Raw genomic sequence first — 42,109 nt, forward strand, 5'->3', positions numbered from 1 at the left:
AGCAACTTGGGTTAGAATAGCCTTTGGCCCCTTGGGGCCTTGGCGGCATGGAAATCGCCCTAGAGAGCGTCTACGGCCACCGCCTGGCGCTTCCGCAGGTTGTGGCGGCCCTGCTTTTCTCCCGGGAGGCGCCCCCGGCCCTCCTCCTCGCGCCCGAGGCGCGGCTTAGGCGCTACCGGGACCTCTCGGCCTTCGGGGCGCGGGTCTACGTGAACCCCGGCCTCGAGGCCCTGGAGGAGAAGGCCCTCTTCGTCCTCTCCTACGAGGAGGCCCTAAGCCCCTTTCCCGAGGACCCCGAGGCCTGGCGGCTTCTCCTGGAGGTGGGCCGGAGCTACCCGAGGCAGGCCCTTCTGGAGAGGCTCCTCAAGCTGGGCTACGCCCGGGACGAGGACTACCGGGTGCTGGGGGAGGTGGTGGAGCTCGGCGAGGTGCGCCTGGAGTTCTTCGGGGACGAGCTGGAGAGGCTTCTCGTTGGGGGGGAGGAAAGGCGGCGCCACGTCCTCCTGCCGAAGCCCGGGAAGGCGGAGGGCTTCCCCTCCAAGAAGGTCCTCCACTTCCCGGGGCCCGTCTACCTGGATAGCCCCGCCCTTGCCCCTAAAGAGCTCTGGCCCCTCCTCGCGGGAAGGCCCCTCGTGGCCCTGGGAAGCGGGGTGGAGCTTCCCCCCTTGGAGCTTGGGGCGAAGCCCCTCCCCCCTTACCGGGGAAGCCTGAAGGCCCTGGAAAAGGACCTCGCCCGCTGGCTCGCCGAGGGGAAGCGGGTCCACCTCTTCGTGGGCCACGCCCGCACCCTGGAGTACCTCAAAAGGCGCCTCCAGGCCTTCTCCCCCCTGGTCCTGGACCGCTTCCCGGGGCCCAAGGGGCGGCTTGCCCTCCTCCCCGGGGACTTTGAGGGCGGGGCGGAGTGGGGGGAGTGGGTCCTCCTTACCGAGGCCCTGGTCTTCGCCACCGGGGGGGTGCGGGCGCGGGTCCGGGCGGGGGAGGGGCTTTCCGACCCCGGGGCCCTTTCCCCCGGGGACTACCTCATCCACCCGGAGCACGGCATCGGGCAGTACTTGGGCCTAGAGACCCGGGAGGTTTTGGGGGTCAAGCGGGACTACCTGGTCCTGCGCTACAAGGGGGAAGGGAGGCTTTACCTCCCCGTGGAGCAGCTTCCTCTCCTTAAGCGCCACCCCGGCACCACCGACGACCCGCCCGAGCTTTCCTCCCTGGGCAAGGGGGAGTGGCAGCGGGCCAAGGAGCGGGCGCGGAAGGACGTGGAGGAGCTCGCGGGGCGCCTCCTCGTCCTCCAGGCCAGGCGCAAGGCCACCCCGGGCCGGGCCTTCCCTCCTCTTCCCGAGTGGGACCCCCTGGTGGAGGAGGGCTTCCCCTACGAGCTCACCCCCGACCAGAAGCGGGCCCTGGAGGAGGTGCTCCGGGACCTCGAGGCCCCCCACCCCATGGACCGCCTGGTCTCGGGGGACGTGGGCTTCGGCAAGACCGAGGTGGCCCTGAGGGCCGCCCACCGGGTGGTGGGGCACGGCGCCCAGGTGGCCTTTCTCGTGCCCACCACCCTCCTCGCCGAGCAGCACGGGAAGACCTTCAAGGAGCGCTTCCAGGGCCTGCCCGTGCGGGTGGCCGTCCTCTCCCGCTTCACCCCGCCCAAGGAGGAGGAGGCCATCCTGAAGGGCCTCGCCGAGGGCACGGTGGACCTCGTCATCGGCACCCACCGCCTCCTCCAGGAGGACGTGCGCTTCAAGGACCTCGGCCTCCTCATCGTGGACGAGGAGCACCGCTTCGGCGTGGCCCAGAAGGAGAGGATCCGGGAGCTCAAGGCGGAGGTGGACACCCTCTACCTCTCCGCCACCCCCATTCCCCGCACCCTCTACTCCGCCCTCGTGGGCCTGAAGGACCTCTCCAGCATAAGGACCCCGCCCCCCGGGAGAAAGCCCATCCGGACCTTCCTCGCCCCCTTTGACCCCCTCTTGGTGCGGGAGGCCATCCTCTTTGAGCTGGAGCGGGGGGGCAAGGTCTTCTACGTCCACGACCGGGTGGCCTCCATGGAGGCCAGGCGGCGCTTTCTGGAAGGGCTCGTCCCCGAGGCCCGCATCGGGGTGGTCCACGGCCAGATGCCCGAGGGCCTCATAGAGGAGACCATGCTCCTCTTCGCCGAGGGGGCCTACGACGTTCTCCTCGCCACCACCATCATTGAGGCCGGCCTGGACGTCCCCGAGGCCAACACCATCCTGATAGAGCGGGCGGACCGCCTGGGCCTCGCCACCTTGTACCAGCTCCGGGGCCGGGTGGGGCGCAGGGAGGAGGAGGCCTACGCCTACCTCTTCCACCCGCCCCGCCTCACCGAGGCCGCGGAGAAGCGCCTCGCCGCCATCGCCGACCTCTCCGACCTGGGCTCGGGCCACCTCCTGGCGGAGCGGGACATGGAGATAAGGGGCGTGGGGAACCTCCTCGGCCCCGAGCAGCACGGGCACATCCGGGCGCTTTCCCTCGAGGTCTACACCGAGCTTCTGGAGGAGGCCATCCGCAGGCTCAAGGGGGAGGTCAAGGAGGAGAGGAGGCACGTGACGGTGGACCTCGCCCTCTCCGCCCGCCTGCCCGCGGAGTACGTGGGGAGCCTCGAGGCCCGTAGCCGCTACTACAGCCGCTTCGCCGAGGCGAAAAGCCTCGCCGAGCTTTCCCGCCTGGTGCGGGAGCTAAAGGAGCGCTACGGGCCCTTGCCCGAGGAGGCGGAGAACTTCGTGAACCTCACCCGGCTCCGCCTGGTGGCGGAGAGGAAGGGGGTGGTCTCCATCACCGAAAGCCTCACCCACCTGGAGGTGGTCTTCCCCCGCCACCCCCTGGACTACGACGCCCGGGGCCTCAAGAGCCTCCCTTACCGGGCGGAGCTCACCCAGTACCCGCCGGGTTTTCGCCTGGAGAAAAAGGGCCTAAGGCCCCGGGACTACCCCGAGGCCCTCTTGGAGGTCCTTTACCTCTTCGCCGACCGCTAGGGGTTTGCGATCAGGTTGAAAAGCCTAAGGCGCAGGACCACCTCGGCCTGGGTGAGGGTGTACTGGACCTGGTCCCCGCTATTCACCCGGACCCGGGCCCCGAGGCGGAAGGCCCCGGTCTTGATGAGGTTGTAGAGGCGGTCGCCGGGCCCTATGGCGAGGCTTCCGTCCAGGGTGGCCGTCTCCCCGGGGTTCAGGGTGAGGGGGGCGGTCTTCACGGCGAAGTCCCCTCCCGCGTCGTCGTAGAGGTCGGTGTCGCCCTGGGGCCCCGCCCGGACCTCGAGGGTGAGGTCTGCGGCAGAGTTGCCCGTGTTCTGAAGCCCCACCTGGAGGGCGATCCGCCCGTCCTCCAGGGCCTCGGCCCCCGGCACCTGGATCTCCTGCCCCGCCGGGTCGTCGGGGAGGCGCACCTCGGCCTGGATGAGGCTCAGGGTCCCCGAGCGGTTTCCCTCGGGAACGAAGCTCAGGAGGTCCACCTCCACCCGGTGCACCGTGTGGCCGCTACAGGCCGCGAGGGCCAGGGCGAGTCCCATGAGAAAGAGCGCGCGCTTCACAGGCCACCTCCTCTAAAAGCTCACCGCGAGAGCGATGCCGTAGACCGTGCCCCCCACCAGGGGCGCCTCGTGGGTGGTGAGGGCGAGGTCCAGGGCCAGGGCCTCCAGGTTCACCCCCGCCCCCAGGCCGAAGCGAAAGCCCCCCTCCAGGCCCACCCCCGTCCGCAGGGCCCAGGGGCCCAGGCCGTACTCCAGTCCCAGGTGGAAGGCGGGGGCGGTGCTGCCGAAGCGGGCGTCGGCGGCGAGGAGGAGGCTACCCACCTCCAGGGGCAGGCGGTAGGCCCCGTTCAGGAGGAACTCGGGGGCAGAGAGATCGCTCCTTTTGGTGGTGGGGGTCCGGGTCTCCGCCGTGCCGTCATAAGCCACCTCGAGGCCCTCCCACTGGGAGAAGCCGAGGAGGTTCCTCGCCCCAAGCCCCAGGGCCCACGCCCCCCCGTCCACCGCCACGCCCAGGTCGGCCCGGAGGCCAAAGCCCTGCCCTTCCGCCCCCTGGCCGAAGGCCCCCTCCAGGAAGGGGGCGTAGCTCAGGAAGTAGCGGTAGCGGTACTCCGCCCCCTGCGCGTTGCCGTTTTGGTCAAAGGTGGGGCGGGCCTCGGCGCTGGCCTCGGCGTAGGCCAGGCCGTAAAACCCTTCGCCCCTCGCCCCCACGTAGACCTTGCCGAGGCCCGGCACCTCGGCAAGGGGCAGGGCGAAGCCCAGGGCCAGGCTGAACCCGGCGCTATAGCTGCCGCTGGCCTCGAGGGCGCAAGGGGAAGGGGTGCTCCCCTTGCAGGGGTCCAGGCTTCCGCTCGCCAGGGCCTGGGCCAGGGCGGGGCTTGGGCTCACCCTCAGGCCCTGGGCCCCGGCGAAGGTCCCAAGCCTCAGGTAGGTGCCGGGCCCAAGCTCCAGGGCGATGGGGAGAAGGGGGTCCGGGACGAGGGCCCGGGGCTTTCCCGGATCGCTCCCCACCTGGAAGGAGGGAACCAGGGGCTTGCCCGAGCCATCGGTGATGGAGACCCCATTGGCGCTCACCCGGAAGACCACCTCGTCGGGGCTTCTTGCCGGGTTGAGGAGGAAGCTATCTAGGTGGGCGGCCTGGTCGTAAAAGCTCAGGAGGTCAAACCGGGTGCGGAAGGCCTGGGGGTCGGTGAAGTAGGCGAAGGGGCTGGTTTCCGGGAAAAAGGGGAGAAGCCGGAGGAGGCCCACGGGAACCTGGAACCCCTCCTCCTCCCAACTTCCCGGGAAGGCGGCGTAGGCGGGGTTGGCCCCGGCCTGGGAGGGCCCGGGCAGGAGGACGCCCCCCATGCCCAGGCTCCGCACCCCCTGGGCGAGCCCCAGGGCCGAAAGCCCCATAGCCAGAAGGACAAGGGTTCTCCTCATACGGCTTTCATTCTACCCAGGTTTCTTTCCCCGGGTCAAGCTTTTGGGGGGCCTCGAGGCCGCCCCCCTTTGACAGGCGGCCCTTGGCGGCGTAAACTTTGACTCAGTATAAGGAGGTGCCCATGATCAAGAAGGTAGGCGTGGTGGGCGCGGGGACCATGGGTAGCGGGATCGCCGCCCTGGTGGCCAGCGCCGGGGTCCCGGTGGTGCTCTTGGACATCCCCGGGAAGGAGGACCGGAACGAGCCCGCCAAGCGGGGCCTGGAGCGGGCGCTCAAGGCCAAGCCCGCGGCCTTCATGGACCCCGAGCGGGCCCGGCACATTGAGATCGGCAACACCGAGGACCACCTGGAGAAGCTCAAGGACTGCGACTGGGTGGTGGAGGCCATCCTGGAGAAGCCGGAGCCCAAAAGGGCCCTCTACGCCCGCCTCGAGGCCCTCCTCAAGCCCACGGCCATCGTCAGCTCCAACACGAGCGGAATTCCCATGAAAGTGCTCCTTGAGGGGCGCTCCGAGGCCTTCCGCCGGCGCTTCCTGGGCACCCACTTCTTCAACCCGCCCCGCTACCTCCACCTCCTGGAGCTCATCCCCACCCCCGAGACCGACCCCAAGGTCCTGGAGGAGATCCGCCGCTTCGGGGAGCGCATTTTGGGCAAGGGCACCGTCCTCGCCAAGGACGCCCCCGGCTTCATCGCCAACCGCCTCGGGGTCTACGGCATGGTCCAGGCGGTGCGCCTCATGGAGAAGCACGGCCTCACCATTGACGAGGTGGACGCCCTCACCGGGCCCCTCCTCGGCCGCCCCAACTCCGCCACCTTCCGCACCGCCGACCTCACGGGCCTGGACGTGCTGAAGCTCGTGACCGAGGAGCTCGCCCAGGCCACGGGGGAGGACTTCGCCCTTCCCGGCTGGGTCCATAAGCTGGTGGAGGAGGGCCGCCTGGGGGAGAAGGCGGGGGCGGGGTTCTACAAGCGGGTGAACGGGGAGATCTACACCCTGGACCCCAGGACCCTGGACTACGCGCCCCGGGCCAAGCTGGACCTCCCCGAGCTTCGCGCCCTCCGCGACCTCCCCTTGAGGGAGCGCTTTCCCAAGGTTTTGGACCTCCCCGGCAAGTACGGGGCCTTCCTCCGGGAGCTTTTCGCCAAGACCGCCCACTACACCCTGGAGAAGGCCCCCGGGATCGCCTACGACCTCGCCTCCGTGGACCAGGCCCTGGAGTGGGGCTTCGGCTGGGAGGAAGGCCCCTTTAAGAACATGGACGCCGTGGGGCTTGCCCGGGTGGAGGCCCTCTTCGCCGAGCACGGCCTAGAGGCCCCTGACCTCCTTGGGAAGGCCCAGGGGGCCTTCTACAAGGACGGGACCTACCTGGGCTTTGACGGCGCCTACCGCCCCCTGCCCAAGCGGGAGGGGGTCATCTCCTTAAAGGCCCTCAAGTCCGAGGGGAAGACCCTCTTGGAGGGCAAGGAGGCGGCCCTTTTAGACCTCGGAGACGGGGTGGCCCTTTTGGAGTTCCGCACCAAGATGAACGCCATCGGGGAAGGGGTCATCCGGATGCTCCAGAAAAGCCTGGAGTTCGTGGAGGAGAAGGGCTACGTGGGCCTCGTCATCGGCAACGAGGACCCGAGGGCCTTCTCCGCCGGGGCCAACCTGGCCCTCATCCTCTCCCTGGCCCAGGAGGGGGACTGGGACGAGCTCGCCCTGGCGGTGCGCCAGTTCCAGAGGGCCTCCATGTCCCTGCGCTATAGCCCCTTCCCCGTGGTGGTGGCGCCCTTCGGGCTCACCCTGGGGGGCGGGGCGGAGTTCACCCTGCACGCCGACCGGGTCCAGGCCCACGCCGAGCTCTACATGGGCCTGGTGGAGGCCGGGGTGGGGCTTCTCCCTGCGGGAGGCGGCACCAAGGAGATGCTCCTCCGCTTCACCCAGGAGCTAAGCCCTTACGAGGAGGCCGACCCCTTTGAGGCGGTGAAGCGGGCCTTCGGGCTCATCGCCATGGCGAGGACCTCCACGAGCGCCCTCGAGGCCCAGAAGATGGGCTTCCTCCGGGACGGGGACGGGATCAGCATGAACCGGGACTTCCTCATCGCCGACGCCAAGAGGCGGGTCCTGGAGCTCGCCCCCGACTACCGCCCGCCTCTCGCCCCGAGGATCCGGGTCCTGGGGAGCGAGGCCCTGGGCAACCTCCGCTACGCCGTCTGGTCCTTCCGCGAGGCGGGGGAGATCACGGACCACGACATGCGGATCGGCCTGGAAATCGCCTACGTCCTCTCCGGCGGGGAGGGCCCGGCCCGGGAGGTCTCCGAGTGGGACCTCCTGGACCTGGAGCGGGAGGCCTTCTTGAAGCTCCTCGGCACCCGGAAGACCCAGGAGCGCATCGCCTACACCCTGAAGACGGGGAAGCCTCTCAGGAACTAAAGGGGGAAAAGATGCGGGATGCGGTCATCGTGAGCGCGGTACGGAGCCCCGTGGCCCGGGGCAAGAAGGACGGGGCCTTGGCCACCCTCCACCCCGTGGACCTCTCCGCCCAGGTGATGCGGGCCGCGGTGGAGCGGGCGGGCCTGGACCCTAGGGAGCTTGAGGACGTGCTCTGGGGGTGCGCCATGCCCGAGGCGGCCCAGGGGCTGAACATCGCCCGGCTCGCCCTCCTCCGGGCGGGCTTTCCCGTGGAGGTGGCGGGGGCCACGGTCAACCGCTTCTGCTCCAGCGGCCTCCAGACCATCGCCATGGCCGCCCAGGCGGTGATGACGGGCATGGCCGAGGCCGTCTTGGCGGGGGGCGTGGAGATGATGAGCCAGGTGCCCATGTCGGGCTTCCACACGAGGCTCCACCCCGACCTCACCCCCACGGAGTGGAGCCCCGAGACCTACTCCACCTACATCGGCATGGGCTTCACCGCCGAACGGGTGGCGGAGCGCTTCGGCATAAGCCGCGAGGACCAGGACCGGTGGGCCCTAAGGAGCCACCAGAAGGCGGCCCAGGCCTGGGCCGAGGGGCGCTTCGGCGAGGTGGTCCCCATCCGGGTGCCCAAGGTGACCTACGAGGGTACCCGGAAGCGGGTGGAGGAGGTTCTCTTCACCCGGGACGAGACCGTGCGGCCGGAGACCAGCCTCGAGGCCCTCTCCAAGCTGAGGCCCGCCTTTAAAAAGAACGGCACCGTGACGGCGGGCAACGCGAGCCCCTACTCCGACGGGGCGGCGGCGGTGGTGGTCATGAGCCGGGAGAAGGCGGAGGCCTTGGGCCTAAAGCCCCTCGCCCGCTTCCTGAGCTTCGCCGTGGCCGGGGTGGAGCCCGACATCATGGGCGTGGGCCCCGTGAAGGCGGTGCCCAAGGCCCTGAAGCGGGCCGGGCTCACCCTGGACCAGATCGCCCTCATTGAGTTCAACGAGGCCTTCGCCGCCCAGGTCCTGGCGGTGATGCGGGCCTTGGAGATGCCCGAGGAGCGAACCAACGTGAACGGCGGGGCCATCGCCCTGGGCCACCCCCTGGGGGCCACGGGGGCCAAGCTCACCGCCCAGCTCCTCACCGAGCTTAGGAGGCGGGGCGGGGGGTACGGCCTCGTCACCATGTGCATCGGCGGCGGCATGGGCGCCGCGGGCGTGTTTGAGGTGTACCCGGCCTAAGGAGGAGAGCATGACCGAGGAAAAGAAGCTTTGGCAAAAAGGCGGCGGCTGGCTTCTTGAGGTGCCGGAGCGGGTCTACACCCCGGAGGACTTTGACGAGAGCGTCAAGGAGATCGCCCGCACCACCCGCGCCTTCGTGGAGCGGGAGGTCCTTCCCCTCCTGGAGCGGATGGAGCACGGGGAGCTGGAGCTCAACGTGCCCCTCATGAAGAAGGCGGGGGAGCTCGGGCTTCTCGCCATTGAGATCCCCGAGGAGTACGGGGGTCTGGACCTCCCCAAGGTGATCTCCACCGTGGTGGCGGAGGAGCTTTCGGGAAGCGGGGGCTTTTCCGTCACCTACGGGGCGCATACCTCCATCGGCACCCTGCCCCTCGTCTACTTCGGCACCGAGGAGCAGAAGCGCAAATACCTCCCGAAGCTCGCGAGCGGGGAGTGGATCGCCGCCTACTGCCTCACCGAGCCGGGCTCGGGCTCGGACGCCCTTTCCGCCAAGACCCGGGCCACCCTCTCCGAAGACGGCAAGCACTACGTCCTGAACGGGGTCAAGCAGTGGATCTCCAACGCGGGCTTCGCCCACCTCTTCACCGTCTTCGCCAAGGTGGACGGGGAGCACTTCACCGCCTTCCTGGTGGAGCGGGGCACCCCGGGGCTTTCCTTCGGCCCCGAGGAGAAGAAGATGGGCATCAAGGCCTCCAGCACCCGCCAGGTGATCCTGGAGGACGTGAAGGTGCCCGTGGAGAACGTCCTCGGGGAGGTGGGCAAGGGGCACAAGATCGCCTTCAACGTCCTCAACGTGGGCCGCTACAAGCTGGGGGCGGGGGCCGTGGGCGGGGCGAAGCGGGCCTTGGAGCTTTCCGCCCAGTACGCCAACCAAAGGGTGCAGTTCGGCCGCCCCATCGGCCGCTTCGGCCTCATCCAGCAGAAGCTCGGCGAGATGGCGAGCCGCATCTACGCCGCCGAGAGCGCCGTCTACCGCACCGTGGGCCTCATTGACGAGGCCCTTTCCGGCAAGAAGGGGCCCGAGGCGGTCATGGCGGGCATCGAGGAGTACGCCGTGGAGGCCAGCATCATCAAGGTGCTGGGCTCCGAGGTCCTGGACTACGCCGTGGACGAGGGGGTCCAGATCCACGGGGGCTACGGCTACTCCCAGGAGTACCCCATTGAAAGGGCCTACCGCGACGCCCGCATCAACCGCATCTTTGAGGGGACCAACGAGATCAACCGCCTCCTCATCCCGGGCATGCTCCTCCGCCGGGCCCTGAAGGGGCAGCTTCCCCTCTTCCAGGCGGCCATGAGGCTCCAGAAGGAGCTTTTGGAGCCCGCCTTTGAGGAGCCCGAGGACCTCGAGCTCCACCAGGTCCAGAACCTCAAGAAGCTCGCCCTCATGGTGGCGGGCCTCGCGGCGCAGAAGTACGGCCAGGGGGTGGAGGAGGAGCAGGAGGTGCTGGGGGCCGTGGCCGACATCCTCATTGACGCCTACGCCGCGGAGAGCGCCCTCCTCCGGGCCAGGCGGCTTGGCGGGCTCGCCGAGGTTCTGGCCCGCATCTACCTGGCCCAGGCCCTGGACCGGGCCCAGGCGGGGGCGCTTTCCGTCCTGCCCCGCCTCGTGGAAGGGGACGAGGCCCGGGTGGTCTACTCCGCCGCCCGCAGGCTCACCAAAAGGGAGCCCCTGGACCTCGTGGCCCTGCGCCGCCAGGCGGCGGAAGCGGTGCTGGAGGCGGGGGGCTACCCCATTTTGCGCTAGGGACCCCACCGCGGCCTTCGCCGTGGTGGAGGCCTGACCCCGTGTGGGGAAAGCCCGCACGGGGCGCTCTTTAGTGCTCTAGACGCCACCTGGGGCCCTCCTTGGTGTCCTCCACGATGACGCCGAGGGCCCTTAGCCTCTCCCGGATGAGGTCGCTCTTGGCGTAGTCCTTGGCCCGCCTCGCCTCTTCCCTGAGCTCCAGGAGGAGGGCGATGAGGTCTTCCAAAAGGGGTCCCGAGACCTTTTCCTCCAGGACCCTCTCAGGGAAGAGGCCGAGGATCCCCTCCCCCAGGGTGTGGAGGAGGGCCTCGGCCCGGGCCAGGCTTTCCGCCTTGGCCTCGGGGAGGAGGCGGTTTAGCTCGGGGAGGAAGCCGAAGAGGGCGGCCAGGGCCTCGGGGGTGGAGAGGTCGTCCTCTATGGCCTCCATGAAGGCCTTTTCCAGGGCGTCCAGCGCCCTTTCCAGCTCGGGGGTGGCGCCGGGGGGAGCGGCCTTCCTGCGCGCGCGCACCTCCCGGTAGGCGTGGAGGAGGCGGCCATACCCCTTTTTGGCGCCCTCCAGCCCTTCCCAGGTGAAGTCCATGGGGCTCCGGTAGTGGGTCTGGAGGAGGTAGAAGCGCACCGCCATGGGCTCGTGGGCCTTGAGGAGGTCGTGGAGGAGGACGAGGTTCCCCGTGCTCTTGGCCATCTTCTCCCCTTGGAGGAGGACGTGGTTGTGGTGCATCCAGTGCCGGGCGAAGCGGAAGCCCGCCGCCTCCGCCTGGGCGATCTCGCACTCGTGGTGGGGGAACTGGAGGTCTATCCCCCCGGCGTGGAGGTCAAACCCCTCCCCCAGGTACTTGAGGCTCATGGCGGTGCACTCAATGTGCCAGCCGGGGTAGCCCTCCCCCCAGGGGCTTTTCCAGCGCATGAGGTGCCCGGGCTCGGCGGCCTTCCAGAGGGCGAAGTCCAAGGGGTCCTCCTTCTCCTCCCGCACCTCCACCCGGGCTCCCGCCCGAAGCTCCTCCAGGCGTTTCCCCGAGAGCTTGCCGTACTCGGGGAAGGAGCGCACCCGGAAGTAGACGCTTCCTTTCCGCTCGTAGGCGTGGCCCAGGGCGAGGAGCCTTTCCGTGAGCTCCAGCATCTCCGGGATGTGGCCGCTGGCCCTGGGGGCGATGGAGGGCCTGAGGACGTTTAGGGCCTTGAGGGCGTCAAAGTAGCTCCAGGTGTACTTCTCCGCCACCTCCATGGGCTCGAGGCGCTCCAGCTTGGCCCGCTTCAGGATCTTGTCCTCGCCCTCCTCGTCCTCGGTGAGGTGGCCCACGTCGGTGATGTTGGAGACGAAGCGGACCTTGTAGCCCTGGTGGAGGAGGTACCGCCTGAGGACGTCGTAGACGATGGGCCCCCGGGCGTGGCCGAGGTGGGGGTCGGAATAGACCGTGGGGCCGCAGACGTAGATCCCCGCGTGGCCGGGGACCGCCGGCTCAAAGGGCACCTTGCGCCTTTGCAGGGTGTCGTAGATCACGAGGCCCATATGGGGGATTATAGGCCCGTGGCATAATGGCGGGGTATGGGAAGGATCCTTAGGGGCCTTGCCGGGGGAGGGGACTTGCGGGTGGTGGCCGCCGAGACCACGGACGTGGTGGAGGAGGCGAGGCTTCGCCACGGCCTTTCCCCCACGGCCACCGCCGCTTTGGGCCGGGCCATGACCGGGGCCCTCCTCCTCGCCCAGCTCCTCCTCAAGACCCACAAGGAGCGCCTCACCTTGCGGGTGGAGGGCGCGGGGCCCCTGGGGGGCATGGTGGTGGAGGCGGACGCCTTCGGGCACGTGCGGGGCTACGTGAAAAACCCCAGGGCCGAGGTGCCCCTCCGGGAGGACGGGAAGCTGGACGTGGGAACGCTCGTGGGGGCCGGAACCTTGCGGGTGGACCGGAGCCTGCCGAATGGCGAGATCTACACCAGCGCCGTGCCCCTGGTCTCGGGGGAGATCGCCGAGGACCTGGCCCACTACCTCTTCCAGTCGGAGCAGATCCCTTCCGCCGTGCTCCTCGGCGTGCGGGTCAAGGGGGAGGGGGAGGTGGAGGTGGCGGGGGGCGTGGCCGTGCAGGTGATGCCGGGAGCCAAGGAGGAGGTCTTGGGCCGCCTCGAGGCCAACCTGAAGGCCCTCCCCGGCCTCACCCCCCTCCTCCGGGAACGGGGCCTGGAGGGGGCCCTGGAGGCCCTCCTTGCGGGCCTGGGCTTTGAGCGCACCGACCTTCGCGCCCTGGGCTATTCCCAGAACGAGATCCCCGCCCGCTTCCTTTGCCGCTGCAGCCGGGAGAAGGCCCTGGAGGCCCTGGTCTTCTTCACCCCCGAGGAAAGGGAGGAGATGATCGTGAAGGACGGGGGCGCGGAGGTGGTCTGCCACTGGTGCGGGGAGGTCTACCGCTTCTCTCCCGAGGAGGTGCGCTCCCTGGTGGCCGAGGTGCGCTGCCCCGACTGCGGCGCGCTTTGGCTCTACCCCAAGGCGGACGGCACCCTGGCCCGCATAGAGGGGGACACCTGCCGCTGCGGCCGCAAGGTGGAGTTCCCCTCGGAAGTCCGGCCCCAGGCCTGATAAGCTTGGGCCATGTTCAAGACCATCCTCCTGGCCTACGACGGCTCGGAGCACGCGAAGCGGGCGGCGGAGGTGGCCAAGGCCGAGGCGGAGGCCCACGGGGCGAGGCTTATTGTGGTCCACGCCTACGAGCCCGTGCCCGACTACCTGGGGGACCCCTTTTTTGAGGAGGCCCTGAAGCGCCGCCTGGAGCGGGCGGAGAAGGTCCTGGCCGAGGCGGTGGCCCTCACCGGGGTGTCCCCGGAGAACGCCCTCCTCCTGGAGGGCCGCCCGGCGGAGGCCATCCTCGAGGCCGCCCGGGGAGAAAAGGCCGACCTCGTCGTCATGGGCACCCGGGGCCTGGGGGCGGTGGGGAGCCTCTTCCTGGGAAGCCAGAGCCAGAAGGTGTTGGCCGAGGCCCCCTGTCCCGTGCTCCTCGTGCGCTAGGGAGGAAGGATGAGGTACGAGACCCTGGCGGTGCTTTCCGGCCTCCCCGAGGACCCCCACGGGGCGGTGGGGCTTCCCATCTACGCCGTGGCCGCCTACGGCTTCAAGACCTTGGAGGAAGGGCAGGAGCGCTTCGCCACCGGGGAAGGCTACGTCTACGCCCGGCAGAAGGACCCCACGGCCAAAGCCCTGGAGGAAAGGCTCAAGGCCCTGGAGGGGGCCCTGGAGGCCGTGGCCCTGGCCTCGGGGCAGGCGGCCACCTTCGCCGCCCTCCTCGCCCTCCTCCGCCAGGGGGACGAGGTGGTGGCGGCCAAGGGGCTTTTCGGCCAGACCATCGGGCTTTTTCAGCAGGTCTTGGGCCTCATGGGGGTGAGGGTGCGCTACGTGGACCCCGAGCCCGAGGGGGTGCGGGAGGCCCTCACGGAGAAGACCCGGGTCCTTTTCGTGGAGACCATGGCCAACCCCGCCCTCCTCGTGCCCGACCTCGAGGCCCTGGCCTCCCTGGCCGAGGAGAGGGGCGTGGCCCTGGTGGTGGACAACACCTTCGGGGCGGCGGGGGCGCTTTGCCGGCCCCTAGCGTGGGGGGCCCACCTGGTGGTGCAAAGCCTCACCAAGTGGGCCTCGGGGCACGGCTCGGTGCTGGGCGGGGCGGTGCTTTCCCGGGAAACTTCCCTTTGGGAGCGCTTTCCCCAGTTCCTGGAGCCCGACCCCAAGGGGCAGATCCCCTGGGAGGCCCTGGGGGCCAGGTGCTACCCCGAAAGGGTGCGCACCTTGGGGCTCTCCCTCTTGGGCATGAGCCTCTCTCCCTTCCACGCCTACCTCCTCTTCCAGGGCCTGGAGACCGTGGCCCTGAGGGTGGCGCGGATGAGCGCGACCGCAAGCTTCCTCGCCGAGCGCCTCCAGGGCCACCCCAAGGTGAAGGCCCTCCGCTACCCCGGCCTCCCCGGGGACCCGGCCTACCCCAACGCGCAAAAGTACCTGGCCTCGGGGGGTCCCATGCTCACCCTGGACCTGGGAAGCCAGGAGGCGGCGAGCCGTTTCCTCGGGGCCATCCGCCTCCTCAAGGCGGCGAACCTTGGGGACGCCCGCACCCTCTTGGTGCACCCCTGGACCACCACCCACAGCCGCCTAAAGGAGGAGGCGAGGCTTCAGGCCGGGGTCACCCCGGGGCTCGTGCGGGTCTCCGTGGGCTTGGAGGATCCGGAGGACCTGCTGGCCCTCTTCCTGGAGGCCTTGGAGGTGGTGTAGCCATGGGCCCTTGGGTGGCTTTGAAGGTGGCGGGTGTGGCTATGGAGGGTGAGGGTTCGGGTCTAGAGAGGAGATATGTGGCACATGCCAGCTTAATCGTGAAAAGATACACTAGCGCACCTCTCCGGCCCGCCCCTTCTGGAATCCTCGGATAAGGGGTGAGCCATGCCTCTTACCATCGGTCAGCTCGCCCGAGCCTTTGGCCTCTCCCCGGACGCCCTCCGCTACTACGAGAGGCTCGGCCTCCTCGCCCCCGAGGGGCGGACGAAAGGGGGGTACCGCCTCTACGGGGATCAAGCCCTTGACCGCCTCCGCTTCATCAAGGAGGCCCAGGCGGCGGGGCTTAGGCTGGAGGACATCGCCGGGATCCTCCGGGCCATGGAGGGGGGGCAGCCCCCTTGCCGCCACGTGCGGGAGGCCCTGGAAAGGCGTTTAGAGGAGGTGCGGCGCAGGCTTCGGGAACTCCAGGCCTTAGAGAGGGCCCTGGCCGAACGGCTTGCCTACGCCGAGGCCCACCCCGACCCCGCCTGCGACGGGAAGGACCACTGCGTCTACCTGGACCCCCTTGACCCTAGAGCTTGCTCTAGGGTCTAACCTGGGGGCATGGACAAAAACCGCTACCGCATCAAGGTGCCCAAGATCCACTGCGCGGGGTGCATCCGCACGGTGGAGGCGGCCCTCGGCCAGGTGGCCGGGGTGGAGAAGGTGAGGGTGGACTACCTGAGGAAGGAGGCCCACGTGGTGGGAGAGGCGGCCTTGGAGGACCTCCTCGCCGCCCTGGAGCGGGTGGGCTACCCGGGAGAGGCCCTATGACCTACGACCTCCTCATCGTGGGCTCGGGCTCCGCCGGGGTGGCGGCGGCCCTGGAGGCGAGCGCCCTCGGGGCCAAGGCGGCCCTCGTGGAGGCGGGGGTTTTGGGGGGGACCTGCGTGAACGTGGGGTGCGTCCCCTCCAAGTACCTCCTCCGGGCGGCGGACGCCTTTCACCGGGCGGGCCATCCCGCCTTCCCCGGCCTCCGCACGGGGGCCCTCGAGGTGGACTGGACGGCCCTCCTCTCGGGCAAGGAGGCCCTGATCTCGGCCCTCCGGAAGGAGAAGTACCAGGAGGTCCTGGAGGCGGCCGGGGTCCTTGTGCTCCGGGGGAGGGCCCGCTTCCTGGACGGGGAAAGGATGGAGGTGGAGGGGCGGGAGGTCCTCGCGGGGCGGTACCTCCTCGCCACCGGGGCGAGGCCCTTCCTTCCCCCCATCCCGGGCCTCCGGGAGAGCGCCCCCTGGACCTACCTCGAGGCCCTCTCCGCCCCCGCCCTCCCCGAAAGCCTCCTGGTGGTGGGGGGAGGGCCCGTCGGCCTCGAGCTCGCCCAGGCCTTCGCTAGGCTCGGGAGCCGGGTGGTGGTCCTCGAGGCCCTGCCCGAGGTCCTGCCCCAGGAGGACCGGGAGCTTGCCCGGCTCCTTCGGGGCTACCTGGAGGAGGAAGGCCTTAGGGTCCACACCGGGGTCCGGGTGGAGGCCGTGGCCCGGGAAGGGTCCTTCCGCGTCCAGACCGACCGGGGGGTTTTTGAGGCGGAGAGGCTCCTCGTGGCCACGGGGAGGAGGCCGGACCTGGAGGGGCTCGGCCTGGAGCGGGCGGGCGTAGCGCGGGACGAGCGGGGCTTCCTCAAGCTGGACCCCACCTTGCGCACCACCAACCCCCGGGTCTACGCCGCCGGGGACGCCGCCGGGCTTCCCCAGTTCGTCTACGTGGCGGCCCACTCGGGCCGGGTGGCGGCGCGAAACGCCCTGGGGGTGGAGACGCCCCTGGACCTCGCCGCCCTCCCCCGGGTGACCTTCACCGACCCCGCCCTGGCCGCGGTGGGCCTCACCGAGGAGGAGGCGAGGGCGAGGGGCCTGACGGCGAGGGCGGCCTTTCTCCCCCTCTCCCTCCTGCCCAAGGCCCTCACCGCCCGCGACACCCGGGGGGGTTTCAAGATCGTGGTGGACGAAGAGGGCACGGTCCTCGGCCTCCACGTCCTGGCCCACGAGGCGGGGGACGTAGTGCAGGAGGGGATCCTGGCGGTGAAGTACGGCTTAAGCTACCGGGACCTCGTAGACGCCTTCCACCCTTACCTAACCCTGGCCGAGGGGGTGCGGCTCGTGGCCCAGGCCCTGGACACCGACCCCCAAAAGCTTTCCTGCTGCGCCTGAGGGGGTGGCCCGGTGGCCTTGAGCTCGTGGTCCGAGGGCCAGAAGTCCGATAAGCAAGAACCACTTCGTCGCCTCACCTCCGCCTCTAAGGCTAGCCGGTGGGGAGGCAGAGGGGAGTAAAGCCCTTTACACCACCCACTTCCCCCGGCGCATGAGGGGAGTGCGGGTCCCGTCCTCGTGGAGCCCGTCCACGTCCACTTCCTCGGAGCCGATCATCCAGTCCACGTGGACGAGGCTCTCGTTCCCGCCCCGCCGCCTGAACTCCTCCCCCGAGGGGCGGCCCTCGAGGTTTTCCGCGTAGGCCTGGCCGAAGGCGATGTGGCTTGCGGCGTTCTCGTCAAAGAGGGTGTCGTAGAAGACGAGGCCCGTTTTGGCGATGGGGTTGTCCGCGGGGACCAGGGCCACCTCCCCCAGGCGCCTCGCCCCTTCGTCCGCGTCCAAGAGCCGCCTCAGCACCTCCTCTCCCTTTTCCGCCCGCACCTCCACGGCGAAGCCCCTTTCAAACCGGGCGAAGATCCCCTCCACCAGGGTGCCCCCCAGGGCCAGGGGGCGGCTTGCCCGCACCACCCCCTCCACCCGCTCCCGGTGGGGAGCGGTGAAGACCTCCTCCGTGGGCAGGTTGGGGTTGCAGAGGCGCCCCTTCTTGGTGGGGGTGGCCCCGCCCTGCCAGAGGTGCCCCTCGGCGAGGCCCACCACGAGGTCGGTTCCCGGCCCCCGGAAGTGGAGGGCGTGGAAGCGGCGCGCGTTCAGGTAGGCCACCTTCTCGTGGAGGAAGCGGTTGTGGGCCTCCCAGGCGGCGATGGGGTCTTCTAGGTCCGCCCGGGTGGCCTGGAAGATGGCCTCCCATAGCCTCCTCACCGCTTCCTCCTCGGGGAGGTCCGGGAAGACCGCCCTCGCCCAGCCGGGGTGGGCGAAGGGGACGATGGTCCAGTTGGTGACGAACTCGGTGATGGCCTCGAGGGCGGGCTTGTAGGCCCGGGCGCCCGCCTGCTGGGCCCTTCCTACCCTCTCCGGGGGAAGCCCCTCAAAGGCCTTCGGGTCGTTCCCGGAGACGGCAAGCCTCGCCGCCCCCTCCCGGAAGGCCTTGGCCATGCCCTCATAGAGCCAGGCGGGGGCCTTCTCCAGCCCCTCTTCCGGCACCAGGGCGAGGCGCTTGCGGGCAAGCTCCTGGTCCCCGTAAAGCGCGGTGAAGAGGCTCGCCCCCTCCCGGTAGGCCTTCTCCGCCAGGAGGCGCACGAAGTCCACGGCCTCTATGGGGGCGGTGGCGATGACCTCCTGCCCCTTTTCCAGATTGAGCCCCACGCGGATGGCGAGCTCGGCGAGCTTCTCCAGGTTCTGCTTGAAGGCGTCCACGCCCCAAGTCTTCGCCTAAAGGGGGCCTTCGTCAAGGCCTGGGGCAGCTTCGGGGCCTGGCGAGAAGCAGGGCGAGGCCCGCGAGGAGAAGGAGGAGGGGGCGGTAGGCCTCGAGGGCCACCCCCAAGGCGGCGAGGGCGAGGAGGTAGCGGAGCATGCCCCCATTCTACCCCGGGACATTCCTCACCCGGGGGAAGGGATAGGGTAGGGGAGAGGTGAAGCCCATGCGCCCCATCACCGTGGACGGCAACGAGGCGGTGGCCCGGGTGGCCTACCGCCTCTCCGAGGTCATCGCCATCTACCCCATCACCCCCAGCAGCCCCATGGCCGAGCTCTCCGACGAGTGGGCCGCCCGGGGGGAGCCCAACCTCTTCGGCCTACCCCCCAAGGTGGTGGAGATGCAGTCGGAAGGGGGGGCCGCCGGGGCGTTGCACGGGGCCTTGCAGGAGGGGGCCCTGGCCACCACCTTCACCGCGAGCCAAGGCCTCCTCCTCATGATCCCCGACATGTACAAGATCGCCGGCCAGGCCCTCCCCGGGGTCATCCACGTGGCCGCCCGGGCCCTGGCCACCCACGCCCTCTCCATCTTCGGGGACCACCAGGACCTCTACGCCGTCCGTCCCACCGGGTGGGCCATCCTGGTCTCGGACTCGGTCCAGGCGGCCCAGGACCTGGCGGCCATCGCCCACGTCTCGGCCCTGAAGGCGAGCCTCCCCTTCCTCCACGCCATGGACGGCTTCCGCACCTCCCACGAGGTGCAGAAGATCCTCCCCCTCTCGGACCGGGAGCTCAAGGCCCTCTTCCCCTACGAGGCCCTGGAGGCCTTTCGCAGGCGAGCCCTCACCCCCGAGGCCCCGGTGATCCGGGGCACGGCGCAGAACCCCGACCACTACTTCCAGAACCGCGAGGCCATCAACCCCTACTACCTGAGGCTTCCCCAGGTGGTGCAGGAGGCCATGGACCGCTTCGCCGGGGTGACGGGCCGGCGCTACCGCCCCTACGAGTACCTGGGCCACCCCGAGGCGGAACGGGTGGTGGTGGTCATGGGCTCGGCCTCCTGGAGCGTGGAGGAGGCGGTGGAGCGCCTCCTCCGCCAGGGGGAACGGGTAGGCATGGTGCGGGTGCGGCTCTACCGGCCCTTCCACGCCGAGGGCTTTCTCGAGGTCCTCCCCCCCACCACGAGGAAGCTCGCCGTCCTGGACCGGGGGAAAGAGCCCGGGGCCGTGGGGGAGCCCCTCTTCCAGGAGGTGGCGGCGGCCCTGGCCCTTAGGGGAGGCGAGGTGCCCGTGGTGGTGGGCGGGCGGTACGGCCTTTCCTCCAAGGAGTTCACCCCCGCCATGGCCCTCGGGGTCTACGAGGAGCTGAAGAAAGAGCGCCCCCGCCACGGCTTCACCGTGGGCATCGTGGACGACCTCACCGGCACGAGCCTCGCCTACCCGGAGGCCGACTTTGAGGACCCGGCCTCGGTGCGGGCCGTCTTCTTCGCCTTGGGCTCGGACGGCACCGTCTCCGCCAACAAGAACACCATCAAGATCATCGGGGAGGAGACCCCCCTTTACGCCCAGGGCTACTTCGTCTACGATTCCAAGAAGTCGGGCTCCCGCACCGTGAGCCACCTGCGCTTCGGCCCCAACCCCCTGAACAAGCCCTACCTGATCCAGAAGGCCAACTTCGTGGGCATCCACCAGTGGGGCTTCTTGGAGCGCTTCCCCATGCTGGAGGTGGCCGAGGAGGGGGCCACGGTTCTCCTCAACAGCCCCTACCCCAAGGAGGAGGTGTGGGAGCGCTTGCCGAGGCCCGTGCAGGAGGCCATCCTCCAAAAAAACCTCAAGGTCTACGTGGTGAACGCCTACGAGCTGGCCCGGAAGGTGGGCCTCCCGGGGCGCATCAACACCATCATGCAGGCGGCCTTCTTCAAGCTCTCCGGCGTCCTTCCCGAGGAGGAGGCCAAGGCCCGCATCAAGAAGGGCATTGAGAAGAGCTACGGCAAGCGGGGGCGCACGGTCTTGGAGCGGAACTTCCAGGCGGTGGACCTGGGCTTTGACGCGGTGGAGGCCCTTCCCGTGCCCGGGCGGGTCACCTCGGAGCGGGAGCTCATCCCCCCCATGGTGGGGGACCCGCCCCCCTTCGTGCGGGAGGTGCTGGGCCCCATCGCCTTGGGCCTTGGGGATGCCCTGCCCGTCTCCCTCTTTCCCCCGGACGGCACCTACCCCACGGGCACCGCCCGGTACGAGAAGCGGGGTATCGCCGAGTTCGTGCCCACCTGGGACCCCGAGGTCTGCGTGCAGTGCGGGAAGTGCGTCCTGGTCTGCCCCCACGCCGTGATCCGGGCCAAGGTGGTGCCGGAGGAGGCCCTCCAAGGGGCTCCAGAGGGCTTTCCCCATCGCAAGGCCATGTGGAAGGAGCTCTCCGGGGAGTTCGTCCTGGCCATCAGCCCCGACGACTGCACGGGGTGCTCCCTCTGCGTGGAGGCCTGCCCGGCCAAGGACAAGCGCAACCCCAGCCGCAAGGCCCTGAACCTGGCTCCCCGCCTCGAGGTCCGGGAGGCCATGAACGCCCACTGGGACTTCTTCCTCTCCCTCCCCGAGACCCCGAGGGCGGGCCTCAAGCTCCACGCGGTGAAGGACGTCCAGCTCCTCCCGCCCCTCTTTGAGTTTCCCGGGGCCTGCGCCGGGTGCGGGGAGACCCCCTACCTGCGCCTCCTCTCCCAGCTCTTCGGCGACCGCCTCATCGTGGCCAACGCCACCGGGTGCAGCTCCATCTACGGGGGGAACCTCCCCACCACCCCCTGGAGCAAAAACCGGGAGGGCCGGGGCCCCGCGTGGGCCAACTCCCTCTTTGAGGACAACGCCGAGTTTGGCCTCGGCATGCGCCTCGCCCTGGACAAGAAGGCGGAGTACGCGAGAAGGCTTCTTCCCGAGTTCCGGGAGGTCCTGGGGGAAGAGCTTCTAAAGAGGCTCCTTCGTGAGGTGGGCCCCGAGGAGGTGGAGGAGCGGAGGAAGGACGTGGCCCGCCTCCAAGAAAGGCTCGCCTCCCTGGAAGACCCCCGGGCCAAGGACCTCCTGGCGGTGGCGGACGCCCTCATCCCCCACTCCGTGTGGATCGTGGGGGGGGACGGCTGGGCCTACGATATCGGCTACGGGGGCTTAGACCACGTCTTGGCTAGCGGGGCCAACGTGAAGGTCCTGGTCCTGGACACCGAGGTCTACTCCAACACCGGGGGCCAGGCCTCCAAGGCCGCGGGCCTGGGGGCGGTGGCCAAGTTCGCCATGGCGGGCAAGCCTACCCCCAAGAAGGACCTGGCCTTCATGGCCATGAGCTACGGCCACGTCTACGTGGCCCAGATCGCCATGGGGGCGAACGACGCCCACACCGTGAGGGCCTTCCTCGAGGCCGAGGCCCACAAGGGCCCCGCCCTCCTCATCGCCTACAGCCACTGCATCGCCCACGGCATCGACATGGCCAAGGGCATGGACCACCAGAGGCTGGCGGAGCGCACCGGCTACTGGCCCCTCTTCCGCTACCTGCCGGGGGAGGGCCTGAGGCTGGACTCCAAGCCCCCCACCCTGCCCCTAAGGGAGTACCTCTACGCCGAGAACCGCTACCGCCTTCTCCTGCAGACCCATCCCGAGGGGGCCGAGGCCTTCTTGCGCCTGGCGGAGGAGGCGGTGCGGGAGCGCTGGGAGCGGCTTATGCGCCTGGCGGCGAGGGAGGCCTTGGCCTGAGGAGGTGACCATGGACCTGAGGACCACCTATCTCGGTTTGGAGCTGGCCCACCCTTTGGTGGCCTCCGCCTCCCCCTTCACGGAGAAGCTGGAGGGCTTCCTGCGCCTGGAGGACGGGGGGGCGGCGGCCATCGTCATGCACTCCTTCTTTGAGGAGCAGGTGACCCTCGAGGAGGAGATGCTGGACCACTACCTCCACTACGGCCACGAGAGCTACGCCGAGGCCCTCTCCTACTTCCCCCGGGCCCACGAGTACCGCCTCACCCCGGACCGCCACCTGGACCTCCTGGCCCGGGCCAAGGAGCGGGTCTCCGTGCCCATCATCGCCAGCCTCAACGGGGTGAGCCGGGGAGGATGGGTGGAGTACGCGAGGCTTCTGGAGGAGGCCGGGGCCGATGCCCTGGAGCTCAACCTCTACTACATCCCCACCGACCCCGCCCTCTCCGGGGCTGAGGTGGAGGCCATGTACCTGGACACCATCCGCGCGGTGGCGGAAAGCGTGAGGGTGCCCGTGGCGGTGAAGGTGGGCCACGCCTTCACCGCCTTCGCCCACTTCGCCAAGCGGGTGGAGGGGACCGGGGCCCGGGCCTTGGTGCTCTTCAACCGCTTTTACCAGCCGGACTTTGACCTGGAAACCCTCTCCGTGGTGCCCACCCTAAGCCTCTCCCGCCCCCACGAGGTCCTGCTCAGGCTCCACTGGGTGGCCCTCCTCTACGGCCGGGTGGACCTGGAGCTCGCCCTCACGGGCGGGGTGCACTCGGGGAAGGAGGCCGCCAAGGCCCTCCTGGCGGGCGCCCAGGTGGCCATGATGACCTCCGCCCTTCTGGAAAGGGGTCCCCGCCACTTCCAGACCGTCCTCTCCGAGCTTCGGGCCTTCATGGAGGAAAAAGGCTACGAGAGCGTGGAGGAGATGCGGGGCGCCATGAGCTACCGAAACGTGGCCGAGCCCGCCGCCTTGGAGCGGGCCAACTACCTCAAGGTTCTGGGCTCGTACCGCCTTCTTCCTTGAGGGCGTAGAAGCCCCTCCCCTGGGCCACCACCGGGCTCCGGTGCCAGCGGGCCAGGGCGGAGAGGCGGATCTTGGCGATCTTTTCCGGCTCCCGCACCGCCTCCCAAAGGCCCATCTCCTTGAGGCGGCGGCCGATCTCCGTGTAGTGGAGGGGGTGCCCTTCGGCCTTCAGGAGGGCCACCACGGTCTTGCGGAAGCGGTCCGGCCTCGGCATGGCTTGGCCCCCAGTGTACGCGTATAGTAGGGCCATGAGGAACCAGGAGCTGGCCCGGATCTTTGAGGAGATCGGGCTCATGAGCGAGTTCCTGGGGGACAACCCCTTCAGGGTCCGGGCCTACCACCAGGCGGCCCGGACCCTCTACGACCTGGACACCCCCATAGAGGAGATCGCCGAAAAGGGCAAGGAGGCCCTCCTGGAGCTTCCCGGGATCGGACCCGACCTCGCGGAAAAGATCCTGGAGTTCTTGAGCACGGGCAGGGTCAAGAAGCACGAGGAGCTTTCCCAAAAGGTCCCCCGGGGAGTCCTCGCCGTCATGGAGGTGCCCGGGGTGGGGCCGAAGACCGCCCGCCTCCTCTACGAGGCCTTGGGCATAGACTCCCTGGAGAAGCTCGAGGAGGCCCTGGACCGGGGGGAGCTCACCCGGCTTAAGGGCTTCGGCCCCAAGAAGGCGGAGCGCATCCGGGAAGGCCTCGCCCTCGCCCAGGCGGCGGGGAAGAGGAGGCCCCTTGGGGCGGTGCTCTCCCTGGCGCGGGACCTCCTCGCGGGCCTAAGGAGCCTCCCCGGGGTGGAGAAGGCGGAGCTCTGCGGCTCGGCGAGGCGGTACAAGGACACCGTGGGGGACCTGGACTTTTTGGTGGCGAGCCGGGAGGGCGAGCGGGTGGTGGCGGGCTTCGTGGGCCTTCCCCAGGTGAAGGAGGTCTACGCCAAGGGGAAGGAGCGGGCCACGGTCTTCCTGAAAAACGGCCTCCAGGTGGACCTAAGGGTGGTCCCGCCGGAAAGCTATGGGGCGGGCCTCCAGTACCTCACGGGGAGCAAGGACCACTCCATCAAGCTCAGGGCCCTCGCCCAGGAGAAGGGCCTGAAGCTTTCCGAGTACGGGGTCTTCCGGGGGGAGAAGCGCATCGCCGGGGAGACGGAGGAGGAGGTCTACGCCGCCCTCGGCCTCCCCTGGATCCCGCCCCCCTTGAGGGAGGACCGGGGGGAGGTGGAGGCCGCCTTGGAGGGAAGGCTTCCCAGGCTCATAGCGCTTTCCCAGGTGAAAGGGGACCTCCAGGTCCACTCCACCTACTCCGACGGGAAAAACACCCTGGAGGAGCTCTGGGAGGCGGCGAAGGCCCTGGGCTACCGCTACCTCGCCGTGACCGACCACTCGCCGGCGGTGCGGGTGGCCGGGGGGCCCTCCCCCGAGGAGGCCCTGAAGCGCATAGAGGCCATCCGCCGCTTCAACGAGACCCACGGGCCCCCCTACCTCCTCGCGGGGGCCGAGGTGGACATCCACCCGGACGGCACCCTGGACTACCCGGACTGGGTCCTAAGGGAGCTGGACCTGGTCTTGGTCTCCATTCACTCCCGCTTCAACCTCTCCAAGGCCGACCAGACGAGGCGCCTCCTCAAGGCCCTGGAGAACCCCCTCGTCCACGTCCTCGCCCACCCCACGGCGAGGCTTTTGGGGCGGCGCGCCCCCATTGAGGCCGACTGGGACGCTATTTTCCAAAAGGCCAAGGAAAAGGGCGTGGCGGTGGAGATCGACGGCTACTACGACCGCATGGACCTCCCCGACGACCTGGCCCGGATGGCCTACGGGATGGGGCTTTGGGTGAGCCTCTCCACCGACGCCCACCAGGTGGACCACCTCCGCTTCATGGAGCTCGCCGTGGGCACGGCCCAAAGGGCCTGGATCGGCCCCGAGCGGGTCCTCAACACCTTGGACTACGAGGACCTCCTGGCCCGGCTCAAAGCCCGGCGAGGCGTTTAGCCTCCTTCAGGACCTCCAGGAACATCTCCCGGGTGAGCTTTCCGGTCTGGGTGTTCTGCCGGGAGACGTGGTAGCTCGCGAGGAGGTGCCTTCCCCCGGGAAGGGGGTAGTGGGCCCCGTGGCGGAAGGGGTGGGCGCTCTTCCGAAGGCCGAAGTGGGCGAGGAGGGCCTCGAGGGCCACCCTCCCCAGGGCCAGGTAGACCCGCACCCCGGGGAGGAGGCCGAGCTCCACCTCCGTCCAGCGGGCGCAGGTGCGGATTTCCTCGGGGGTGGGCTTGTTCTTGGGCGGGGCGCAGCGCACCGCCGCGGTGAGGTAGACCCCGTGGAGCCTCAGGTCGTCGCCGGGAAGGCTTTCCGGTTTGTTGGATAAACCCGCCTCGTAGAGCAGGGGGTAGAGGAAGGCCCCGGAGGCGTCCCCGGTGAAGGGGCGGCCCGTGCGGTTGGAGCCGTGGGCCCCGGGGGCGAGGCCGAAGAGGAGGATCCGGGCCTTAGGGTCCCCGAAGCCCGGCACCGGCTTCGCCCAGTAGGGCTCGCCCCGGAAGGCCCGCTTCTTGCCCGCTACCCCTTCCCGCCAGGCCACGAGGCGGGGGCAGAGGCGGCAGGCGGCGAGTTCCTCGCGGAAGGCCTCGAGGTCCATCACAGGGGGATGTTGTCGTGCTTCTTCCTGGGCCTCTCCTCCTGCTTGTCCCAGAGCATCCTCAGGTGCCGGTAGAGGACGCGCCGGGTGTCCTTGGGGTCAATGACGTCGTCAATGTAGCCCCGGGCCGCCGCCACCCAGGGGTTGTCAAAGGCCAGGCGGTACTCCTCAATCTTCCTCCTCCGGGTCTCCTCGGGGTTCGGGGAGGACTGGATCTCCTTGCGGTAGATGATGTTCGCCGCTCCCTCGGCCCCCATCACCGCCACCGCCGCCGTGGGCCAGGCCAGGACCACGTCCGCCCCCATGTCCTTGGAGTTCATGGCGAGGTAGGCCCCCCCGTAGGCCTTGCGGGCGATGAGGGTGATCTTGGGGACCGTGGCCTCGGCGTAGGCGAAGAGCATCTTGGCCCCGTGGCGGATGATGCCCCCGTGCTCCTGGGCCACCCCGGGCAGGAAGCCCGTCACGTCCACCAGGGTGAGGAGGGGGATCCCGAAGGCGTCCATGGTGCGGATGAAGCGGGCCGCCTTGTCGGAGGCGTTGATGTCCAGGGCTCCGGCCATGAAGCGGGGGTTGTTGGCGATGACCCCCACGGGGTACCCTCCGAGCCGCCCCAGGCCCACGATGAGGTTGCGGGCGAAGCGGGGCTGGAGCTCCAGAAACTCCCCGTCGTCCAGGAGGGTGCGGATCACCTGGTGCATGTTGTAGGGCCTTTTGGCGTCGGGGTGGACGAGGTCCAAAAGCTCCGGGGTGGGGCGGAAGGGGTCGTCCTTGGGCTCCAAAACCGGGGGCTTTTCCCGGCTGTTTTGGGGGAGGTAGGAGAGGAGCTTCTTGATGAGGTCCAGGACCTCCTGGTCGTCCTTCCCCTCCAGGTGGGCCACCCCGCTTTTTTCCATGTGGACGTCGGCCCCCCCGAGCTCCTCAAAGCCCACCTCCTCCTTGGTGACGCTCTTGATCACCTCGGGCCCGGTGATGAACATGTAGCTCGTCCCCCGGCTCATGAGGATAAAGTCGGTCATGGCGGGGCTGTAGACCGCGCCCCCGGCGCAGGGCCCCAGGATGGCGGAGATCTGGGGCACCACCCCGGAGTAAATGGCGTTCCGGTAGAAGACCTCCCCGTAGCCCGAGAGGCTGTCCACCCCCTCCTGGATCCGGGCCCCCGCCGAGTCGTTGAGGCCCACGATGGGGGCCCCCACCTTGGCCGCGAGGTCCATGAGGCTCGCGATCTTGCGCCCGTGCATCTTGCCCAAGGAGCCCCCGAGCACGGTGAAGTCCTGGCTGAAGACGAAGACGAGCCTCCCCCCGATGGTGCCGTAGCCCGTCACCACCCCGTCCGCGGGGGCCTCGAGGCCCTCCATGAGCCCGGTCTCCAGGTGCTCGGCGAAGGGCATGAGCTCCACGAAGCTTCCCGGGTCCAGGAGGTAGTCTATTCGCTCCCTCGCCGTGAGTTTGCCCTGCTGGTGCTGCTTCCTTATGCGCTCCTCGCCCCCTCCCAGGAGCACCTTCTTGCGCCGCTCCTCCAGCTCCGCCAAAAGCTCGTCCAGGATGAGACGGGCGTTGTCGGCCATAGGTGAGGGCATGATACAATGCCCTTGGGCCCAGAGGGAAGCCCGGGCCTTAAGAGAAAGGAGGTGTTCCATGAAAAGGTGGTTTTACGCCCTTGTGGCCCTTGCGGTTCTGGTGCTCTTGGGCTGGGGGGGTTACCGGGCCTACGCCTCCTACCAAGGCCTGGCGGCCCGGGTGGCCCTTCTGGAGGCCAAGGTCCGGGCCCAAGAGGAAGCGTTAAGGGCCCTTTCCGATCGGCTTTCCCGGGTGGAAGGGGAGGTCTTCAAGGCGCCGAGCCCGCCCCTTTCCCTGCCCGAGGTGCCCCCGCCCCAGGGGGCCCCGGCCTGGCCCTATGCGGTGGGGCTTCTGGTGGCGCTTCTCCTCCTCTACCTGGTCCTCCGCCTGGTGCGGCAGACGGGCCAGGGGTCTAAGGAGCAGGCGCCCCCTTCCGAGGGGGAGGGCGGCCCGCCCCAGGGCTGAGGCCGCCCCCTGAGGTTGGGCCTTCAGTCCTTCAGCTTTTTCACCGCCTCAATGAGGGCGGGAAGCACCTGGTGCACGTCCCCCACGATGCCGTAGTCGGCGTGCTTGAAGATGGGGGCCTCGGGGTCCTTGTTCACCGCCACGACGTACTTGCTCTTGTTCATGCCCGCGAGGTGCTGCACCGCCCCGGATACCCCCAGGGCGATGTAGAGGGAGGGCTGGACGGTCTTGCCGGTTTGCCCCACCTGCTCGGCGTAGGGGCGCCAGCCCGCGTCCACCACCGCCCGCGTGGCCCCCACCGCGCCCCCGAGGAGGGCGGCGAGCTCCTCCACCTTCTTAAAGGCCTCCGCGCTCCCCAGGCCCCGGCCCCCCGTGACCACCACGTCCGCCTCGGTGAGGGAGACCCCTTTCCTTTCCTCCTGGAGGCGCTCCAGCACCTCCACCGTGGGCACCTCGGGCACGGAGAGGGCCACCACCTCGGCCTCCCCCGAAAGGGGTTCGGCCAGGGGCGTGGTGTTGGGCTTCACCGTGAGGACCACGGGGAGGGAGGCCCGCACCCGCTCCGTGACCCGGTTCAGGTAGGCGTAGCGGGTGGCGTGGACCTCGCCCTCTTCCACGCGGGACTCGAGGGTGTCCTCAAGAAGCCCCGCCTTCAGGGCGTAGGCCACCCGGGCGAGGTAGGTGCGGCTCTGCCTCGAGGAGGGGGCCACCACCGCCTTGGCCCCCGCGGCCTCGGCGGCCTTGAGCACCCCGGCCGCCCACTTCTCGGCGGTGTAGGGGCCTAGGGTGGCGGTGTAGAGGACCTCCACGTGCTTGCGGGCTTCCTCCACGGGGGCCTTCTCCTCGGCGAGGAGAACGCCGGCCACCTTCCCCCCCAGGGCCTGGGCCAGGTCCCTGGCCCGGGTGAGGGCCTCGAGGCTTCCCTTCCTGAGCCGCTTTCCGTCGTGGTCCAAGACTACGAGCACCATTAGGCACCTCCTAGATGACCTTGGCCTCCTCGTGGAGGAGCCGCACCAGCTCTTCCGCCGCCGCTACGGGATCCTTGCCGTCCAGGATCTTGCCGAGCCTGGACTTCTCCTGGATCTCCTCGGAAAGGAGGACGACCTTGGGGGCAAGGCTGGCCTGGACCTTCCGGATCTCCTTCTTCTTGGCCTTCATGATCCCGGGCAGGGTGGGGTAGCGGGGCTCGTTCAGGCCCTGCTGGGTGGTGAAGAGGGCGGGAAGCCTCACCCGCACCCACTCCGCCCCCTCGTCCAGGTCGTGCTTGGCCTTGGCCGTTTCCCCCTCCAGCTCCAAGGCGGTGGTCCAGGCCACCACCGGCACCCCCAGGGCCTCCGCCAGGGCGCCCCCAAGGGCCTGGCTGTCCCAGTCCGCCTGCTGCCCCCCGGTGAGGACCAGGGTGGGGGCCTCCTCCTTGAGCACCTCCGCCAGGGCCTCGGCCACGGCCACGGGGTCGGCGTAGCCCTCGTAGACCACGTGGACCCCCCGGTCCATCCCCATGGCCAAGGCGGTGCGGATGGCCTCCTCGGTGCGCTCGGGGCCGAAGCCCACCACCACCGCCTCCCCGCCGTGCTTCTCCTTGAGGCGGAGGGCCTCCTCCACCGCGTACTCGTCCATCTGGTCCAGGATCATCGTGGCCCCGGAGAGGTCCACCCGGTCCCCCTGGACCTTGAGCCTGCTCTCGCCGTCGGGCACCTGCCGGATCACCGCCACGAACTTCATCCCTCACCTCCCTCACTCCGCCAGGATGTGCCTGGCGATGATGAGCCTCTGGATCTCGTTGGTCCCCTCGTAGATCTGGTTGAGCTTCACGTCCCTGAGGAGCTTTTCCACGGGGAACTCCCGCACGTAGCCGTAGCCGCCGTGGATCTGGATGGCCTGGTTGGCCGCCTCAAAGGCGATCTCCGAGGCGTAGGCCTTGGCGATGGCGCTGGCGTGGGCATGGGGGAGGCCTTGGTCTGCGAGCCAGGCGGCGTAGTAGGTGTACACGCGGGCGGTCTCAATGCCGATGAGCATGTCGGCGAGCTTGAACTGGACGGCCTGGAAGCCCGCGATGGGCTGGCCGAAGGCCTGCCGTTCCTTGGCGTACTTCCTGGCCTCGTCCAAAGCCCGCCTCGCCACCCCCACGCTCCCCGCGGCCACGGGGATGCGGGTCTTGTTCAGGGTCTGCATGGCGATCTTAAAGCCCTCCCCTTCCTCCCCCAGGCGGTTTTCCACGGGCACCTTCACGTCCTCAAAGACGAGCTCGTAGGTGCCGCTGGCCCTTTGGCCCATCTTCCCGTGGATCTTGATGGCCTTGAAGCCGGGGGTGCCCCTCTCCACCACCAGGGCCACCACCCCCTTGTGGCGGAGCTCGGGGTTCAGCGTGGCGAAGACCACCACCCACTCCGCCTCTCCCCCGTTAGAGATCCACATCTTGGTGCCGTTCAAGATGTAGTGGTCCCCCTGGTGGATGGCCCTGGTCTTCAAGGCGGCGGCGTCGGAGCCGTTTCCGGGCTCCGAGAGGGCGAAGGCGGCGAGGGCGGGCTTCTTGGTGAGGGGCCTTAGGAAGCGCTCCTTCTGCTCCTCCGTCCCTGCGAGGAGCACCGGGGTGATGCCCAGGTCGCTCGCCATGGGGATGGTGTAGATGCCCATGCAGGCGTAGGCGAGCTCCTCCCCCACAATCACCTCGTCCAGCATCTTGAGCCCCATCCCCCCGTAGGCCTCCGGGATGATGGCGTTCAGGAGGCCCACCTCGTGGAGCTTCTCTATGACGGGCCAGGGGACCTCCTCCTTCTCGTCGTACTCCCGGGCCACGGGGAGGATGACCTCCTTGGCGAAGCGCCGGGCCAGGGCCTGGAGCTGCCTTTGCTCCTCCGTGAGGCTGAAGTCTATGGGCATACCGCACCTCCGGGGGCCAGGGGGCCCACTCTTTGACCCAGTCTAAGATTTTGCCCCGTCCCTGGCAACCCAGGCCCCATGCTACCATTGGGGCAAGATGCGGCTTGTGGGGCAGATGGAGGTCCTGGCCCGCTTCCAACGGGCGCTTTTAAAGGACCTCGAGCCCACCCAGCTCCTGCGCAACTTCCTGGAGGTGGCCACGGAGGAGGGGGTGGAGCGGGCGGCCCTCTTCCTCTACCACCCCGAAAGGCGGGAGCTCGTGGGGGAGGTGGCCTCGGGGCAGGGGCGGCACCACACGGTCTCGGCCATCGCCCTTCCGCTCTACGCCCGCGGCCCCATCCAGGAGGCCTTCTTCGCCGAGGGCCCGGTGAGGCTCAAGGAGGAGTGGCTCCTTCCCGTGGTGGGGGAGGAGGCCCGCTTCTGCTGGGCCGACCCCGAAAGGCGGTGCACGGAGCGCCCCCGGGCCACGCGGGAGAACCGCCCCGTGGTCTGCCCCTCCTGCCCGCACTTCGCGGCCAAGGGGGTGCTGAGCCTCGAGGGCGTCCCCCAGGGCCTCGTGCCCTTCCTCCCCCTCCTCTCCCAGCTCACGGCCCTGGCCTTGAAGAACGGGGAGCTCCTGAGGGAGCGGGACGAGGCCTTAAGGCGGCTTTCCCGGCACTCGGAGGCCCTCTGGCACGTCACCGCCCTCGCCCGGGAGGTGGCGAGGCTTCTAGAGCCCGGGGCGGTCCTCGAGGCCCTGGCCCGCGCCCTGGCCGAGCGCTTCGGCTTCTTCCGGGTCACCGTGGCCCTCGCCCGGGAGGGCCTCTTGGAGGGGTACCTCACCGTGCGGGGCCGAGAGGTGTTCTGGACGGAGGGGCGGAGCCGGATCCGCCTTCCCATCGCCTCCTCCCCCGACCCCATGGCCCGGGCGGCCCGGGAGCGGCAGAGCCTCCTGGTGCCCCGGGAGGCCCTGCCCGAGGGGGTGAGGGAGGGGGTGGGTCCCAGCGTGGCCTACCTGCCGGTGGTGGCGGAGGAGGAGCTCCTCGGGGTGCTGGCGGTGGACCACGGCCCCGGGGGGCCGCCCGTGGCCGAGGAGGAGGTGCGCCACCTGGAGCTTGCGGTGAGCGCCGCCGGGGTGGCCCTGCAGAACGCCCGGCTTTTCCGGGAGAAGACCCGGCTCTCCCTGGCCCTGGCGGCGGAGCGGGAGCGCCTCACCCAGGTCCTGGAGGAGCTTCCCGATGGGGTGGTGGTCCTCTTCGGGGAGCGGGGCTTCGCCAACGCCCGGGCCCGGGAGGCCCTGGGCTTGGGGCCGGAGGTGGCCCTGGAGGACCTGCCCGCCGCCCTGGCCCCGGCCCTGGAGGGAGGGAGGATGGAGCTCGCCCTTGGGGGGCGGGCCTTCAGCGTGCGGGGGCGCAGGGCCGGGGAGGTGGCGATCCTGGTCCTCCACGACATCACCGAGCGGGCCCGGGTGGAGCGGGCCCTGAGGGAGCAGGCGGCCTTCACCCAGGCCCTGGTGGACCTGGCCCAGGAGGCCCTCAGGCGGGAGAGCCTAAGGGCCCTTGGGGAGGCGGTGGTGACCCGCCTGAAGGAGCTCTTCGCCGCGGAGGAGGGGCTTTTGGTCTCGGTGGAGGGGGGGAAGGAGGAGGTGGTCTTCGCCACCTGCGCCCTCCCCGAGGGCCTGCCCCGGCCCAACCTCCTGGAAAGGGCCCTCGCCCAAGAGGCCCCCTTGGGGGTGGAGGTCCTCACGGCCGAGGACTGCGCCCTGGCCGGGGCTTTGGGCCTGGGAAGCGCCCTGGTGGTGCCCTTCCGCGCCCGGGGATTCCGGGGGGTCCTCCTCCTCGGGTACCGGGCCTCTCGGCGCTTCTCCGAGCGGCTCCTCGCCCGCCTTGCCCAGGTGGCCACCCTCCTTGCCCTCGTTCTGGAGAAGACCCGGTTCCTGGAGCTTCTTGAGGCGGAGGAGGCCCGCCTCCTGGCCCTCCTGGAGCACTACCAGGACGTGGTGTGCGTCCTGGACCAGGACGGGGGGTTCCGCTTTGTTAGCCCCAGCGTGTGGAGCGTTCTCGGCTACGAGCCCCAGGGCCTCGGGCGGGCCTGGGACCTCGTCCACCCCGGGGACCTGCCCCAGGCCCAGGCCTTTTTCCAGGAGCTCCTGGCCCAGCCGGGCTCCACCCTCTCCGGGGAGTTTAGGGTCCTGCACAGGGACGGCACCCCCATTCCCGTGGAGGCCTGGGGCCGGAACCTCCTCCAGGACCCCAGGGTGGGGGGCGTCGTGGTGGACCTCCGGGACCTGAGGCCGAGGCTCGAGGCCGAGCGGGTCAAGGGGGAGTTCATCGCCGCCGTTTCCCACGAGCTCCGCACCCCCCTGGCGGTGATCATGGGCCTGGCGGAGCTCCTCAAGGAGGAGCCCCTCTCGCCTTCGGCCCAGGAGTCCCTGGACCTCATCCTGGAGAGCGCCTTCCGCCTCAAGACCATGGTGGACAACCTCCTGGACACGAGCCGCCTCGAGGCCGGCCGCTTTGAGGTGGTGCGGCGGCCCGTGAACCTCAAGCCCCTCCTCCTGGACCTGGCGCGGAGCTTCCAGGGGGTGGCCCGGCTTTCCGGGGTGGACTTCCAGGTGGAGGTGGAGGAGCTTCCCCTCCTGGAGGCCGACCCGGATCGGGTGGCCCAGGTGGTGGGCAACCTCCTCTCCAACGCCTTCAAGTTCACCCCATCCGGGGGCGCGGTGCGGCTTTCCGCCTGGCAGGCGGGGGAGGAGGTGGCGATAGAGGTGCGGGACACGGGCCCGGGCATCCCCAAGGAGGAGCTTCCCAAGCTCTTCCAGCGCTTCGCCCGGGCGGAGAACGCCCGGGCCCGGGGCGTGTCCGGTACCGGCCTTGGGCTTTTCATCTCCAAGCACATCGTGGAGGCCCACGGGGGGCGGATAGAGGTGGAGAGCGAGGAGGGGAAGGGAAGCCTCTTCCGGGTTATCCTACCCCTATATGGCCCGCATCCTTCTGGTTGAGGACGAGCCCCTGGTGGCCCACATGGTGCGCCGCCTCCTGGAGCGGGCCGGCCACCAAGTGGACTGGGCCCCTTCCGGCCAAAAGGCCCTGGAGCGCTTCGGGGAAGGGTACGACCTCGTGATCTGCGACCTGGTGATGCCGGGCCTTTCGGGCCTCGAGGTGATCCGCCAGGTCCGGGCCAGAAGCCCCATTCCCGTCCTGGCCCTTTCCGCCAGCGTCTCGGCCCGAAGCCAGGAGGAGGCCCTTAAGGCCGGGGCCCAGGCCTTCCTGGGCAAGCCCTTTGAGGGCCAGACCCTTCTCGCCCAGGTGGAGAGGCTTGTGGGGGGCTAAGCCCCATCCTCTATAGTGGAAGGGGAGGTCCTATGAGGCGGCGGAGTTTCCTCAAGCGGGTGGGGGTGGGCTTGGCGGCGAGCCTCGCCTACTCCGTCTTTGCCCAGGCGGCTCCACAGGTGCGCTGGCGGCTCGTTTCCAGCTATCCCAGAAGCCTGGACACCCTCTTCGGCGGGGCCGAGGACCTGGCCAGGAGGGTTTCCGAGCTGACGGGGGGCCGGTTCCAGATCCGGGTCTTCCAGGCGGGGGAGATCGTGCCCGGGGCCCAGGTGCTGGACGCCGTCCAGGGGGGCACGGTGGAGGCCGGGCACACCTACGGTCCCTTTTACGTGGGCAAGAACCCGGCCCTGGCCTTTGACGGGGGCGTGCCCTTCGGCATGACCTACCGCCAGCACAACGCCTGGATGCTCTTCGGCGGGGGGCTAGATCTCCTCAGGCAGGTCTACGCCGACTTCGGGGTGGTTCAGTTCCCCGGGGGCAACACCGGGGCCCAGATGGGGGGCTGGTTCCGCAAGGAGATCAAGACCCTTTCGGACCTCAAGGGCCTAAGGATGCGCATTCCCGGCCTCGGGGGCCTGGTGATGGGCCGGCTCGGGGTGGTGCCCCAGACCCTGGCGGCGGGGGACATCTACCCCGCCTTGGAGCGGGGGACCATTGACGCCACGGAGTTCTCCGGCCCCTACGACGACGAGAAGCTCGGCTTCTACAAGGTGGCCCGCTACTACTACTACCCCTCCTTCTGGGAGCCCAGCGCCCAGCTCTCCTTCCTGGTGGGGCAGAAGGCGTGGCAGGGGCTTCCCAAGGAGTTCCAGGAGGCCTTCCAGGTGGCGGCGGCCGAGGTCAACCTCACCATGATGGCCAAGTACGATGCCCAAAACCCCAAGGCCCTGGAGCGCCTTCTGAGGGCGGGGGTGCGCCTCAGGCGTTGGCCCGGCGAGATCATGAAAAAGGCCCTGGAGGAGGCCCAGGCCCTTTACGAGGAGCAGGCGGCCAAGGACGCCACCTACAAGAAGGTCTACACCGCCTACTGGGCCTTCCGGAGCGAGCTTTTCCGCTGGTTCGCCGTGGCCGAGCTGGGCTACGAGGCCTTTGCCCTTCCCGCCTCCTAAGGGGCTACACCTTAGTTTCGCGACAGCTTTTGGGAGCTCCCGCTCTGGCGGCAGCCAGAGCGGGGTACTTAGTCGGCCTTTTCCAGGCGCACGGCGCTCACCTTGTACTCGGGGATGCGGCTCACCGGGTCCAGGGCATTCAGGGTGAGGCGGTTGGCGGGAGCCTCGGCGAAGTGGAAGGGGGCGTAGACCACCCCTTCCGGGGTGCGGTCCGTGACCCAGGCCTTGGCCAGAATCCGCCCCCTGCGGCTCACCACGTAGACGGGGTCCCCGTCCTCTAGGCCCAGGCGCTTTGCGTCCTGGGGGTTTACCTCCACCCGCATCTCCGGATAGGCCTCGTTGAGGCGGCTGTTGCGGCTTAGGGTTCCCCCGTGCCAGTGAAAGAGGACCCGGCCCGTGGAGAGGGTGAGGGGGAAGTCCTGGGAAGGGGTTTCCGCCGGGGGCGCGTAGGGGGCGGGGAAGAAGCGGGCCCGGCCCGTGGGGGTGTTGAAGCGCTCCCGGAAGAGGACGCCCTCCCCAGGGTGGTCCTCCTCCGGGCAGGGCCAGCGCACCCCCTCTCCTTCAAGCCGCGCGTAGGAGATGCCCCCCACCATCTCCGGCACCGCCCGGCGGATCTCCTCCCAGACGCTCTCGGGGTCGGGGTGCTCCCGCCAGGGGCGGCCCAGGGCCCGGGCGAGGCGCCTTCCCAGCTCCTCGGTGATCCACCAGTCGGGCCGGGCCTCCCCCGGGGGGTCCAGGAGCTTTCGCACCCGCTGGACCCGGCGGTCGGTGTTGGTGAAGGTGCCGTCCTTTTCCAAAAAGCTCGCCGCCGGCAGGATGACGTCGGCGAAGGGGGTGGTCTCGTTCTCCAGGATGTCCTGGACCACCAGGAAGGGGAGGGCCTGAAGCTTCGCCTTCACGTGGTCCTGGTAAGGCTCGCTGGTCACGGGGTCCTCGCCCACCAGGTAGATGGCCTGGACCTTAGGGATGGCCTCAAAGACCTCGGTCATGCGCAGGCCGGGCGTTTCCGGTAGGGGAACCCCCCAGAAGGCCTCAAACCTCCTCCTTACGGCCTCCTCCGCCACCTTCAGGTAGCCCGGGTAGACGTCGGGCAAGCCCCCCATGTCCCCGGCCCCCTGCACGTTGTTCTGGCCCCGCAAGGGGTTGAGCCCCGCTCCCTCCTTGCCCACCTTCCCCGTGAGGAGGGCGAGGTTGACCAGGGCCTGGGCGGTGGCCGTGCCCTTGGTGTGCTGGGTCACCCCCATGGCCCAGTAGGCCCCGGCCCTCTCCGTGGTGGCGTAAAGGCGGGCGGCCTCGGCGATCTTTTCCTTGGGGACGCCCGTCACCTCCTGGGCGGCCTCGAGGGTGTACCCCTCCAGGGAAGCCCGCCACGCCTCAAACCCCTCGGTCCGGGCCTCCACGTAGGGGCGGTCCCACAGGCCTTCCTCCAGGATGTGGCGGGCCATGGCGTTCAGGAGGAAGACGTCGGTCCCCGGGCGCACCCGGAGCCAGAGGGTGGCGGCCTCGGCCATGCCCGTGTACCGGGGGTCCACCACGATCATCCCGGCCCCCTGCCGCACCCGCTTCTTGATCATGGCGGCGATGACCGGGTGGGTCTCGGTGGTGTTGGAGCCCACCACCAGGAAGAGGTCCGTCTTCGGGATGTCCTCCAGGGGATTGGTCATGCTGGCCCCACCCAAGGAGCGGCTTAAGGCGGCGGTGGAGGAGGAGTGGCAGAGCCGGGAACAGTGGTCCACGTTGTGGGTGGAAAGAAGCGTCCGGGCCAGCTTCTGGGCCAGGTAGACCTCCTCGTTGGTGGTCTTGGCCGAGGGGAAGACGGCGATGGCCTCCGGCCCCGCCTGCTCCAGAACCTGGAGGAGCCTCTTTGCCACCAGGTCCAGGGCCTCCTCCCAGCTCGCCCGGCGCAAGGGGGCTCCCTTCTTGTCCCGCACCATGGGGTAGAGGAGGCGCTTCCCTGAGAAGGGGAAGTCCAGGCCGAAGCGGCCCTTGACGCAGAGGGTCCCGTGGTTGGGGGGGATGTCCGGGGCCAGGACCCGGACCACCCGGCCCTCCCGGATCTCGGGTTCCACCTGGCAGCCCACGCCGCAGTAGGGGCACGTGGTGCGCATCATCCCACCTCCAGGGCCAGGGGCCTCAGGGCCCCCGTGGGGCAGACCTGGACGCAGTTGCCGCAGAAGACGCACGGGGTCTCGGGGAGGGGGCGGCCCAGGGGGGTGGTGGGGTGGGCGAGGAGGCCGCGGCCCTCCCAGGTCAGGGCGTAGACCCCCATGATCCCGTCCCCGCAGGCGTCCACGCAGCGGCGGCAGTTCACGCACCTGGCGTAGTCCCGGAGGAAAAAGGGGTTGTCCCGGAGGGCCTCCCGTTCCTTCCGCCCCGCCACCTCCCCCCAGCGCCCGGGGTCCGCCCCGTACCGCGCAAGGAGGGCCTGGAGGTCCGGGGCCAAGGAGAGGTCGGTGGTGAGAGCAAGCCACTCCAGAAGGGTCTTGCGGTAGGTCCGAAGCTCCTCGGTCTCCGTGCGCACCTCCATGCCTTCCTGGGCCCGGGTGGCGCAGGCGGGCAGAAGGCGCCCGTCGGCCTCCACCAGGCAGAGGCGGCAGAGCCCCTGGGTCTCCGTGTGGGGGTGGTGGCAGAGGGTGGGGACCTCGGCCACCTCCAGAAGGAGGGCTCCCTCCCTGGCCTCCACTTCCTTCCCGTCTACCTTAAGCCGCACCTTCCACCTCCAAAAGGCTCTGATAGGCCCAGTAGGCGCTCTGTCCCAGGCCGCAGAGGCTTCCCTTGAGGGTGCGGGCAAGGTCCTCTAGAAGCGCTTTGTCCCGCTCCCTTCGCCTTACCATCTCCGCCTGCACCGCCGTGCCCAAGGGGCAGGGGAAGCACTTGCCGCAGGACTCCTCTTGGAAGAAGTGGGCGAGGCCCAGGAGGACCTCCCAGAGGTCCGCCTCCTGCCCAAAGGCCACCACCGCCCCCGCCCCCAGGGGGAGCCTTTCCCTATAGCGCAAGGGGAAGGCGAAGTCCCGGGTGAAGACCCCGGCGGCCCCGCCCAGGAGGGCGGCCTTCAGGGCTGAGGGCTCACCCCCCGCCCGGCGCAGGGCCTCCCCCAAGGGGGTGCCCAGGGGGAGCTCGTAGAGGCCGGGCTCGGCCACCTCTCCGCTTAGGGAAAAGAGCTTGGGCTCCTCCCTTCGCCAGGCTTCGGGGCCTTCCCTCAGGATCAGGGGGAGGTTGGCCAGGGTCTCCACGTTCTGCACCAGGGTGGGCCTTCCCCAAAGCCCCCGTTCCACCGGGAAGGGGGGCTTCAGGCGGGGCTCGGCCCGTCTGCCCTCCATGGACTCGAGGAGGGCGGTTTCTTCCCCGCAGATGTAAAGGCCCCCGCTCCGGAAGACCTCGGTGGGGACGGGAAGGAGCCCCGCCTCTCCCAGTTCCCCGATGGCCCTTTCCAGGCCCAGTATCGCCGCCTCAAACTCCTCCCGCACGTAGAGGTAGACCCGGCTTGCCCCCACGGCCAAGGCCGAGAGGAGGGCCCCTTCCAGGACCAGGAAGGGGTGGTGCTCCAGGAGGAAGCGGTCCTTGAAGTTCCCGGGTTCGGACTCGTCGGCGTTCGCCACCAGGTATTTGGGGGGCTCCCCCTGGGCCACGGCCCGCATCTTCACGTGGGTGGGGAAGGCCGCCCCGCCCCGGCCCAAAAGCCCCGCCTCCTCCACCGCCCTTAGGACCCTTTCTGGGGTAAGCTGGCCCGCTTCCCAGGCCCTAAGCCAGGAGAAACCCCCCAGGGCCCGGTGCTGGGAAAGGCTCAGGATGGGCTCCGGGGGGATGAGCCGCCTTCCCCGGCCCAGGGCGAAGGGGAGGCGGAACTCCCGGAAGGACACCCACCCCCCACCCCACTCCAAAAAGCGCCCCTCGGGGGTGAAGCGGAGGTAGATGGGGGAGAGGGCCTCGAGGCCCAAGGGGGGATGGGTGCCGTCCGCCCTTTCCAAAAGCCCGGGGAAGCCCCGGGACCGGGCCACGGGATCGTCCACCAGAAGCCTTCCCTGGGGAAGGCCCCGGTACCGGGGGTAGTAGCGCACCACCCCCCAGGCCTGGGCCAGGGGCACCCCGGCCAGGCGGGCGGCTTCCGCCACCTTTTCCTCCGTGAGGGGCAGGCGGGCGTCCAGGAGGGGGAGGAGGCTGGGTTTTTCCATGCCTCCAGCTTATCCCTAAAGGATGCGTAGCCCGGGGAAGCGGGAAAGGAGGGCCTTTCGGAAGGCTTCGTACCGGCCTTCCTCCAGGAGGGCCACCACCGCCCCCCCGAACCCCGCCCCCGTGAGCTTGGCCCCGAGGGCCCCGGCCCCTAGGGCCTCCTCCACCAGCTGGTCCAGCTCGGGGAGGCTCACCTCGTAGTCCTGGGAGAGGGAGCGGTGGCTCTGGGTCATGAGCTCGCCGAAGGTCCGGGCATCCCCCCGCCTCAGGGCCTCTACCCCCCGGAGGACCCGCAGGTTCTCGCTCACCACGTGCCGGGCCCGTTTGTTGAGGGGTTCGGGGAGGCCCTCCACCAGGGAGGGGTCGGCCACGTCCCTAAGGGCCCTGACCCCGAGGCGCCTCGCCGCCTCCTCCGCCTCCTGGCGGCGCTGGTTGTACCCGGCCTCCGCCAGGCGGCGCCCAAGCCCGAGGTCCAAGACGGCGACCCGGGTTTTGGGGGGCAGGGGAAGGTTCTCGTGGGTCAGGGTGCGGGTGTCCAGGAAGAAGGCCTTCCCGAGCTCCCCCAGGCTCGCCACCATCTGGTCCATGAGGCCGCAGCGCACCCCCACGTAGGCCGACTCCGCCCGCTGGGCCAGGACGGCCACCTCCCGGTCGCTCAAGGGGAGGCGGTAGAGGAGCCTCAGGGCCTTGAGGGCGGCCACCTCCAGGGCGGCGGAGCTGGAAAGCCCGGCTCCCATGGGAACCTCGCCCCGCACGTAAAAGCGGGCCCCCGGCACCGGGTGGCCCGCCTCCCTCAGCGCCAGAACCACGCCGAGGAGATAGTCCAGGAAATCTCCCTGGGGCGGGCTTTCCAGGGGCCTGGCGCGGAGCTCTCTCACGTTTTCGCTGTAGGCCTCCACCCGCCCTTCCGCCCGCCCCGCCTCCACCCGGGTGGAGTAGGGGAGAGGGGCGGGGAGGACGAAACCCTCCTGGTAATCGGTGTGCTCGCCGAGGAGGTTCACCCGCCCGGGAGCCTTGGCGCTGGCCTCGGGCAGGGCGCCGAAGATTTCCTGGAAGCCCATGCCCCCATTATGGGCAGAGGGCCCTCAGGTTGTGGTCCAGGAGGTCCAGGTAGCTCCTCACCCTCTGGTCCAGGGTGTCGGTGTAGAGCACGGCCACCCGGGCCCCGAGGGCTTCGGCGAGGGTTTTTAGGGCCTTTCCCTGGAACTGGGGCTCGGCGAGGACGAGCCTCACCCCCTCCCGCTTGGCCCGTTCCAAAAGGGCGAGAAAGCTCCTGCTCCCCACCTCCTGGGCCCCGGCCCCGCTCAAGACCCCCACCACCGCCAGGCCGTAGCGCCGGGCGAAGTAGCGGAAGGCGTCGTGCTGGACCACCACCTTCGCCCCCTTGAGGCCACAGGCCTGGAAGGCCCGGTCCCGCTTGGCCACCTCCTCCTGGAAGCGTTTGAGGTGGGCCCGGTACTGCCCCTCGCCCTGAGGGTCCAGGGCGGTGAGCTCCTTGGCGATGCGCTCGGCGTAGCGGAGGGCGTAGGCGGGGTCCAGCCAGAGATGGGGGTCGCAGGGGCCGTGGGCGTGTTCCTTTTGGTGGGGTTCCTCTTCCTCCGCGCAGATGAGGCCCGGCTGGCCCTCGCCCAGCTTGACCACCTTCGCCCCCTGGGGGAGGAGGCCGAGGAGCTTGGGGAGGAAGGGCTCGAGGCCAAGCCCGTTGGCGAAGAGCACCCGCGCCTGGGCCAGGGCGCGGGCTGCGGCGGGGGTGGGCTCAAAGGTGTGGGGGTCGGCCCCGGGGGGGACCACGGACACCACCCGCACCCGGCTTCCCCCCACCTCCCGGACCAGGTCGGCCAGGATGGGCGTGGTGGCCGCCACCCGCACCTGGGCCAGGGCGGGGGCCAGGAGGAGGCTGAGGGTTAGCGCGAGCGAGCGGAGGCTCATGGCAATAAATCCTACGTCAAGCCCGGACCTTCGCGGGTCCCCGGGAGGAAGGGCCTATAATCGGGGCAAATGGACCTCAAGGCCCTTCACCGGAAGCGGGTCCTCACGCCCTGGCTGGCCCAAAGGGACCTGGACCCTCCCCTGGTGGTGCGGGGGGAGGGGGTGTGGCTTTACGACGCGGAGGGGCGCCGGTATTTGGACCTTTCCGCCGGCCTCGTGGCGGTGAACCTGGGCCACGGCCACCCGAGGCTTGCCCGGGCCATCGCCGAGCAGGCGGCCACCCTGGCCTACGCTGCTCCGAGCCTCTTCCACGACAAGCGGGCCCTCCTCGCCCAGGCCCTCTCCGACCTCGCCCCCTGGCCCGAGGGGGGAAGGGTCTTCTTTGCCCCCTCGGGCACCGAGGCCAACGAGGACGCCCTCAAGTTCGTGCGCCACCTCACGGGGCGGTTCAAGGTGCTTTCCGCCTACCGCTCCTTCCACGGGGCCACCCACGGCTCGGCGGCCCTCACCGGGGAGAACCGCCGCTTCCCCGCCGAGCCCGCCATTCCCGGGGTGGTGCACTTCTTCGCCCCCTACCCCTACCGGAGCCCCTTCTTCACGGAAGACCCCGAGGAGGAGGCCAGGCGGGCCCTGGACCACCTGGAGCGGGTTCTGCTCCACGAGGACCCGAAGCGGGTGGCGGCCATCTTCCTGGAGCCGGTGGTGGGCTCCAACGGGGTCATCGTCTACCCGGAGGGCTACCTCAAGGGGGTGCGGGAGCTTTGCGACCGGCACGGGATCCTCCTGGTCTTTGACGAGGTGATGACGGGGTTTGGGCGGGTGGGGGCGGCCTTCGCCGCGGAGCGCTTTGGGGTGGTGCCGGACCTCATCACCTTCGCCAAGGGGGTGACCTCGGGCTACGTCCCCCTGGGCGGGGTGCTTCTGCGGGAGGGGCTGGCCCGGGCCTTTGACGAGACCCCTTTGCCCACGGGGCACACCTACTCCGGGCATCCCTTGGCGGTGGCCGCGGGGCTTGCCGCCCTCGAGGCCTACCGGGAGGAGGGGATCTTCGCCCGGGTGCGGGCCATGGAGGGGTTCTTCCGCCGGGCCTTGGAGGGGCTCCTCGCCCACCCCCTGGTGGGGGAGGTGCGGGGCCTTGGGGCCTTCTACGCCGTGGAGCTGGTGCGGGACCGGGCCTCCAAGGAGCCCCTTTCCCCCTGGCACGCCCCCTTGAGCCCGGCCATGGGGGCCCTGGTGCGGGCCCTCTTCCAGGAGGGGGTCTACCTCCTCGTGAAGCACAACCTCCTCATCGTGGCCCCGCCC

34 protein-coding genes are annotated in these 42,109 nt (G+C 69.7%); 18 read left to right on the forward strand and 16 right to left on the reverse strand.

All coding sequences use genetic code 11. From position 1 onward, the window contains the following. The first annotated feature begins 47 nt into the window (after positions 1-47). A complete protein-coding gene (gene mfd / locus AC01Y6_RS04150; RefSeq protein WP_476670355.1) occupies positions 48-2,984 on the forward strand; it encodes a transcription-repair coupling factor in 2,937 nt (978 codons plus the stop codon). Here mfd and AC01Y6_RS04155 read toward each other — a convergent pair. Together AC01Y6_RS04155 and AC01Y6_RS04160 are read right to left on the reverse strand one after the other, a co-directional pair. Further along, a complete protein-coding gene (locus AC01Y6_RS04155) occupies positions 2,981-3,538 on the reverse strand; it encodes a hypothetical protein (protein ID WP_476670356.1) in 558 nt (185 codons plus the stop codon). The two genes, mfd and AC01Y6_RS04155, sit on opposite strands and share 4 nt — an antisense overlap. Positions 3,539-3,550: 12 nt before the next feature. After that, a complete protein-coding gene (locus AC01Y6_RS04160; RefSeq protein WP_476670357.1) occupies positions 3,551-4,897 on the reverse strand; it encodes a hypothetical protein in 1,347 nt (448 codons plus the stop codon). 122 nt (positions 4,898-5,019) lie between these two features. Between AC01Y6_RS04160 and AC01Y6_RS04165 the strand changes: the two genes are divergently transcribed. The 3 genes from AC01Y6_RS04165 to AC01Y6_RS04175 are packed head-to-tail and all read left to right on the forward strand — an operon-like array spanning position 5,020 to position 10,260. Beyond that, positions 5,020-7,311 (forward strand): 3-hydroxyacyl-CoA dehydrogenase/enoyl-CoA hydratase family protein, encoded by a 2,292-nt coding sequence (locus AC01Y6_RS04165; RefSeq protein ID WP_476670359.1) that lies wholly within the window; start codon positions 5,020-5,022, stop codon positions 7,309-7,311. Positions 7,312-7,322: 11 nt separating this feature from the next. Then, a complete protein-coding gene (locus AC01Y6_RS04170) occupies positions 7,323-8,516 on the forward strand; it encodes a thiolase family protein (protein ID WP_428716352.1) in 1,194 nt (397 codons plus the stop codon). A gap of 10 nt (positions 8,517-8,526) precedes the next feature. Next, positions 8,527-10,260 carry an acyl-CoA dehydrogenase family protein gene (locus AC01Y6_RS04175; protein ID WP_476670361.1) on the forward strand — a complete coding sequence of 578 codons (1,734 nt, stop codon included), beginning with the start codon at positions 8,527-8,529 and terminating at the stop codon, positions 10,258-10,260. Between the two features lie 70 nt (positions 10,261-10,330). On the opposite strand, the gene cysS is transcribed toward AC01Y6_RS04175, so the two are convergent. After that, positions 10,331-11,770 (reverse strand): cysteine--tRNA ligase, encoded by a 1,440-nt coding sequence (gene cysS, locus AC01Y6_RS04180; RefSeq protein ID WP_476670362.1) that lies wholly within the window; start codon positions 11,768-11,770, stop codon positions 10,331-10,333. A 36-nt stretch (positions 11,771-11,806) separates the two neighbouring features. Between cysS and hslO the strand changes: the two genes are divergently transcribed. The 6 genes from hslO (at position 11,807) to merA (ending at position 16,686) form a co-directional block, all read left to right on the forward strand. Continuing rightward, positions 11,807-12,832, forward strand: coding sequence for an Hsp33 family molecular chaperone HslO (gene hslO, locus AC01Y6_RS04185; protein WP_428721865.1), 1,026 nt, complete (start codon positions 11,807-11,809; stop codon positions 12,830-12,832). A gap of 12 nt (positions 12,833-12,844) precedes the next feature. Continuing rightward, a complete protein-coding gene (locus AC01Y6_RS04190) occupies positions 12,845-13,258 on the forward strand; it encodes a universal stress protein (protein WP_476670364.1) in 414 nt (137 codons plus the stop codon). Positions 13,259-13,267: 9 nt separating this feature from the next. Then, positions 13,268-14,506 carry an aminotransferase class I/II-fold pyridoxal phosphate-dependent enzyme gene (locus tag AC01Y6_RS04195; protein WP_476670365.1) on the forward strand — a complete coding sequence of 413 codons (1,239 nt, stop codon included), beginning with the start codon at positions 13,268-13,270 and terminating at the stop codon, positions 14,504-14,506. A gap of 165 nt (positions 14,507-14,671) precedes the next feature. After that, the gene (locus AC01Y6_RS04200) at positions 14,672-15,100 is read left to right on the forward strand and encodes a MerR family transcriptional regulator (protein WP_476670366.1); all 429 of its coding nucleotides are present in this window, start codon (positions 14,672-14,674) and stop codon (positions 15,098-15,100) included. Between the two features lie 9 nt (positions 15,101-15,109). Next, positions 15,110-15,319, forward strand: coding sequence for a heavy-metal-associated domain-containing protein (locus AC01Y6_RS04205; RefSeq protein ID WP_347240913.1), 210 nt, complete (start codon positions 15,110-15,112; stop codon positions 15,317-15,319). Then, positions 15,316-16,686, forward strand: a complete 1,371-nt coding sequence (gene merA / locus AC01Y6_RS04210; protein ID WP_476670368.1) for a mercury(II) reductase — start codon at positions 15,316-15,318, stop codon at positions 16,684-16,686. Before AC01Y6_RS04205 ends, merA begins: the two co-directional genes overlap by 4 nt. A gap of 126 nt (positions 16,687-16,812) precedes the next feature. Here the strand turns inward: merA and AC01Y6_RS04215 are convergent, their stop codons facing one another. Together AC01Y6_RS04215 and AC01Y6_RS04220 are read right to left on the reverse strand one after the other, a co-directional pair. Continuing rightward, the gene (locus AC01Y6_RS04215; protein WP_476670369.1) at positions 16,813-18,039 is read right to left on the reverse strand and encodes an aminopeptidase; all 1,227 of its coding nucleotides are present in this window, start codon (positions 18,037-18,039) and stop codon (positions 16,813-16,815) included. A 31-nt stretch (positions 18,040-18,070) separates the two neighbouring features. Continuing rightward, on the reverse strand, positions 18,071-18,196 hold the full coding sequence (locus tag AC01Y6_RS04220) for a hypothetical protein (RefSeq protein WP_347240917.1): 126 nt from the start codon (positions 18,194-18,196) through the stop codon (positions 18,071-18,073). Positions 18,197-18,263: 67 nt separating this feature from the next. On the opposite strand from AC01Y6_RS04220, the gene nifJ reads away from it, so the two are divergent. Together nifJ and AC01Y6_RS04230 are read left to right on the forward strand one after the other, a co-directional pair. Beyond that, the gene (gene nifJ / locus AC01Y6_RS04225) at positions 18,264-21,764 is read left to right on the forward strand and encodes a pyruvate:ferredoxin (flavodoxin) oxidoreductase (protein WP_476670371.1); all 3,501 of its coding nucleotides are present in this window, start codon (positions 18,264-18,266) and stop codon (positions 21,762-21,764) included. A 10-nt stretch (positions 21,765-21,774) separates the two neighbouring features. Next, positions 21,775-22,773, forward strand: a complete 999-nt coding sequence (locus AC01Y6_RS04230; RefSeq protein ID WP_347240918.1) for a dihydroorotate dehydrogenase-like protein — start codon at positions 21,775-21,777, stop codon at positions 22,771-22,773. Here the strand turns inward: AC01Y6_RS04230 and AC01Y6_RS04235 are convergent. Then, a complete protein-coding gene (locus AC01Y6_RS04235) occupies positions 22,739-22,987 on the reverse strand; it encodes a hypothetical protein (protein WP_347240919.1) in 249 nt (82 codons plus the stop codon). The genes AC01Y6_RS04230 and AC01Y6_RS04235 overlap by 35 nt on opposite strands. A 34-nt stretch (positions 22,988-23,021) precedes the next feature. Between AC01Y6_RS04235 and polX the strand changes: the two genes are divergently transcribed. Then, complete coding sequence (gene polX / locus AC01Y6_RS04240; RefSeq protein WP_476670373.1) at positions 23,022-24,749, forward strand: DNA polymerase/3'-5' exonuclease PolX; 1,728 nt, start codon at positions 23,022-23,024, stop codon at positions 24,747-24,749. Here the strand turns inward: polX and AC01Y6_RS04245 are convergent. Both AC01Y6_RS04245 and AC01Y6_RS04250 read right to left on the reverse strand, forming a co-directional pair. After that, complete coding sequence (locus tag AC01Y6_RS04245) at positions 24,727-25,386, reverse strand: type-5 uracil-DNA glycosylase (RefSeq protein WP_476670375.1); 660 nt, start codon at positions 25,384-25,386, stop codon at positions 24,727-24,729. The genes polX and AC01Y6_RS04245 overlap by 23 nt on opposite strands. Further along, positions 25,386-26,951, reverse strand: coding sequence for an acyl-CoA carboxylase subunit beta (locus AC01Y6_RS04250; protein WP_476670376.1), 1,566 nt, complete (start codon positions 26,949-26,951; stop codon positions 25,386-25,388). Before AC01Y6_RS04250 ends, AC01Y6_RS04245 begins: the two co-directional genes overlap by 1 nt. Before the next feature lie 70 nt (positions 26,952-27,021). Between AC01Y6_RS04250 and AC01Y6_RS04255 the strand changes: the two genes are divergently transcribed. Continuing rightward, a complete protein-coding gene (locus AC01Y6_RS04255) occupies positions 27,022-27,408 on the forward strand; it encodes a hypothetical protein (RefSeq protein WP_347240923.1) in 387 nt (128 codons plus the stop codon). Positions 27,409-27,431: 23 nt separating this feature from the next. Here the strand turns inward: AC01Y6_RS04255 and AC01Y6_RS04260 are convergent, their stop codons facing one another. From AC01Y6_RS04260 to AC01Y6_RS04270, 3 genes are read right to left on the reverse strand one after another with little or no spacing between them, the layout of a single operon-like run. Beyond that, positions 27,432-28,376, reverse strand: a complete 945-nt coding sequence (locus tag AC01Y6_RS04260) for an electron transfer flavoprotein subunit alpha/FixB family protein (protein WP_476670378.1) — start codon at positions 28,374-28,376, stop codon at positions 27,432-27,434. Between the two features lie 10 nt (positions 28,377-28,386). Beyond that, positions 28,387-29,130, reverse strand: a complete 744-nt coding sequence (locus AC01Y6_RS04265; RefSeq protein ID WP_476670380.1) for an electron transfer flavoprotein subunit beta/FixA family protein — start codon at positions 29,128-29,130, stop codon at positions 28,387-28,389. A 12-nt stretch (positions 29,131-29,142) separates the two neighbouring features. Beyond that, the gene (locus tag AC01Y6_RS04270) at positions 29,143-30,288 is read right to left on the reverse strand and encodes an acyl-CoA dehydrogenase family protein (RefSeq protein WP_476670382.1); all 1,146 of its coding nucleotides are present in this window, start codon (positions 30,286-30,288) and stop codon (positions 29,143-29,145) included. Between the two features lie 97 nt (positions 30,289-30,385). Here AC01Y6_RS04270 and AC01Y6_RS04275 point away from each other — a divergent pair, with 97 nt between their 5' ends. Genes AC01Y6_RS04275 through AC01Y6_RS04285 form a run of 3 tightly spaced genes read left to right on the forward strand, consistent with a single transcriptional unit; the run spans position 30,386 to position 34,708 of the window. After that, on the forward strand, positions 30,386-33,268 hold the full coding sequence (locus tag AC01Y6_RS04275; RefSeq protein WP_476670383.1) for an ATP-binding protein: 2,883 nt from the start codon (positions 30,386-30,388) through the stop codon (positions 33,266-33,268). Further along, positions 33,246-33,599 (forward strand): response regulator, encoded by a 354-nt coding sequence (locus AC01Y6_RS04280; RefSeq protein ID WP_428719736.1) that lies wholly within the window; start codon positions 33,246-33,248, stop codon positions 33,597-33,599. Before AC01Y6_RS04275 ends, AC01Y6_RS04280 begins: the two co-directional genes overlap by 23 nt. Positions 33,600-33,631: 32 nt before the next feature. Then, positions 33,632-34,708 carry a TRAP transporter substrate-binding protein gene (locus AC01Y6_RS04285; protein WP_428721858.1) on the forward strand — a complete coding sequence of 359 codons (1,077 nt, stop codon included), beginning with the start codon at positions 33,632-33,634 and terminating at the stop codon, positions 34,706-34,708. A 68-nt stretch (positions 34,709-34,776) separates the two neighbouring features. Here the strand turns inward: AC01Y6_RS04285 and fdhF are convergent, their stop codons facing one another. From fdhF to AC01Y6_RS04310, 5 genes are read right to left on the reverse strand one after another with little or no spacing between them, the layout of a single operon-like run. Next, positions 34,777-36,816, reverse strand: coding sequence for a formate dehydrogenase subunit alpha (gene fdhF, locus AC01Y6_RS04290; RefSeq protein ID WP_476670388.1), 2,040 nt, complete (start codon positions 36,814-36,816; stop codon positions 34,777-34,779). Next, positions 36,816-37,418, reverse strand: a complete 603-nt coding sequence (locus AC01Y6_RS04295; RefSeq protein WP_428716357.1) for a 2Fe-2S iron-sulfur cluster-binding protein — start codon at positions 37,416-37,418, stop codon at positions 36,816-36,818. Before AC01Y6_RS04295 ends, fdhF begins: the two co-directional genes overlap by 1 nt. After that, positions 37,408-38,880 carry an NADH-ubiquinone oxidoreductase-F iron-sulfur binding region domain-containing protein gene (locus tag AC01Y6_RS04300; RefSeq protein WP_347240933.1) on the reverse strand — a complete coding sequence of 491 codons (1,473 nt, stop codon included), beginning with the start codon at positions 38,878-38,880 and terminating at the stop codon, positions 37,408-37,410. Before AC01Y6_RS04300 ends, AC01Y6_RS04295 begins: the two co-directional genes overlap by 11 nt. Before the next feature lie 15 nt (positions 38,881-38,895). After that, positions 38,896-39,939 carry a galactokinase gene (gene galK / locus AC01Y6_RS04305; RefSeq protein ID WP_476670385.1) on the reverse strand — a complete coding sequence of 348 codons (1,044 nt, stop codon included), beginning with the start codon at positions 39,937-39,939 and terminating at the stop codon, positions 38,896-38,898. Between the two features lie 7 nt (positions 39,940-39,946). Next, complete coding sequence (locus AC01Y6_RS04310) at positions 39,947-40,807, reverse strand: metal ABC transporter substrate-binding protein (RefSeq protein WP_476670386.1); 861 nt, start codon at positions 40,805-40,807, stop codon at positions 39,947-39,949. 69 nt (positions 40,808-40,876) lie between these two features. Here AC01Y6_RS04310 and AC01Y6_RS04315 point away from each other — a divergent pair. Then, positions 40,877-42,109, forward strand: a 1,233-nt coding sequence (locus AC01Y6_RS04315; protein WP_476670387.1) for an aminotransferase class III-fold pyridoxal phosphate-dependent enzyme, incomplete at its 3' end; no start/stop codon positions are given.

It is taken from the genome of Thermus sp., assembly GCF_056332225.1.

What these genes read in the sequence shown, in the direction of transcription:
- mfd (WP_476670355.1), top strand. Translation starts at nt 48, where the DNA reads ATGGAAATCGCCCTAGAGAGCGTCTACGGCCACCGCCTGGCGCTTCCG.
- AC01Y6_RS04195 (WP_476670365.1), top strand. Translation starts at nt 13,268, where the DNA reads ATGAGGTACGAGACCCTGGCGGTGCTTTCCGGCCTCCCCGAGGACCCC.
- polX (WP_476670373.1), top strand. Translation starts at nt 23,022, where the DNA reads ATGAGGAACCAGGAGCTGGCCCGGATCTTTGAGGAGATCGGGCTCATG.
- fdhF (WP_476670388.1), bottom strand. Translation starts at nt 36,816, where the DNA reads ATGCGCACCACGTGCCCCTACTGCGGCGTGGGCTGCCAGGTGGAACCC.
- AC01Y6_RS04205 (WP_347240913.1), top strand. Translation starts at nt 15,110, where the DNA reads ATGGACAAAAACCGCTACCGCATCAAGGTGCCCAAGATCCACTGCGCG.
- AC01Y6_RS04200 (WP_476670366.1), top strand. Translation starts at nt 14,672, where the DNA reads ATGCCTCTTACCATCGGTCAGCTCGCCCGAGCCTTTGGCCTCTCCCCG.
- AC01Y6_RS04280 (WP_428719736.1), top strand. Translation starts at nt 33,246, where the DNA reads ATGGCCCGCATCCTTCTGGTTGAGGACGAGCCCCTGGTGGCCCACATG.
- AC01Y6_RS04310 (WP_476670386.1), bottom strand. Translation starts at nt 40,807, where the DNA reads ATGAGCCTCCGCTCGCTCGCGCTAACCCTCAGCCTCCTCCTGGCCCCC.
- AC01Y6_RS04245 (WP_476670375.1), bottom strand. Translation starts at nt 25,386, where the DNA reads ATGGACCTCGAGGCCTTCCGCGAGGAACTCGCCGCCTGCCGCCTCTGC.
- merA (WP_476670368.1), top strand. Translation starts at nt 15,316, where the DNA reads ATGACCTACGACCTCCTCATCGTGGGCTCGGGCTCCGCCGGGGTGGCG.
- galK (WP_476670385.1), bottom strand. Translation starts at nt 39,939, where the DNA reads ATGGGCTTCCAGGAAATCTTCGGCGCCCTGCCCGAGGCCAGCGCCAAG.
- AC01Y6_RS04275 (WP_476670383.1), top strand. Translation starts at nt 30,386, where the DNA reads ATGCGGCTTGTGGGGCAGATGGAGGTCCTGGCCCGCTTCCAACGGGCG.
- AC01Y6_RS04265 (WP_476670380.1), bottom strand. Translation starts at nt 29,130, where the DNA reads ATGAAGTTCGTGGCGGTGATCCGGCAGGTGCCCGACGGCGAGAGCAGG.
- AC01Y6_RS04235 (WP_347240919.1), bottom strand. Translation starts at nt 22,987, where the DNA reads ATGCCGAGGCCGGACCGCTTCCGCAAGACCGTGGTGGCCCTCCTGAAG.
- AC01Y6_RS04270 (WP_476670382.1), bottom strand. Translation starts at nt 30,288, where the DNA reads ATGCCCATAGACTTCAGCCTCACGGAGGAGCAAAGGCAGCTCCAGGCC.
- AC01Y6_RS04300 (WP_347240933.1), bottom strand. Translation starts at nt 38,880, where the DNA reads ATGGAAAAACCCAGCCTCCTCCCCCTCCTGGACGCCCGCCTGCCCCTC.
- AC01Y6_RS04220 (WP_347240917.1), bottom strand. Translation starts at nt 18,196, where the DNA reads ATGCTCCGCTACCTCCTCGCCCTCGCCGCCTTGGGGGTGGCCCTCGAG.
- AC01Y6_RS04160 (WP_476670357.1), bottom strand. Translation starts at nt 4,897, where the DNA reads ATGAGGAGAACCCTTGTCCTTCTGGCTATGGGGCTTTCGGCCCTGGGG.
- AC01Y6_RS04175 (WP_476670361.1), top strand. Translation starts at nt 8,527, where the DNA reads ATGACCGAGGAAAAGAAGCTTTGGCAAAAAGGCGGCGGCTGGCTTCTT.
- hslO (WP_428721865.1), top strand. Translation starts at nt 11,807, where the DNA reads ATGGGAAGGATCCTTAGGGGCCTTGCCGGGGGAGGGGACTTGCGGGTG.
- AC01Y6_RS04255 (WP_347240923.1), top strand. Translation starts at nt 27,022, where the DNA reads ATGAAAAGGTGGTTTTACGCCCTTGTGGCCCTTGCGGTTCTGGTGCTC.
- AC01Y6_RS04230 (WP_347240918.1), top strand. Translation starts at nt 21,775, where the DNA reads ATGGACCTGAGGACCACCTATCTCGGTTTGGAGCTGGCCCACCCTTTG.
- AC01Y6_RS04260 (WP_476670378.1), bottom strand. Translation starts at nt 28,376, where the DNA reads ATGGTGCTCGTAGTCTTGGACCACGACGGAAAGCGGCTCAGGAAGGGA.
- cysS (WP_476670362.1), bottom strand. Translation starts at nt 11,770, where the DNA reads ATGGGCCTCGTGATCTACGACACCCTGCAAAGGCGCAAGGTGCCCTTT.
- AC01Y6_RS04170 (WP_428716352.1), top strand. Translation starts at nt 7,323, where the DNA reads ATGCGGGATGCGGTCATCGTGAGCGCGGTACGGAGCCCCGTGGCCCGG.
- AC01Y6_RS04250 (WP_476670376.1), bottom strand. Translation starts at nt 26,951, where the DNA reads ATGGCCGACAACGCCCGTCTCATCCTGGACGAGCTTTTGGCGGAGCTG.
- AC01Y6_RS04285 (WP_428721858.1), top strand. Translation starts at nt 33,632, where the DNA reads ATGAGGCGGCGGAGTTTCCTCAAGCGGGTGGGGGTGGGCTTGGCGGCG.
- AC01Y6_RS04165 (WP_476670359.1), top strand. Translation starts at nt 5,020, where the DNA reads ATGATCAAGAAGGTAGGCGTGGTGGGCGCGGGGACCATGGGTAGCGGG.
- AC01Y6_RS04190 (WP_476670364.1), top strand. Translation starts at nt 12,845, where the DNA reads ATGTTCAAGACCATCCTCCTGGCCTACGACGGCTCGGAGCACGCGAAG.
- nifJ (WP_476670371.1), top strand. Translation starts at nt 18,264, where the DNA reads ATGCGCCCCATCACCGTGGACGGCAACGAGGCGGTGGCCCGGGTGGCC.